Here is a 57,671-nt window from a genome sequence, read left to right on the forward strand (position 1 = left end):
CCTGGCCCGTGCGCGGCATAAAGGCCACCTTGCGCGGATGCGAGCCCTGCAAGTCTTCGGCGGCGATGCGGATCTTTTCGAGCGCAAGATAGCGGCGCACGAACTCGGAATTGCGGTCGCCGATGTTCATCGTCGTCATGCCGGCGAGCACGGCGCCACCGCCGAACACCTTGGCTTCGAAGCGATCGCGCCGGCCGCCCGCCTTGATCAGTTCGTTGATCAGCACTTCCATCGCGTACGCGCCGTAGCGCATCGAGTCCGATGCGGCTTGTGTGGCGTCCGCGCCGTCGTCGGGCAGCATGAAGTGATTCATCCCGCCGATGCCGGCCGTGCGGTCCTGGATGCAGGCCGCGACGCACGAACCCAGCACGGTGACGAGCACCATGTCTTCGCTGGTGGTGTAGAACTCGTTGGGCAACAGCTTCACGCCGGGACGCTGGAAGTGGTTGTCGTAGTACAGGTTGGAGGCAATCGGCAGGGCGCTGCTCATGCTGCCACCCCGCTCGTGGTCGAATGCGCCGCTGCGCTTGCGGAACGCGGTGCGGTGCGCGCACCGGCCGGGTCGCGCGTCAACTCGTAGACGGTCTGGCCGCGCAGCCTGAATGCCTGGGTCACGTACGTGAAGTTTTCCGAATGACCGGCGAATAGCAGGCCGCCCGCTTTCATCAGCGGCTCGAAGCGGGCGAGCACTTGCGCCTGGGTCGGCTTGTCGAAGTAGATCATCACGTTGCGACAGAAAATCGCGTCGAACTGCGAGCGCAACTGGTAATCGCGGTCAGTCAGGTTCAGCTGTTCGAAGCGCACCAACGCGCGCACTTCGGGGCGCACCTTCACCATGCCCGCATGTGCGCCGGTGCCCTTCAGAAAGAAGCGCTTGAGCCGCTCGGGCGACAGGTGCTTCACCTGGTCGAACTGGTACACGCCGGCTTCGGCCTTCGCTAGCACCTGGGTGTCGATATCGGTGGCGAGCACCGAAGCCTGGCGCGCACCGCTGTCGCCGAGTGCTTCGATCAGCGTCATCGCGATCGAATACGGCTCTTCGCCGGTCGATGCTGCCGAGCACCACACGGAAATCGGCTGGGCGCGACGCGACACGAAGTCGGCGAGGATCGGAAAGTGGTGCGCTTCGCGGAAAAACGCGGTCAGGTTGGTAGTCAGCGCATTGGTGAACGCCTCCCACTCGGCCGGATCGTTTTCCGCTTCGAGCAGATCGAGGTACTGCCGGAACGTGTCGAGGCCGCGCGCGCGCAAACGGCGCGCGAGGCGGCTGTAAGCCATATCGCGCTTGTGGTCCGACAGCGCGATGCCCGCGCCGCGATGAATCAGTTCGCGGATGCGGGCGAAATCCGCCGCCGTGAATTCGAAATCCCGTGCCTGGTCAGAGACCCTGCCTGACTCCGTTGGGTCGGCGCTGGCCCGGTCGGGACGTGCCCGCTCGGGAGGCCGCTGTGCGCGCGTTGTCATCATGTGCATTCCTGCCTGCGATACGAGCCATTCCGTTTGCCGCCCGAAGCGAGCCGTTGGGCAGAAAGGCATGGGTTCGCGGGGCCGCGCCCGCCCGCGAGGTCTGCCAACACGCAGCCAGCCCGCGACACGCTGTAGCAGCGCGCTTCGATGATTCGCCCATCAACGGGCGAGATGCAGGACGACGGCATGTCTTGGTGTCGCTTTCTAGAACGTTTCCCAGTCCGCGTCCGCGCTGGCTGCCGCCGGGCGGGCGAGAGCCGGGCGCGCAGCGGGCTCGGTTGCCGCGTGCGGGGTCTTTGGCTTGCGCGCCGGTTCGGCGCGCGCACCTGCATCGTGACTAGTGGAAGCCGGTGCGGCGTCCGCGGCCGCAATCTCGCCCGGATTGGCTGCAGGACTTCCGCTCCGGTTCGTGCCCGCTTTCGCGTCGACTTTTGCGCCCGCCTTTGCGTCACTTCGCGGTGCATGCGCCGCGCCGCTCATCGTCGGAGCATGCGCCACGGCCTTAGCCGACTGCCGACCCGCGCCAGCGTTTGCACGCGCCGCCGCGAGCGGTCGCACCGCCGCCGAGCCACTGCGCGGCTGAGCGCCCGCCACCTTCCAGCCTTCCACCACCGCCTGCAACTGACGCGTCTGATCTTCGAGCGATGCCGCTGCGGCCGCCGCCTGTTCGACCAGCGCGGCATTCTGCTGCGTGACTTCGTCCATCTGCACGACCGCGCGATTGACCTGTTCGATGCCGCCCGACTGCTCCTCGGACGCCGCGCTGATTTCGCCCATGATGTCGGTCACGCGGCGCACGGCCTGCACGATCTCGTCCATCGTCGTGCCGGCGCGGCCGACCAGCGCCGAGCCGCTTTGCACCTTGTCGACCGAGTCGCCGATCAGTTCCTTGATTTCCTTGGCGGCGCTCGCGCTGCGCTGCGCGAGGCTGCGCACTTCGGCGGCGACGACCGCGAAACCGCGTCCCTGTTCGCCGGCCCGCGCGGCTTCGACCGCCGCATTCAGCGCAAGAATGTTGGTCTGAAACGCAATGCCTTCGATCACGCCGATGATGTCGACGACCTTGTTCGAGCTGGCCGCGATGTCCTGCATCGTCGTGACGACCTCGCTCACCACGTCGCCGCCGCGCGTGGCGATATCCGACGCGTTGACGGCGAGCTGGCTCGCCTGGCGCGCGTTCTCGGCGTTCTGCCGCACGGTGCCGGTCAACTGCTCCATGCTCGATGCGGTTTCCTGCAGCGACGCGGCCTGTTGTTCGGTGCGTTGTGACAGGTCGGTATTGCCCATCGCGATTTCGCGCGCGCCCGTGTCGATCGATTCCGCGCTGCTATGAACCGACTTCACCATCGTCGCGAGGCTTTCCTGCATCCGCTTGATGCCGTCGAACAGACGGCCGATTTCGTTGCCGCTGAATACTTCGATCCGCTCCGACAAATCGCCCGACGCGATCCGCTCGAAGCAGGCGGTCGCGTCTTTCAGCGGCTGCACGATCAGGCCACGCAGCGCGAAGCGGATGCCCACCACCAGCAGCAACGCGAGAACCGTCAGCGCGATGATCAGCGTCATCATCAGCGACGCGTTCGCCTGCGCGCTCGCCTGCTGATCGGTCACGCTCTTCTCCAATGCCTTGACGAGCGCGGCCGCCGCTGCGTCGTACGCGATGAACATCGGGCTGATCTTCGTATCGGCAATTGCGTGATAGGCGGCCACATCGCTGGCGTTCAGCGCGGCGAACTCCGGTTCGACGCCGTCACGCATCATCGCGGTGCGCCGCGCGAGCACATCGTCGAGCAACGCCTGATCGATGCCGGCTTTGGGCGCGTCGAGATACGTCTGCCAGCTACGGTTGCCCAGCGCCAGCAGTTCCTGCGCGCGGCCAAGCGCTTTCTTCGCCTCATCGGCATTGCCTGCCGCCGACAAGGTGTTGACGCGATCGGCCGCCAGCCGCGAACGCAACAGATACGAGCCCGCGTCGTCGAGTGCATGAATTGCCACCAGGTCGCCGCGCGCGATTCGCTCGAGCGACCCGCTCGCGCGGTTCAGCGCGCTCAGCCCAAGCGCGCCGACCACCACGGTCAGCGCAACGAGAAAAATCGCCACCATCGTCAGCGACGTGCGGATCGACCACCTGCTCAGCATCTTGACGCTCCCTATACTGTCTCTCGTTCGCGATTGGCCATGACGTTCGCGCTCAAACGCCGAGCGCTTCGATCAACGCCATTTCACGGCTGGTCATCAGCTTTTCGATGTCCATGAGTATCAGCATGCGGCCGTCGAGGGTGCCCAAGCCCGTCAGGTACTCGGTCGTCAGCGTCGCGCCGAATTCCGGCGCCGGCATGATCTGGTCGGCGGCGAGGGTCAGCACGTCCGACACGCCGTCGACCACCATCCCGACCACGCGGTGCGCGACGTTCAGGATGATCACGACCGTCTGATGGTCATACTCGACGCGGCCGAGCTGGAATTTGATGCGCATGTCGACGATCGGCACGATGATGCCGCGCAGATTGATCACGCCCTTGATGAACTCCGGCGCATTGGCGATGCGCGTCACGTTGTCGTAGCCGCGAATTTCCTGCACCTTGAGAATGTCGATGCCGTACTCTTCCGCGCCGAGCGTGAAGACCAGGAATTCCTGACCGCCGGCGTCCGCCTGCTGCGCATCGCGGCGGCTATTCGCACCTTTCGCGTTCCCGACGCTCGAATTGATGGATTGGACTTCTGCCACGTTAGCCCCCAAACGGTTGGGATGAAATGAGTTGAATGAGTGCTGCGAATGCTGTGAGCGTTGCCTGCCGTGCGAGCGTGACCGTCATCATGCGAGGCTCATCGCGCCGTGCGCGTTGCGCGTTTCGCGGTTCAGCGCCGCCACGTCCACGATCAGCGCGACGCTGCCGTCGCCGAGGATGGTCGCGGCGGAAATGCCGTGCACCTTGCGGTAGTTCGTTTCGAGGTTCTTCACGACCACCTGTTGCTGGCCCACCAGCTCGTCGATCAGCATCGCAAAGCGGCGCCCTTCGGTCTGCATGATGGTGACGATGCCTTGCGTGGGCTCCTGCTTCGCGCCCTCGACGTTGAACACTTCGTGCAACGCGACGAGCGGCAAGTATTCGCCGCGCACGCGCACCACGCGCTCGCCATTGGTCACCGTGTAGATGTCGTCCGCTTGCGGCTGCAGCGACTCCATCACGAAGTTCAGCGGCAGAATGAAGATCTCGTTGCCCACCTTGACAGACATGCCGTCGAGAATCGCCAGCGTGAGCGGCAAAACGATGCGCGTCGTGCTGCCCTTGCCGGCATGCGAGGTGATTTCGACGTGACCGCCCATCGACTGGATGTTGCGCTTCACCACGTCCATGCCGACGCCGCGGCCCGATACGTCGGTGACCTGTTCCGCCGTCGAGAAGCCCGGCAGGAAGATCAGGTTCCAGACTTCTTCGTCGGTCATCGTTTCGCTGACCTGCATGCCTTGCTTGGCCGCCTTCGCGAGAATCTTGTCGCGGCGCAGGCCCGCCCCGTCGTCGCTTACCTCGATCACGATGTTGCCGCCGTGATGTGCCGCCGACAGCACCAGCTGGCCCGTCGAATCCTTGCCCACCGCGCGCCGTGCTTCCACCGTTTCGATGCCGTGGTCGAGGCTGTTGCGCACGAGGTGAGTCAACGGATCGATGATGCGCTCGATGAGGCTCTTGTCGAGTTCGGTCGCCTGACCGAAGGTGACGAGTTCCACTTCCTTGCCGAGCTTGGCCGCCAGATCGCGCACCAGACGCGGGAAGCGGCTGAACACGTAGTCCATCGGCATCATGCGGATCGACATCACCGCTTCCTGCAGATCGCGCGCATTGCGCTCGAGCTGGGCCATGCCGTTGAAGAGCCGGTCATGCAGCGCCGGGTCGAACGTGCTGGTGGTTTCGGCGAGCATCGCTTGCGTGATCACCAGTTCGCCCACCAGGTTGATCAGCTGATCGACCTTTTCGACGCCCACACGAATCGAGCTGCCTTCCGCGCCCGCCGCGGCAGTAGCGGGTCGGGCCGCCTTGCGGTCCGGTTCGGCGGTGGTCGCCGTGCCGGATGCGGCAGGCGCCCCATTCGACGCATTCGCCGCCTGCCCGTGCGCGGCCGCCGGCGTGGCCACGACGGGCACCGACGCTGCCGGCGCGCCGGCCGGTGCGTCGGATGACCCGTGCGTGCCCGCGCCGGCGGGCGCGGCGATGCCGGCCGCCGGTGCCGGAGATGCCGCGTGCTCCACGTGAGCCGCAAGTGTTGCTTGCGCCGGGGTCGAGGCGGCAGCGTCGGGCGTTCCAGGTTCGCCTTGCTGCGCATCGTCCGCCGGCGCGGTGCCGCGGCCGATCGAGATCTGACTTTCGTCGATCACGAAACAGCACACGGCGATGATGTCGTCGGAGGTCACATCGGTCGCGAGCCACAGCGTCAGATCGCCGCCGCTCTTGACCTGTCCGACGATGTTGCCCAGGTTGCCGAGCTCTTCGGCCAGCAGTTCCTGGTCCTTCTCACCAACGCCCCGTAGCGTGATTTTCAGATGGGGACCGGCGTTGTCGGCGTTCCCGCCAGCCTCGCCTGCCCCCACGGCTGGCCCGGTCTGTGCCGGTTCGCCGTCAGTCCATTCGCCCGCCGCCTGCACCGCCTGTTCGACGACGTGCTCGGGCGGGGTACCGCGTTGTGCTGCCCCTGCTTGTGCTTGCACCGCTGCCGCTTCGCTCGGGACCGGTGCGGCTTGCGCTGCAACTTGCGCGGCGTGTGCCGCGGCCGGCGCGCCGCCGTCGCGACTCTCCGCGTGCAACTGTTCGAGCTTCGCGCAGATCGCGTGGGCCACCGCCGTGTCCGGCTCGGCGCTCGCGCGATAGTCGGCGAGCTGTCCGGACAACACGTCCTTGGTTTCGAGGAACGTGTCGATCATGTCCTTGCGCAGCACGAGTTCGTTGTTGCGCGCGCGATCGAGCAGCGATTCGAGAATGTGAGTCGTCTCGGTGAGCGCGGTGAAACCGAAGGTCGCCGCGCCGCCCTTGATCGAATGCGCCGCACGGAAAATCGCCGCGAGGTCTTCCGGGTCCGGGTGCGCTATGTCGAGATTGAGCAGCAACTGCTCCATCTGCGCGAGCAGTTCGTCCGCTTCGTCGAAAAACGTCTGATAGAACTGAGTGATATCGAGTGTCATGCCTGGGTCACCGCGAGAGTTCCTGTCTAGCGTGGGCTACCGTGCCGCCGCGTCGAGAGCTTGCTAAAACGTGTCTATGAGTGGCGCTTACGCGGGACCGGCTTCGGCCAGCGCCGCCACCACTTCGGTCAGCATGTCGGGGTCGAGCGGCTTTTCGATCCAGCCAGTTGCGCCCGCCGCCCGCGCCGCCGCCTTGAACGGCTCGCCCGATTCCGTCGTGAGGACGAGGATGGGCGTCGCCTGGTAAGCCGGGTTGCCGCGCAACGCGGCAATCAGATCGAGGCCGTTTTTGCCCGGCATGTGCTGGTCGGTCAGCACGAGATCGAACGACATCGCGAGCGCGTTTTCGAGCCCTTCGTTGCCGTCCGCGGCGAGCGTCACCTCATATCCGGCCGTCGACAGCGTCACGGCAAGCATCTGCCGCATCGCTGCCGAATCGTCGATTGCCAGGATGTGTCTGATCATGAAAACCTCGCTGCGCTTAACGCCATGGATTGCCGGCCGTCCGCGCCGTTGGGGCGCATGATCGACCCGGCGATCGCTCTCTGTTACTGGGCCGCCGGCGCTGCCGCCGGTACCTTCGGTGCAACCGTCACCGGTTGCGCAAGTCTTTGCAGCAGCGGCTTGGAGCCGGCCGCGTCGTCCGACAAGGTGGTCGTGGTGGAGTCGTCATGGTTCAGCGCCTCCTCCGATTTCCTGTTCAGCACGATGATGCTGATGCGGCGGTTCTCCGGGTCCATCGGGTCCGCCTTGTTCAGGTTCTGCGTCGATGCGAGGCCCAGCACACGCATCACCTTGGCCTCGTCCATGCCGCCGGCGACCAGCTCGCGGCGCGACGCATTGGCGCGGTCCGCCGACAGTTCCCAGTTGCTGTAGCCCTTCTCGCCGCCGGCGTATTGCGCAGCGTCGGTGTGCCCCTGCACGATGATGCGGTTCGGCACGTCGTTCAGCGTGTGGCCGATTTCGCGCAGGATGTCGCGCATATACGGCTCCACCTGATCTTTCGCGGTCGCGAACATCGGCCGCTTCTGCGAGTCGACGATCTCGATGCGCAAGCCGGTCAGCGTCGAGTCGATGCGGATCTGCTGCTTGAACTGGCGCAGCACCGGGTTCGCTTCGATCGCGGCCATCAGCTTGACCTGCAGGTCGTGCAGGCGGACCTGCTCGCGACGCTCCATTTCGCCCTGCATCTGCTTGATCGACTCTTCGTTGTCGTGCGAGACGGTGCGCTCCGAGCGGCTGTTCGAGCCGTCGGTGAAGCGCGTCACGCCTTGCGACTGGGTCGACAGATCGCGGCCGCCGCCCTTCAGGATGCTCGAGTCCTCGGCGCTGCGGTCGCCGCCCCATAGCGTGATCTTCAGCGGCTCGTTGAAGTAATCGGCGATGCCCTTCAACTGCACGGTGGATGCCGAACTCAGCAGCCACATCAGCAGGAAGAAGGCCATCATCGCGGTCATGAAGTCCGCGTAAGCGAGCTTCCACGCGCCGCCGTGGTGGCCGCCTTTCCTCGGCGCGGCGCGCTTGACGACGATCGCGCGGTCTTTGTCCTTGCTCATCTGTTCGGTCCCGGGCGCGCTGTGATTACTTGGCCTTGACGCGGCGCACGTGCTCTTCGAGCTCGGCGAACGACGGGCGTTCGGTCGAGAAGAGCACCTTGCGGCCGAACTCGACGGCAATCGCGGGCGCGTAGCCGTTCAGGCTCGCGAGTATCGTCACCTTGATGCACTGGAACATTTTGGTGGACTCGGTCACGCGCTGTTCGGCGACGCCTGCGAGCGGGCTGATCAGCCCGTACGAAAGCAGAATGCCGAGGAAGGTGCCGACCAGTGCCTGCGCGATCATCTCGCCGAGCACCGCGGGCGGCTTGTCGGCCGAGGCCATGGTGTGCACCACGCCCATCACCGCGGCCACGATGCCGAACGCCGGCATCGCGTCGCCGACCTTGGTCAGTGCATGCGCGGGCGCTTCGCCTTCGTGGTGATGCGTTTCGATCTCCTCGTCCATCAGGCTTTCGATCTCGAACGCGTTCATGTTGCCGCCGACCATCAGACGCAGGTAGTCGGTCAGGAACTCGATGATGTGATGGTCGGCGAGAATTTTCGGGTACTGGGTGAAGATCGGACTCTTCGACGGATCGTCGATATCCGCTTCCAGCGTCAGCGTGCCTTCCTTGCGTGCCTTGGCCAGCAGGACGTAGAGGAGCGCCATCAGCTCCATGTAGACGTCCTTGTTGTACTTCGCGCCCTTGAACAGGGTCGGGATGACGCGCAGCGTCGCCTTGATGGTCTTCATTCCGTTACCGAGAATGAACGCGCCGACACCGGCGCCGACGATCATCAGCACTTCAACGGGCTGCAGCAGCGCGCCGAGATGACCGCCTTCCAGCACGTAACCGCCGAAAACGGACAAAAGCGTCACGAGTGTTCCCACGAAAATCAGCACTGCCGAGCCCTCACAAAGAACCGACGGTAACCGTCGTTAATCTGGTTTACGGCAACCGGGCAGAAAACTTTGGTGGAAAAGCGGGACGTGGGTGCGGTGTAAACCAGAGGCGCGCAGCGGCGCAACGAGGAGTGCCGGTGGCTAATCGGCGAGCGTGGTCGGGACGCTTGCTGGGGAGTGGGTCCGGGATCGCTGGAAGGCCTGCCCGGCGCTCTCAGGCACGGGCGCAACCCAAGGTGGGCTGTGTGTGCTGTGAGTTGCATCCGTCATCGAGCTGGACGAGCCGGTCGCGGGACAGACTGGCGTTGCGCTTTCGGCAATTGCAAAAGCGCGCCAAGCGGGATCGGTCGATAGCAGGGTGAGTTCTGCGACTTCGAGTACGAGGCTGTTACAGGCCGGCTGCTTGCCAACGCGTCCTGTCGAAACTTTCTGCTCGGCAGGACGGCCGCGATCAGCCGACTTGCTCCACGCGCTGCGTCGCCATCAGGATCGCCGAATGCGCGAGGGCCACGGCGCTCGATTTGCCTTTGTCAGCAAGGGCCGACAACACGGCATGGTCGTCGAAACGGAAACGGCATAACACCTGATTGGACGCCGCCAGCTTGACGGTCTGCGCCAACGACAGACTGGCCAGCACATCGGCTAGCTGGGCGGAAATCCCCATGCGAAACATGCCCATGGGCTTGTCTTCGCGCAGCAGGCGCTGAGCGAGCAGGAGATACGACAGATTGACTTCTCTGATCTCATTGAGCATTTCGCTGGTCGCGCTCATTGATTCCCCCGGGGTATGTCTGGCTGGTCAGGCCGTTGCGGAAACGTTTGCTCGAACACGCGCGCGACAACCGCGCGGACCGGCTCGTCTCTGGTCTTGCAAGCATTGTGGCGAAAGGGGGCGCGGTCGGAAATCGGAGAGACACCCAGCCTGATTGACGGATTAATCCGTCATTGTTGTAGGAATTTTTCCTACAAGACTGACTGCGTGGAAAAGGATTTTGACCGTGATGGCGCCCGGAAGGTGACGTGTAACGCGGGCCAAATGACTTTTGAAATCGCGACAGCTCAGTTGGCCGGTGACTTCCCTGATGGCTTTCTGCCCGGCCGCTGCTGAGCGTTCAAAAAAGCTTATAAGAGTTTTCACACCCACGCAATGCGGCTGGTGTTAAGGCTCGCACAGCACCTACCGGGTCTGGCATTGTCCTTGCTTAAGTCGAAAGGGCCGGCGCGGGCCTCGCCTCAGCCCGAGCGGCCGCGCGAAAGAGCTGTAACGCGCGCCGCTTCCCTGTAACAACCTTAAGCGTTTGAAAAATGACTCGAATTGGCGCGGCCGATCCCGATAATGGAGGCTAAGGGATTACCCGATGTCGATTCCGAGCACCCGCGGGCGGCGGCTTACCGCGCCCAACCGTCCGTCAGGCATTCGCCTTCGCTCGAATCGAGCGCCGCTGTGCGAAGCCGTTGTGAACAGGAGAAAACCGCATGCGAATCGCACAAATTGCGCCGCTATATGAAGCCGTCCCGCCAAAACTTTATGGCGGCACCGAACGAGTCGTGTCGTACCTGACCGAAGCACTGGTCGATCTCGGCCACGATGTCACGCTGTTTGCGAGCGGCGACTCGGTCACCTCGGCAAACCTCGAAGCGTGCTGGCCGCGCGCGTTGCGCCTCGATCCGACGATCCGCGACGCTCTCGCGCCGCACGTGCTGATGATGGAAAGGGTGCGCCGGGTCGCGCACGAGTTCGACGTGCTGCACTTTCACCTGGACTACATGCCGTTCCCGCTGTTCACCACGATGGATACGCCGTTCGTGACCACGCTGCATGGCCGGCTCGATCTGCCGGAATTGCAGCCGGTGTTCGACGCTTTTTCCACCGCGCCGGTCGTATCGATTTCCGATTCGCAGCGCATGCCGCTGCCGCAGGCGAACTGGCTCGACACCATTTATCACGGCCTGCCGGAACAGTTGCTCACGCCGCAGGTGCATAAGAAGCCGGAATATCTCGCGTTCCTCGGTCGTATCTGCCCCGAAAAACGCGTCGATACGGCCATCAAGATCGCTGCACAAAGCGGTTTGCCGCTGAAGATCGCCGCCAAGGTCGACAAGGCCGACCAGGAGTATTTCAAGCGCGAGATCGAACCGCTGCTGTCGATGGCGCATGTGGAGTTCGTCGGCGAGATCAATGAAGCACAGAAGCCAGAGTTTTTATCCGGCGCGAAGGCCTTGCTGTTCCCGATCGACTGGTCCGAACCGTTCGGCCTCGTCATGATCGAGTCGATGGCCTGCGGCACGCCAGTGATCGCGTTCAACCGCGGTTCGGTGCCGGAAGTGATCGACCACGGCGTGACCGGCTACATCGTCGAGGACGTCCAAGGCGCGGTGGCTGCGCTGCAAAATCTCGACGAGCTGTCGCGTACTGAAATCCGCGCGCAATTCGAGCGCCGCTTCGGCGCGAGGACGATGGCGCAGAATTATGTCAACGGATACTCCGCGCTCATCGAAGCGACCCGCCGCCCGGTGTTGCGTCAAGTCGCGCTCGGCTAAGCGCACAGGCAAAAAGCGGCCGTTTCTTGCACGGCTGCTTTAGCCGCTGACGGCTCTTGCGTTGAGTCGCCGCCATTGCGGTTGAGGGTAAATCGCCGGCAACTTCGACGGTGAATCGTTTGCGCGGCAGAAAAATGGACTTATTGCGCTTCTTGTACAGAAAAGCCGCCCGATGGGCGGCTTTTTTAATAGGGGGGATGGATAGGGCTTGCAGCAGAAGTGCCATTTAGCCAATAGAAGTTGGCAGTGACAACCTTCAGATGGCTTTCGCCGTGACCGGCAACCGGCTAAGACGCGCCAATCAAAAAGCGTTCACGATTCTTGCCGACGATCCACTTGGGCGGCTTGCCCCGACCACTCCAGGTATTGCCCGATTTCGGGTCCTGATATTTCGCGGGCAGCGGCGCCTTCTTGGGCGGCCGGCCACGCTTGGCGGCAACGGCGAAGCCCAGGTCTTGCGCAGTAAGACCGTATTCAGCGATCTTCTGGCGGATGTCGGCGATGACATTGTCTATTTCGGTGCGCCGCGCTTCTTCGGCTTGCGCCTGCAGTTTGGCGATCTGCGCCTTGAGGTCTGCGTATTGAGACATTCGATCTCCCCTTTTTTGGAACGCTTTCGACGGCAGACTAACTGCAATTATAAAAATTCGCAATGGCCAGTAATACCGATTCAGGATCTATCTTCTGATAATTCTTAAACGTTAGCCAATTGCGCGACAACTCCTTTATACGCCAATATTAGTAAAACCGACTCCATATTGACAATTCTTGACAGTCAATTTGGCTGTCTTTGCCTAGAATTGCGCGCTCAAGGCATACACCACGCTTAGCCGTGCGTTTTCTCAGAGCGTCACACTTTTTAGGAATACCAATCATGCAGTTGTCAAAGCGCCTTGCTGCCGAGCTGTTCGGCACATTCTGGCTTGTGCTCGGAGGCTGCGGCAGCGCGGTCCTCGCCGCGAACTTCGCCGGTCCGGTTCACGGTTTGGGCATCGGCTTTGTGGGCGTGTCGCTGGCATTCGGCTTGACCGTTCTGACAATGGCTTATGCAATCGGCCATATTTCCGGCTGTCATCTGAATCCGGCCGTGAGCGTCGGGCTCACCGTCGCCGGGCGTTTTCCGGCCCGCGACCTCGTGCCGTACATTGCCGCACAAGTTGTCGGCGCTGTGCTGGCTGCGTTCGTGCTGTCGGTGATTGCGTCGGGAAAGCCGGAGTTCGATCTGGTCGCCAGCGGTTTCGCCAGCAACGGCTACGGTGATCGCTCGCCCGGCCATTACTCGCTTGCTGCGGCATTCGTTTGCGAAGTGGTGATGACCGGCTTCTTCCTGTTCGTCATTCTCGGCGCCACTGACAAGCGCGCGCCGGCCGGCTTCGCGCCGATCGCGATCGGCTTGTGCCTGACGCTGATCCACCTGATTTCGATTCCGGTCACCAACACGTCGGTGAATCCGGCGCGCTCCACCGGGCCCGCGCTGTTCGTCGGGGGTGCGGCCGTCGACCAGTTGTGGATGTTCTGGGTCGCGCCGATCATCGGGGCGGTGATCGCGGGCGTGCTGTATCCGCTCATCGCGGAAAGCGGCAAGGCCGGCTCCCAGGAACTGGCGCTCGACTGAGCCAGGTGGTTTTCTGCGCAATCAAAGCGGACGCTGCGGCGTCCGTTTTGTTTTTTGGCGCGAACGACGCTGCCTGCCGGGATTCCCGCAACCGCGCCGGACCGACAGGGCAAGACATCGCCCGCTGCTAGAATCGGGCGACTTTCCGAGCTTGCACAGGTGCTACCGATGAACCGTTTCCGCCGATTCCTGCATGGCGTCGCATTCTCCTTCGGCGGGCTTTGCGTTGGCCTCGCGGCGCTGCCCACCGCGTATGCGGACGACGGCAACACCGAAACCCTGGTCTTCGTGCGGCACGGCGAAAAACCCGCGCAAGGCTACGGGCAACTGAACTGTCAGGGGCTCAACCGCGCGCTGGCGTTGCCGGCGGTGATCGCCGCGAAGTTCGGCAAGCCCGATGCGATTTACGCGCCCGATCCAGGCCAGCAAAAAGACGACAGCGGGCATACCTATTACTACATTCGTCCGTTGGCGACGATCGAGCCGACCGCCATCCAGTTCGGAATGCCGGTGCAAACGCCGTATGGCTTCGCGCAGATCGATCAGCTCGGCACGGCACTCCTCAACCCGGCCAATCGCAACAAGCTGATCGTCGTCGCGTGGGAGCACAAACTGATCGTGAAGCTCTTGCGCCAGATGCTGAGCGCCCATGGCGGCAATGCAGCCGACGTACCGAACTGGCAAAGCGACGACTTCGACAGTATTTATATTTTGCGGCTCGAATGGCACAACGGCACGGCGCGCGCCGACTTCAAACGAGACCGCCAGGGGCTGGACGCACGCGCGACCGATTGCCCTTGCGCTGCGCTGCCGGGTGCGCCGTCGGCGGCTGCTTCCGGCGCTTCGGCCAGCTCGGCAGATTAATCGGGTAATACAGATGTAAGCCGCGATTACGCGCGCGCCAGCTCTGTTCCGAGCGCGTGGTGCGCCAAGCTCGCCTCGATGTCGCGGATTGACATGCACTTCCTTATGGGCTGTGCTTCGCGCTGATCGCTGTCGATCCGCGCGCCGATCAAACGATGCGCTCCCCTCCTTTCGCAGGCTGCGGCGACGCTTGCAGTCCGTAACATCTGGTCGCAGTACTGGCAGGGTTGAATGCGTACATTGGACCTGTGCGACAAACCTACGTCGCCTCACAGGAGAACAACATGAAACGCATCGTCACTCACTTGCTGGTTGCTGCTGGACTTGCGGCGGGCGCATGCGGTGTCGCGCAAGCGCATACGGATCTGAACATCGGCCTGTCGCTCGGCGCACCTGTTTATGCGCAGCCCGCCCCGGTCTACGCGGCGCCGCAGCCGGTGTACTACGGCGGCTGGGACCATCGTTACGAGCATCGCGACTATCGCGGCGACCATCGCAATGAGCGCGGTTGGAATCACGGCGGCAACGACCGTCGCTGGGGTCACGACGATCGCGGCGATTATCGCGGCGGATGGCATGGTTGATCGTTCGATCGCGGCGTGACCACATGAGCCGCGGCGGGTGATCGTCAGCCGGGCTGGCATGGGTCGATCGCGCCGTGCTGGCTTTTGTCAAATTAGACGGTCGCGCTGCGTCAGCAAGTTGGCGAGTCGGATCGGCCCGCATTTCATGAACATGGATGCGGGCCGATTCCGTTGCTCAGGACGCGAGTTCGTCGTCGAGCGAGAACAGCTTGCGCAATTGATGCGCGACACCCGCTTCGAAGTTATTGCCGATGCGCGGCACGTCCGGCAGACGGGCGATGAGATCGGGATTGGCATTGTTCATCATGAACGGATGACCGGCCGTCTCGAGCAGATCGATATCGTTCATGTTGTCGCCGAACGCGACGCACTGCGATGGATCGGCGCCCAGACGATCGAGCACGATCTGCAACGCGCGGCCTTTCGATACGTTCGACGTCATCACTTCCAGGCAATCCGGCAACGAGTACGTCACGTATAGACGATCGCCGAATTCACGCGCGAGGTTCACGGCGATCTGCGCGAGATCGGCCGGCTCGCCGATGTAAAGCGCTTTCGCGATGTCGACGCCATCGTGATTCGGCAGATCGGTCACTTCGTAAGTGAAGCCCGAGTCCTGGTGGTATTTCAGCAAGTCCGGTGCGTCGCGATCGATCAGCCACGCCTCGTCGGCGAACAGATTCACGATCACGCGGCCATGCGCGCCGGTGATCTCCGGCTGCACGAGGCGCTGAACGATGGCCGGCGGCAGGTCGTCGGCGTGGATGACCGTGTTGTCGGGCGCATGGATGCGCGCGCCGTTCGACGTGATCAGATACGCGCTGATACCGAGCAGATCGCGAATGCCCGCGACGTCGCAGTAGTGCCGCCCGGTTGCGATCACGAACCGCAGACCGTCGCTTTCCAGTTTGCGCACGGTGGCGACCGTAAAGGGATCGACCTGATGATCGGCGTTGAGCAGCGTGCCGTCGAGATCGGTGGCGATGACTTTGTACATGGTGTGTGCGGTTACGCAGCGTCGAAGCGCGTATTTTACCGTTGTCCGACACACACCCCGATCGCAGCCCGTCCAGAAGACTCCCGGCCCGCGACTCAGCGGGTAAGCCGCGCCGCTTCGCGCTGCGCGAGGTGCAGTCCGCCATGCGCCGAGTCCGCCAGCGGCTCGCACAAACGGGCCTGGTAGCGTTCGGGCACATACTCGCGCAACGGTGGGCCCAGTCCGCCGCACAATGCGACTGGCAAGCTTTCCGACGAGTCGAGCGCACTGATCATCTTGCCCACCTCGACGCCGGCCTCGCCGAGCAGTCGCGCGGCAAATGGATGGGTGCGATGCGCGAGCGCGACCGGCGCGAGGCTCGCGTACGCTGTCTGGTTGGCCGCGCAAAGCCAGACGACGAGACTCTCGCGGTCCTGTGCGCCGGTGCGGGCGAGGAGCGCGCGCGCGAGATCGTCCATTGGCGCGCGACCGTCGAGCGCTTGCTGCGCATGCACGATCAGCCGCAGCCCGAGCCACGCGCCGCTCGCTTCGTCGCCCGACGGAAAACCATAGCCGCTGGCAACCCGGCATTCGCCGTCGTCAGAGAGTGAAGCCGCCACGCTGCCCGTGCCCAGCGCGACGATGACGCCGGGGGCGCCGCCGTGGGCTCCGAGCAAGGTCGTATAAGCGTCGCTTTCCACGGCAAGCCCGGCGACCCTTGGCGCCTGCGCATGAAAGTCGGCGAGCCAGTCGCGATTGTTTACCCCTGCCAACCCGCAACCCAGTACGCAGCGGGACCAGTCGAGGCGTACGCCGACACGTTCGAACGCTTCGCCACAGGCTGCCCCGATCGACTGCCAGGCCCGCTCGATGCCGAGCCCCAAACCCGACGGCCCACTCGCTGCTTGTGCCAGTTCGCGGCCATGTGCATCGCCGAGCACGACGCGCGTGCCGCTCCCGCCGCCGTCAATGCCGATCAGAAAAAAGTCTTTGTTCATCGAGTCAAATGATTTGCGTGAGTGAATAACGCTTAGCGTGGCAGGTCAGATTCAATCCGGCAATCGGCCAAATGGCCAGCTTGCGGCCCGCCGCGCTTCAGCTATGCTGGCGGGCGACACGACGACGGACACGGGGAGCGCGACAGTGACACAGCGATGCAACTGGGTATCGAGCGAAGCGCTCGCACAGTACCACGACACCGAATGGGGCGTGCCCTCGCGCGACGATCGGCATCTGTTCGAAATGCTCGTGCTGGAAGGCGCGCAGGCGGGCTTTTCGTGGTCGACGATTCTCAACAAGCGCGCGGGCTACCGCCGCGCGTTCGCCAACTTCGACATCGACGAGGTGGCGCGGTTTACGCCGCAGCATGTCGACAAGCTGGTGACTGACGAAGGCATCGTGCGCCACCGCGGCAAAATCGAAGCAGCGATAAACAACGCCCGAGCGGTGCAGCGGATACAGGCAGAGCACGGTTCGCTCGCCGACTTCGTCTGGTCGTTCGTCGATCAAACGCCGATCCAGAACGATTGGGCGTCGTACAAGCAGGCGCCGGCCTCGACGGATGTTTCCGATGCGCTGAGCAAAGGGCTGAAACGCTACGGCTGCAAGTTCGTCGGCTCGACGATCTGTTACGCGTTCATGCAAGCGGTCGGGATGGTGAACGATCACGAGACGAACTGCATGTGTCGTCAGCGATGCGCGGCGCTCGGCAAAAAGGCGCGCACTCGCAAGGCGGGTTGAGCTCGGCGTGACCTGCTCTGCATGCGCACCGCTGGCTTGCGGCTAGCGACGCTTAGTGCCGCGGTTCTAACAAACGACCGACGCTTGGGGAAACTCCCAAGCACCGCGTCGCGCCGACCGGCTTCTGCTGTCGGCGCAAGGCCAGCCGGACGAGGAATCGGCGCCCGACGTGTCGCGAGGGCCGATCAACGATGCAATCCGGGAAGGCCCCGCTGCACTTCTCACGCGCGCGGTCGTTATAGGGTTATGGGCACTGAGCGAGGAAACCGCTGGCTCTGGTCGCTGGGGACGCCACGCGCAAAACCGGGAATTGAAGGCTCTTCGTCGCCCTAGTCCGGGTTTCGTTCCGTGGCGCGCGTCGGATACTAGTGCTCAAGTGCTCAAACAACGAATAACCGCTGCGTTAGCAGGGGAGACCAACCATGAAAACACTTAGCTTCCAGACGCATCAGGACATTTTCGATCGGGCCGTGGACCATCTGTTCGAGCAAAAGCGCGCGGCGCTGCTGCCGCGGGGTGGGGGCGCTTATCGAGGCTATCGCGGCGGATGCCCGGTCGGCAGTTTCATCAGGCCTCGCGACTATATGACGGCAATGGAAGGCATCCCGGTGCGTTATATCGCCAAACCGCCTGGCGAAGTGCCCCGTTACATGGATGTCGGCGTGGCCGCGCTTAAAAAAGCGCTGTTGCGGGCGCGCATCAACGTCTACGACGCCGCCACGGTTGAGCTGCTCAGCTGCCTGCAGAACGTCCATGACGTGTTCGGCACGTGGGAGTGGCGCGAGCGCCTCTACTCGATTGCCCGGCAGTTCGGGCTGTCTGCCGAGCGGCTGAAAAGCGCTGCTTAAGGGCTCGAACGCGACTAGCGGCTGCAACGGCCCGGCGGAATCCGGCCGCTCCTTCGCGTGCTGTACTCCGGGCCGCTACGCGCTTCACACCGCAGCCGGCGTTTCGTCTACTGCAGCAGTTGCGACTCGGAACTGGCGCCCGCCACGTATCAGCTTAAGGAAGCACCCAAAAGCAAAACGGCGATGTGGCTTCTTTCGAAGCTCACACCGCCGTTTGGCGTGCAAAAAAGCGTGCTTAATGCAGCTTTTTCGGCAGCATCTGACTGCGCAGGCGCTTGTGCAGGCGCTTCACAGCAGCAGCCTTCTTGCGCTTGCGCGCGGTAGTCGGCTTTTCATACGATTGGCGCTCACGCAGTTCAGCGATCAGGCCATTTTTTTCGATGGCGCGACGAAAGCGGCGAATCGCCACTTCGAACGGCTCATTTTCCTTCAGAAGAATCGTCGTCATGTAATTCCTAACTCAATCACTTGATAGGGTTGATTTGCGTGGCGGCAAACCGCTCACGCGCCGGCCCTCCGGTCGTTTCGATTCATGGCCAGTAACAGGCAAACGCGGGAAAACCCCGGCCAAACCACGAATGAAACGAGAGGCAAAGCGGCCACGGAGGCCGGAAAAGAGAGGTGTAGAGTTCACCGCGGAACGCGGACAGACGTGCTGCACTTGCCGCGCCTGTTGCCGTTTCGCCAACCTTTCATCAATGAAACCATTAACGAAACAGGCAAAGATCTCAATTCACTCCCGATGATATCAGGAAACTGCCCATCCTACCAGGGGTGTAGTGTTTGCACCAGGTCTTCGGCGGCGCTCAGGCGCTCGCCTCGTCCAGTTCGCGGATGTCGTCGCCGGACAGCGTGAGATGGACGGCAGCGGCGAGACTTTCGAGCTGTTCGACCGAGGTCGCACTGGCGATCGGGGCTGTCACGCTCGGGCGGGCAATCAGCCACGCCAGCGCGATCGTAGCCGGCGTACTGCCGTGCCGTTCGGCGACCCGATCAAGCGCGCTCAGGATTCGCAGGCCGCGCCCGTTCAGGTACTTTTCCACCCGGCTGCCGCGCGCCTTGCCAGCCAGATCCGCCTGCGAACGGTACTTGCCCGACAGAAAGCCGCTCGCGAGACTGTAGTACACCACTACGCCGAGCTGATTGGCGAGCGCGACCGGCTCGATATCGCGCTCGTAGTCCGCGCGGTCGTACAGGTTGTACTCCGGCTGCAGGAGCTGATACTCGGGCAGCCCGCGCTGGCGGGACACGGCAAGCGCTGCTTCGATGCGCGCGCCGCTGTAGTTGGAAGCGCCGATCACTCGCACCTTGCCCGCCTCGATCAGCTTCTGATAAGCGCCGAGCGTTTCCGCCAGCGGCGTTTGGCTGTCGTCGTCGTGGGAAAAATAGACGTCGATGTAGTCGGTTTGCAAGCGCCGCAGCGAATCTTCGACCGCTGCCTGGATGTTGGCCGCCGACAAGCCCTTGCGCTGCGGATGCTTCGAAACCTTGGTGGCGAGCACGATCTTGTCGCGTTTGCCGCTTTGCCGGAACCACTTGCCGATGATGCTTTCGGACTCGCCGCCGTGATTGCCGGGGACCCATGCCGAGTAGACGTCGGCGGTGTCGATGAAATCGAGGCCGGCGTCGACGAAGGCATCCAGGATCGAGAATGACGTGGCTTCATCCGCAGTCCAGCCGAAAACATTGCCGCCGAACATGAGCGGCGCAATGCGTAATTCAGACTGACCAATTGTGCGCTTTTGCATGATTTCTCCGCGATCGATAAGCAGCGAGCGAACGTGAATGCGCCGACTCTGGATTGGCTGGATTCGCGGACCGGCCGTGCAACTGACAGCCGCCCGCGACCGTATTCGGCCCATGCGTTGGAATTTTAGCTCGATGTCGCCTGGAGCTCCGGTCATGACCGATTCAGGCACTCGAGCCGGCACGGGCCTCCGCCGTAATGCGCAGTCACACGATTCCGAAGTGCTCAGCGCGTCAACGTGATCACCAGATAAGCGGCGTACAACACGCCGCACAGCAGCAGCGCCCGCACCGATACGCCGCGCTCGCGCACATTGATACGCATCCACGCCGCAGCGGCAAGCGTGATCACGATTCCGGTCATCACCTCGACGCGCGGCGTCCACGGCGTCAGCAGAATACCAATGGCAGGCAGCAGCGTCCCCTGAAACACCATCGCGCCGGTGATGTTGCCGAAGGCCAGCGTGTCCTTGCCACGGCGCACCCACAGAATGCTGTTGACCTTCTCAGGCAACTCTGTCGCGATCGGAATGATCAGCAACGACAGCAGCAGCGGCGACACGCCGAGCGCCTGCGACACGCCGCGCACGCCGTGAATGAACCCTTCCGCGCCCCACACCAGCAATGCGACGGCAAGCGCCAGTTGCAGCATGATGGTTGCGAGATGGGTCGGCACGCCGACGCGCGAGAGCAGCAGCTTGCCGGGCGCTTCGGTGCCATGCCCCGCGTCGACGAGCTGGCCCGACGCGCGGAACGTCGTCACCACATAGGTGACGTAGACACCCACCAGCGCGACGCTAAACATCGCGCGAACGATGAGCTGCTCGTGCGGCACATACATCGCCGCGGCCGCCAGCAGAAACGCGCACAGGAAGTAGTTCAGATCGCGGGTGAAACCCGTACGCTCGGGCGCGATCCAGCCTTTGAGGCCGCGTGCGCGAACAGTGGCGAGGGTCATTAGAAACGTCGAGAGCGTGGAGAGCATCAGCGGCGCACCGAGAATCGCACCGACACCGATTTCCTGATTCACCCCGCTATCGGTCGTCCCGCTCGCTATTGCGAGCAGCGGCACGAGGGTCTCGGGAAGCGCCGTGCCGACCGCCGCGAACAACGAACCTGTCACGCCTTCGGAGATCTTCAGGCGTTCGCCCAGGTGTTCGAGGGCATTGGTAAAGAGTTCGGCCGCCACGAGGATGGCGAACAGCATCATGGCGAGTTCGAACAGCAGACCCGTCATACACGGCCCCCGGCATACGGAGAGAACGGTCGGGGCGGCGACGGGTCGCTCGGGAAGACGGGCAGGGCACAAAGGTAGTTCACAGCGCAACTCCGTGGCCGGACGCAAGTACGAACCTATGACGCACCGTCACCCGTCCGGCCAGAACGAAGCAGTACGCCAATGGTCTCGCCAAACCGCTCCGGTGGAACGCGCCACGGCCTGCAGGCCAGGTATGTTGACGCGCTCATCCTTCAATGGATGAAGGAAGGCTACTCCCCAATGACGAGGGGATTCTAATGGCACGTGTGGCTTTCAACAAGCTTTTGCGGGCTTGGTGGGAGATTACGGCAATCGAACAATGAGCGAGCAGTCAACGAGCGAAGATGCAATTCCAGAGGCTCTCGTACTTCTGGACCTGATGCTTGGCAATCATCTCAAAGCCGACTCGGCGCAACATGCTGCCCAACTCATCCAGTCGCGAGTCTTCAATCTCGATGAACACCTCTTTGCATCCGCGCAGCGATTCGATCGCACCATTGATGGCGGGTACTTCGTGACCGTCGACGTCGATCTTGACGTACTCGGGCTTGGGCAGCCCAAGCTGGGTAACCCACTTGTCGAAGTGCACGAGCTGGATAGCATGCACGTGTTGGGGGACAAAAGCCTCACCAAACACTGCCAGCGGGGCATCAACGATCTTCTCGTGCGTGCCCAGTTCCATTCTGTGAATGTACAGTTTGCCCGCTGCAAACCGGTCCGACACCGCCACATTGAACGCCGAAATGTCGATGTCGTCGCTGCGATTGAGAAAGGCGTTCCAGGACAGCAGGAAATAGTTCGAGGGATCTGGCTCGATGGCAATGACGCTGAGGTTTCGTTTGGCCGCATAGAGCGCGAATATCCCGTTGCTGGCGCCAAAATCGTAATACACGGAAGACTTCGGGATGCGGTCGATCCAGTCGAGCAGTTCCGGCTCGATCTGTTCCATGCCGGCGGCCATCCATAGAAGCCTTTTGTTGAGTGCAAGCCACCGAAGGCTCAGGCCGCGAACCACAGTTTCGTAGCTGTGTTTGCCCAGATCGAATGCCTCTGCCTGCGCCAAAACTTCCCGGCTCACCAGGCTTTCAACGGGAACATGCTTCCAGGGTTTCATTGATTCAATGCCTTAGGGGAAATGCATTTCGATTTTGCACGACGACTAATGTCCCCGGCGCGCGTCAAAGCCGTCATTGATCGTTCGTGCGCGATTCAACGGAGATATCAGCAATTTTACAGAGCGGTGACCGTTCTTAAACTGCGAGAAGGTGGTGTAACAGCTGACAATTCGGTGCTACTTTCCCATCGCAACGGTTGGTCATCGATCGACAGCCTCGTATAACGTTGCTCGCAAACGCCGGCAGCAATCCGCCCAAGACCACCGTACATCGACGCCGCACCGGCTTTTTCACGCGATAACCTTGCCGCCTCGATAGGCGGCTACAGTGGTCTTCGATTGATCATGTCCGGTCGTTGTCGGGCCACTCCCGTCGTCTCGCGGAGGAAGCCAGCGCTCAGTGGAATGTCTGTGCGATATCGGCTGCATCAGGCCGTGTGCTGGATTGGCTGCGCGACGAATGACTTACTGTGGACCGGCGAGGTAGACCTGCCGATCGACGGTAGTTCGGTACGCACTGACGAAATTGCGGCGCTCCCACTCCCTGCAGTCGAAATCATCGAAGCGGCAGGACAGCGACAGCTTCCAGTCGCTGCCGGGCGATGTTCTGGTTCGGTGAACGAGGAACGGCGACATAAAGAGGATCTGCCCGGCTTCGATCTCCACATCCCGGAAGCCGTCAATCTCCTGCTGGTCCAGCACATATCCGGAATCCGTCTGCCTGCCCGGCCAAAGGCCGCGCAGATGACTGCCCGGAATAATGCGCAAGCCGGGACCGCTCTGCCCGATGTCGGTAATCGAGGTCCACGCGATCACGCCTCTCGTCGACGTGCCCATGCTAGGCCAGTCCTGATGATATGGGAGTCCGTAGCTGTTGCCCGTCGCATCGCTTGCCGTGTAGTGCGTGACGATGGGACCGGTTTGCACCGGGTGATCCATTTTCAGGGCATTGTTCAGCATCCCCACGATATCCGCAGAGCAAAAGAAACGCTTCACCGCCATGTCTTCGGCGAGCAGTTTGATGATGTTGCGATTGTGCGGCGGATCATCGCGGAACCGGACCAGGAACCGGGTTTCGAACTTGGCCCGAATCGATCGCATCGACGCCTGCAGGTCGGCTGAGGATGCAACCACGAAGCCGTGCTTCTCGAAGTTTCCGGCGATAATCTGCATTTCGCTCCCCATCTATTCTTCGCGAATGGCCTCGGCATATCCGAAGCCGCTGGCCCCGAAGCCGTTGCCGTTGTAGAAGAGGTACAAATGGCCACCCACGCCGACGACTTCCGGATAGGCGACCATGAACGAATCCCAGCCGGTCGCGCTAATGTCGATCCCCGCGCGCTGGTCCAATCGGCGCCATTCAATGCCGTCGGAAGACTCCGCGTAGCCGATTCGATAACTGCGATCCCGGTTTTCGCGGTAGCCCGCATGGCCGCGGTAGCAGTACCACATCCGGTATGTCGCGCCGTCCTTGTAGACTGATGCGCGCACGATGCCACCTTCTTCAGGATCGATGTAGTCGATAGCAATAGTGCCGCGGCGTTTCCAATGTATGCCGTCGTGCGACTCCGCGTATTTGAGGTGATAGCGCGGCTCAACCTTGCCGTCGATCTGCTGCCAGCCCGTGCACGACAGGTACCAGTTCCGCCAGATGCCGTTTTCTATGCGCACGCAGGTGGTCGCGCAAAAGTACGGTTCTTCGGCGGTGCGATCCATGATCGGGCCTTCGAACAGCCGCCGGTAGCTTTCGCCGCCATCCTCGCTAATCGCGAGTCCGACGGAGTTGTGATAGGGAACCGTATTGCGCACGTTCCAGCCAATGTAATACAGGTACTGCGCGCCGCCATGCTCGACGACAGAGGACGGCATCATCCCGCAATCGTCGAAGGTTCCCGGCATGCCGAGCGACAGCACGGGATCGGATTGGACCGAAATGACCTCGTTGGGTGCGTCGCAGCGAACCTTCAGCTTTGCGATCAGGCTGCGATTGCTCGCGTCGCGGCTGCTGAACAGGAGGTTCAGCGCACCGTCATGCACCCCGGCGTAGGTCGGAATCTGCGCGTGAGAGCTGGCCCATGGCAGCCGTTCGTCGACCGTATAGATCAGACCGCGCTTTTCCCAGCGAATGGACGACATCGACGACTCCTAGAGCTTCAGGTCCTTGCTCGACATCGAGAGCTTCTGCGCGGGATTGCCCTTGTAGACAGACCAAGGTTCCGTGTTCTTCACGACGGCCGACGCCATAGCGATGAAGCTTCCCTCGCCAACCGTGATGCCGTCGCGCAGCGTTGCGTTGACGCCGAGAAAGCTGAATGCGCCTATCTCGCAGTGTCCGGACATCACGACGTGCGACGTCATCGTCACATGGTCGTGGATGCAGCCGTGGTGGCCGATATGATTGCCGCTCCACAGCACGACGTTGTCGCCGATGCGGGTGAACGGCTGAATCGTGTTGTCTTCGAGGATGAAGCAGTTTTCGCCGATTTCATTGCCGAAGGTGGTCGCTTTCGAGCTGACGTAGCTGATCATCCGGTAACCCTTTTGCTGGATGTCGCGAAAGATGCGCTCGCGATCGGCGTTCATGTGCTTGGGCGACATCGGTGCGAAGAACTGGAAGTCCGAAGCAGGGTACGCTTCAGCCACGTCTTCATAGGCGACGACCTTCATGCCCTTGAACTCGCCGCTTTCCGGCAGGTACGCGCGGTGAACGCAAAACGCTGCGACTTCGTGCGGCGAATCGTGCTGCAGATAATAGTGAGCAAGCTCTGCATAGTCATGCAGGCCGAAGACGAGCACGTTAGCCATTAGTTTGGCTCCTTGTACACATACGTGGTGTACTCATACAGGCCATAGTCGTTTCTCACGACATAGTGACGGGATAGCTCCTTCGCGAGGAAATCAGTGAGACTGTTGACCGGAAGGTGGAACAGGTCCCCGCGTTCCCAATCGACCTGCTTGGACATCACATTGAACGCGATGCCGCGCCGAGCCTTGTGGAACGCGATCCGCAAGACCTGCTTGAAGTAGTCGAACATGTCGTCGAAAGATAGCTGGCGCTTTTCGGTGAACACCCCGTTCATCACGATGTAGTCGAACTCGTGGAGCCGCTCGGGTTCGCGCAAAACGTCCACGCACAGATATGGGTTCTCCGGATACTTTTTCGCCGACAGATCACAGAACGCGGACGATGCATCCAGCCCGGCATATCGCAACCTCTCTACCTTGTGTTCAAGCATGTATCGGTAAAGATGCGAAGCGCCGCAGCCAAAATCGAGCAGCGTTTGTTCTGTCGCCGACGGCTTGACGAGTGCCAGCATGACCTCGTAGCGCTTCGCGGCATCTGCTTCGTTGGGCCAATCGACCCCGCGATGCGAATCGCCGAATTTCGCGAGGCAGTCTTCGTAGTGGCGGATGATCGAGTGATAGGAGTCAGTCATGGCAGCGTCCGCTTTTGAGCATGTTCGTGACAGCCTGGCCGTCGTTGTGCATCAGCACGTCGATCATCGACAGGCCAGGCATGAACTCGGCTCCGGACTGGCCGTACGGCGGCAGCGCCGGCTGCAGAAACCGAAGTTTCACGCCGGCCGACTCAAAAGCAGTGTGCTCATAGAGCTCCTTGCCGCCGATCGCGTTGATATAGATGTCTGCGCGCTCGCGCAAGCAGATGTCGATGATCCGCGACTGCGCCGTCAGGTTCGAGTTCTCGTAGCGTCGCGACGTGCTGATGATTTCTGTCCCGAGACCGAGAAAATCGCGCAGATTGAGCAGGCTGTGACGCAGATAGTCGGCGAGATTGCCGGCCGGATGGCGCACGATGCTTTCGACTAACGGGAACACGCGCGCGAACTGCGGGGCCCGCGAATAGGCTTGTCCAATGGTCTTCAGAAGCTTGTCGCGCCACGAAAGATGGTCGTCCACGCTAATTTCGCAGATCAGCTTGTTCTGGCTCGCCTGCTTCAATGGGACAGTGATCAGGTACGGCGCGCCATTGATGTTTATCCGGTTGCGATTGATCCAGCCGCGGTTGATGAAGTTGACATCGTCGAATACGACGAACGCGTCGACTTCGGCCATCAGTTGAAAATAGCCCAGATAAGGAAAGAAGTAAGGCTGCATGATGGCAAGCCGACGCTCAGCTCGCATATTGCTGCAGTCCTGCGGCGGCGAGCACGATGTCGATAATCTTGTCCTGCGTGCGCATATCCAGGCCCGGAAAAATCGGCAAGCAAAGCACCTCGCGCGAGACTGCGGTGGCGACCGGCAGATTTGCTTGCGACGCCGAAGGCAGGCCGCGATACGTCGGGAACTCGCTGATCAGCGGATAAAAATAGCGCCGCGCCGCGATGCTATGACGGCGCATTTCCTCGTACAGCGCATCGCGGCTGACTGGGAACTCGCGCTCGATTCGCAGCGGCACGTAAGAGTAGTTGCGCGTGCAGCACGACGGCACGTCGAGCATGCGCAGGCCCTTGACGTTCTGGAACGCGAGCCGGTAGCGTTCGTTGATTCTCGCGCGCTCGGCAAAGATGCGGTCCACATGTTTGAGTTGCAGCAGACCGAACGCAGCCTGAACCTCATTCATCTTGCCGTTGATGCCCGGTCCGACCACGGTCACTTCGTCGACGAAGCCGAAGTTTTTGAGGTGATCGATGCGGCGCTTGGTTTTCGCGTCGCGGCAAATGATGGCGCCGCCCTCAAAGGTATTGAACACCTTGGTGCCGTGAAAGCTCAGCACCGACATATCGCCGAATTCCAGCACCGAGCGGCCGTGTCGCCTGACGCCGAACGCATGCGCAGCGTCGTAGAGCACGCGCAGACCGTAGTTGTCGGCAATGCGTTCGATCTCCTCGACTGCGCACGGATTGCCGTAGACGTGGACCGGCAGGATCGCGGTGGTCTTGGGCGTAATGGCCGCTTCGATCTTCATTGGATCGATGTTCATCGTATCCGGATCGATATCCGCAAACACGGGGACGATGCCGTTCCAGTGCAGCGCGTGTGTCGTCGCGACGAAGCTGAAAGGCGTGGTGATCACTTCCCCCGTGATCTTCATCGCCTGCAGCGCGCTAATGAGCGCCAGCGTGCCGTTTGAGAACAGCGACAAATGCTCGACCCCGAGGTATTCGCACAGCTGCGCTTCGAGCATCTCGTGGAACGGCCCGTTATTCGTCACCCATTTGCGCTCCCATATCTGTTCCAGATAAGGAAGGAATTCGTCCAGTGGCGGCAGGTAGGGCTGCGTGACGGGAACCAGCTTGTTGTCCATGGGAGCCCTCCTTCAGGCATTCGATCGCCAATGTTGCGAACGCATCGTCGTGCGCTGTGCGGACCGATTCAGGCAATCGTTCCCCTATCCACGATGCGGACTTTGAGAACTAGTGTGGTGCCGGTTAAGCGCGTTCGATCGGTCGATCAGATGGGTGAATCCAGGCCAATTCAGCTTGGCCGAGGCGAGTGAGGGCAAGGGTCGATCGCATCGGAAGAATGTTGCCGTCGGCCGCCATCAGAGCACTGCGCGGTCCAATAACGAAGACGAATCGAAAGCCACGGGTGGTTTGCCTTCCGTCCAGCGACGCCACATCACGCGCAGCGCACCGGATAGCGCCGAGGCAATCACGTCCGGGCGAAACACGGCCGAGGCCATGCAACGCTCGCGCATCTGCGCTCGCAGTGCGGCAAGCTCGGAGACGTTGGTTGCCCAATAGACGCCTTTGTTGATGAAATCGGCCTTGTCCGAAGCGATAAACGATTGCAGGTCAAGCTGGGCCATGAGCGACGCGCCGCCACGGCTCGGGGCTGTTCGGCCGGGCAGTGTCAGCGTCGGCACGCCCATCCAGGCCGCGTGCAATGTCGTCGTGCCGCCCGCATAAGGGAAGGTGTCGAGGCAGATATCAACGTCATGGTGCTGCCCCAGATAGACCGACATCTTCGAATGGGCAAGGAATTTGAGGCGGTCACGGCCGATGCCTTCGTGCGCAAACCACTCGAGCAGTTGATCGTCGGTGCCGTCGCCCGGCATCGCGCCCAGCAGCATCCGGGCCGTAGGCACCTCATGCAGCAGTTGCGCCCACAGCCTGATGACGTCCGGGCGCAGCTTGCTTAGCCGGTTGAAGCTGCCGAATGTGATATAGCCGTTGTCGAGGGCCGGCAACAGGTTGATCGACGGTGCTACGCTGGACGGTACGAACGGCGCGTTCGCGGGGAGGTAGGCGATCTTTTCGACGAATTGCTTGTCGAGTTCGCCCGGCGGCACCAAAAAGCGGTCCGCGAAGTAGTAGTCGATGGCGGTGAGGCCCGTGGTCCCCGGGTAGCCGATCCAGCTCGCCTGTACCGGGGCCGGCTTTCGCGCGAAGGTCAGCAGACGATTGCGTCCTGTATGGCCCGACAAGTCGATCAAAATGTCTATGCCGTCGGCCCGAATCTTGTCGTCGAGTTCGGCGTCGCTCATGCCGCATACCAGAGTCCACGTGGCAAAGTGCGCGCGAAGCTGCTGGCTCACGTTGTCCTCGACACCGTGATTGTAGTAGGCGTGCAGCGTCAGGCTGGGGTCGCGTGTGAGAGGCGGCAACAGCGGTTCCAGAAAGGAGGCGACTGCGTGGCTGCACAAATCGCCCGACACAAAACCGACTTGCAGTCGGCGTTCGGGGTCCCGGCTGTTACCGTGAGGTTTCCGATGCACACGCAGCTTGCGTTCGAAGTGTTCGCCGAAATGGCGATGCTGGGCGGCATATGCCTTCGCCCTCACGCTTTCGTTGTGCGCCATGCAGAACAGGAGATTGCTGTGGGTCGTGAGGCAATCGGGATCGATCAAAAGCACGCGACGAAGCGTCTTTTCGGCTTCTGTGAGTCGGCCTTGCTGGATCTGCACGAAGCTCAGGGAAGTGAGCGCCGGCAGATTGCCCGGTGCCTGTTCGAGCACGCGCAGTAAAGCCGCTTCGGCTTCAGCGTAACGGCCCTGCGAGGACAAGGCCAAGCCGAGAATACAATGACCCTCGACGAGGTCCGGCTTTATCTCGATCAGTCTCCGCGATTCCACCTCGGCTTCGGCGGCTCGCCCTTGTTGACGGAGTATGTCAGCGAGCGTCTGAAGGGTTTCGTGGTCTTCCGGATCCAGTTGCCTAGCGCGCCGCAAATGGCCGAGCGACTCCTCGAATTGACCCTGCAGGCACAGCGCGCGGCCCAGGACTTTCCAACCGAGCGCGTGCGACGGATAGCGCTCGGCCAGGCCTCGGCCAGCTTCGGCTGCTTCGGCCGCGCGACCGCCGTTGAGCAGCGTGACCGCGTGCTCCGCTTCCGCAGGACCAGGCACGGAAGCTAGTTGCGACGCATCCTCGTCGGCCCGCTCGCGCGGCGTCGACTCCAGCAGTGTGACGGCCGCCTTCAGCTGGTTTGCGACGGCGGTGTCGTCGGGCAACAATTCGAACGCTTTCTTGAGCGGAACAAGCGCCTGCTCCGTGTGGCCTTGCAGAAGCAGTGCGCTTCCTAACGCTTTCCAGCCAAACCCGTGCGCCGGCAGCAGCGCCGTCATTTGACGTGCGAGCGCCTCGACTTCCTGGTGCTGCTCCAGATTGGACAACGTAGTCAACGTCGCGATGAACTCGTCTGCGAGCGCTTCGGACTGGGCATCGGTCAAGCCGCGCGCCGGTGATGCTTCAACCGTAGGCGTGCCGCCGTCGAGCCAATGCTCGCGCTGCTGGACTTGTCGACTAGCATGCAGGACGTCCACAGCAACGTCTGGACAACTCTTTACGTCGCGAATTGCACTGTCTTTCGCTCGCTGGAGTTCTGTAAGCACCTCGAGTGCACGCCCTTCATCTGCAGTAAGGTCGACGAGAAAGGCGGGGTTGTGTTTCTTTACCCAATCGAGGGGCATGTCCCACCAGGCCAACTGCAGCAATTTTTCACGCACCTTGTCGGAGAAGCGAAAGCGCACAAGGCGCGCAGGCGATCCGACGTATATTCCGTAAGGCTCGCTTCGAAAGTTGGGCGGAACGACTGACCCGGCACCGATGACACAACCGCTTTCGATAACACTGCCGCCGAGGAACAATGCCTCGTCCCCGATCCAGACGTCGTTGTGAATGACCGTGTCGTCATATTGCGGCATCGGAGCACTTACAATTCCGGTGCCATATATCGAGAACATCGAGGACGAGATAGTCCGAATTTCGTGCTGACCATTCAGCAGGAATCGCAGCCGTAGTCCGCCCGCCACGTTCTTGCCAACGACCAGTTTCTGAAAGTCCCCGTCGTATTTGACGATAGAGCCGACTCCGAGCCCAGAACAACGGCCAATATGAAACGACCCGCCCTGCGCGTCCTCGTCGAGCCAATTCCGAAAGAAATTTTTGGGGATTGCAGAAAACGCCCCGTCCTTGTACCCGATCAAGGTGAATTGCTGCGACCATGGATGGTCGGCAAGAATGCCAATGCTGTCGGCGGAAGTAGTAACTTTCATTCGGGTCCGCTATGAGGCTGGTAGGCCTGCCTCGTATTAGTTGAGGAACGCCTTCGATGCAGAGCGCGACCGTGAACAACATGATTCCCAGCCAACGCAGGTAGACCCGAGTATAAAATTCCGCAACCGGTGCTGGCCTGGCAAAGTGAACACCATTTGACCGTCTGTTCGACGGATTGCTTCTACCGACGGTCGAGCGACCGCCTGGGGGATCTGCGCCGTGCATTCAGCGTGATGGCCGCAATGGGCCGCCTGTCTCGCGCAGCGCGTAATGTCAGATCCACGCAGACGCATTAAGCGGATCTGACTGAAAAAGGCTTCAACCAAGTTTCGCCGGCGCGGCTCGACAAGGAGGATGGCGAAGACCAAAGCCTGTATAGATGCCACCCCGAACTGACCCAATGAGGCCAGCCCGGGCAGCACCGCGCTTGCCTACCCGCGCGACGACACGCCGTACATCTTCTGCATAGTCTGCGATTGCCGGCCGCTCGCGAGTAACGCCGAGAGTCGCGCGAGGCGTGGTGCCGCGAGGTCGCGGACTGCGGTCTCGTCGGAAAGAATCCGGCGAGTCATATCCTCTATGCGTGCGCGCTGCTGCGCGTCGAAGGTGAACTTCCAGAACACCGGTCGCAATGTATCGACCAGTGTTGAATAGCGCTTCTGTAACTCGATTGACGTGTCCCAGTCGTCTTTGCGCGCCGCGTCCAGCATCCGCGCGGTAACCTGGAGGATGTTGTCGTAACACGCGAACAACTGGTCGACGGTGGTGATCGGTTCCATGTTCAACTCAAGCAACGGTCGCGACTTGTGACGGTGCGGCCGAACCGGTGACCTGCATCTTGATACCGTTCCAGCCATCCTCGATGGTCGCGAGCAAACCGTCGACTTCATCGAGCAGCGCCGGGTCGTTGCGCAGATTGGCCTCGAGCACGCGGCGCTTCATATACTCGTAGAGCGAGTCGAGGCGCTGCGCGAGGTCCCCGCCCTTTTCAAGGTTGAGCCCTTGCTGAAGGCCCCCGCCGATGATCATGATTGCATGGGACAGCAGCTTGCCTTTCTCCGCGATATTGCCGTTTTGCATGTGCACGCGGCTCATGCGGATCGCTTGCCGCGCGCCCCTGAACAGCAGTGCGATCAACTCATGCGGATTTGCGCTCATTACGCTGGTTTCGAGGCCGACGCGCGCATAGCTGTCGGCGCCGAAATTACGCGGCGGGTACATGGATACTCTCCTGTTCGGGCTGGCCCGCAGGCGCGCCAGTTCCTGTCACGGACTCGTTACGAGGACGTGGTAGTGGGGTTGAAGATCTGTTGCAGGAAGCTCGCCGTCGAATTCAGCTGGGCAACCATCGCATCCAGTGCCGAAAACTGCGTTTGATACTGCTGCTGCACCTGCGAAATGTACGTCTGCAATTTGGTTTGCTGAGTCTGCAGTGAGGTGATCTGCGTGTTCAACGCGTTGGTCGCGCCTACGATCGAACCGCTGGTCGGATCCGTCGCGGAGGTGACGATTGCGTTCAGTTGCGCCGCATAGCCTTGCGAGTAATTGATAGCGCCCAGCGGACCGGTGCTGGACCCCGTCACCTGAATCGTCAGGCCCGCTGCCGGGCCGCTGTTGCCCACTGTCAGCACTTGACCATTGCCGGTCGCCGCATAGCCGCCAATCGTGCCTTGCACATCCACGCCGGCGGTGATCGCAGCCGAACTCCCGAAAAGCTGCGTCACCCCCGTACCGATGAGAGAGACAGACGACTTCGAGCCGAAGCTCGTCGACGCGATGCTCAGCACGCCGTTGTTCTGCGTCACGTTGACCGATACGCCGGATTGCTGCAGCGTGCTGCTGGTGTTGATAGCGGTCTGCAGCGCGGTTGCAAGCTGCGCGGGCGTGTAAATGCCTGCCCCAAGCGTGACGCTGGCCTGCGAGCCGTCGACGGTGAGGGTCAGCGGCAGACCGCCTGACGGGATCGTCGTCGAGTTGTTCGTGACGCTGCTTGCGCCGAAAAGCTTCGTTGCACCGGTGCTGGTCCCGTCGGAAACCGAAATGCTTTGACCGCCTCCGCCAGCCGGCGTCAAGCTCAGTACGCCGTTGCTTTGGCTCACGGTCGCGCTCGCTCCGCTCGCGGTGATTGCGCTTTGAAGCATGGCGGCAACATCGGCGGGTGTGCTGTACGTGCCTGCGGTCAGGTTCACGGCGGTGGTCGTTCCACCTATCGTCAACGAAAGCGTTGTGCCCGCCGCGATGGTGGTCGGGCCGCTGAGCGCGATACTTCCTGTTGCGCTGTCGAGCGTCGGCGTGGACGAGCCGACGAACGTGCCCTGGGTCGCGGCCTGCGTGATGTCGACCGCATACGATCCGGGCTGCGTATTCGCGCCTCCAATCAGATAAGTGACGTTGCTGTTCGTTGCCGAGCCGGCGGTACCGAACAGCGCGGCGAACTGGTTCGGATTGCTTTGCAATGCATTGGACAGCGCGGAATCGTCAACTGACAGCGTGCCGTCGTTGCTGAGCCCGATACCGACGGCAGATAGCGACGAATAGCCGCTGCCGGTTCCGGACAACGCGCTTGCGACTACCCGTTGCAACTGGTTCTGGATCTCCGTCGTCGTGGAGTCGCCGATCAGCGCGCCATTGGTGCCGCCGGGATTGTAGGCGGTCAGCGACTTGAGCGAACTCTGCAGCGTGTTGTAGGCTGAGACGAAATTGTCGATGTTGGTCTGGACCGCGCTCGCGTTGTTTGCCACCGTGACGGTCGAGGTACCGGTCTGCAGAAGGTTCAGCGTTGTACCCGGCAAGGCCGTCGCGACCGTATTGCTCGCGCTCGTGAGCGTCAGGCCGTTGACGGTTAGTTGGGCGTTCTGCGCCGGCACGGTCTGGGTCAACGTATCGCCGGCACCCGGCGGGTAGGTCAACAGCGAACTGATGCCGGCGTCGCCCTGAACCGAAATCTGCATGCTCTCGTTCGCGCCCGTCTGGTTGGACGTCAGCACGAGCTGGTACGGCGTGCCGCTGCCGTTGTTGACGATCGAAGCCGTGACGCCCAGGTTGGCAGTATTGATCGCGTCGCGAAGACCCGAGAGCGTGTCATTGCCGCTGTTCAGCGTGATGCTGCCGCCGCTTTGTGCCAGGTTCGGCGTGAAGGTCGAACCGTTCGTCGTACCGAACGAAAAGGTCACCGTCGAGCTTCCGCCGCCGCTCGATAGGTGTGTGTTCAGGCTCGCCTGGCCGGCGGTGGCGAGCGACTGCGCCTGCGCCAGTTGCGTCGTGTTGACGGTGTATGTGCCGGGCTGTGCACCGACCACTGCGCTCGCGGTGAGCGTCGACGTATTGCTGGAGGTCGCGCTGAACTGCTGGAACTGGGTCGGCAGCGAGAGCTGCATCAGCGATTGCTGAAACGTCGAGAGTGCCGATGTGAGCTGTCCAAAAGCGGAAATCTCCGTCTGGACGCCGCCTACCTGATTCTGGAGCTGCGTGAGCGGGATGCTCTCGATCTGCATCAGCCCCGTCAGGATCTGATTGATGGGCAATGTCGTGCCGAGGCCAAGCGCCGCCGACGCGATGACTGACGCGCCAGAGGGCGCCGACGAGCTGCCGGAGCCGGTACTGGTCGTGGTGCCGGTGGTGGTGGACGTCGTCGTGCTGCTAGTCGGTGAGATTGAAGTAGTCATGCTGACCTTTGCGTTCTGGGGTGGCGCGGCACGGTCGCCTTGCATTGAACCTGGGCGTTGCCGGGTGCGGGGCTGCCAGCATCCGCCGGTCAATGCGTCGGTTTTGGAGGCGGCACCGTCGCACTGACTATAGGCCCCCACCAAACCCGGCCGGCGCTTTCGCGCCGGCCGTCAACTTCTGCTTACTACGTTACTGCGTTATTGCCTTACTGGAGCAGCTTCAGGACCTGTTGCGGCAGCTGGTTCGCCTGGGCGACCATCGCCTGGGCGGCTTGCGACAGCACCTGAGCACGCGACAGCGACGAGGTCTCGCTAGCGTAGTTGGTGTCCTGAATCGACGATTGCGTCGACTGGGCGTTTTGCACCGACGAGCTCAAGTTCGAGATGATCGACGAGAAGCGGTTTTGCACCGCGCCCAGTTGGCCTTGCAGCGTGCTGATCTGGCTCAGCGCAGCGTCAACGGACTGGATGGTCTTCTGTGCGTCGGCGACGGTCAGCACGTCGACGTTTGCCAGCGAACCCTTCGAAGTAGCCGTGTAGTTCGTCGAGTTTGCAGCGCTTTCCCACGCACCTTGGGTTGTCGGAGTCTGTGCCGCTTGCAGGCCCGACACGAAGCCGGTACCGGTGCCGACGTTCGCGTCGGTTGCCGTCAGCGTTTGGCCCGACGTGTTCAGGATGACCAGCTTGCCGGCGTTGACCGCGGCGCTGATGCCTGCAGCCTTCAGCGTGGCGTTGGCGTTGATGCTGGCCGCCGTAGTGGCCGGGGTACCCGCCGCGGCCACCGACACCTGGTAAGTGGTCGAGCCCACTGCGAGGCTCAACGTGCCACCGTTAGTACCGGCGTTGAAGGCCGCCGTGCTCGAAACCACTTCGGCGTTGTCGATGCCGGAATTGAAGCCAGTGCCGGTACCGGCGTTGGCGTCGGCGATCGCAAGGTTCGATCCCGAATTGTTCGTGACGACCAGCTTACCTTGCGCGTTCAGGCTTGCGCTGACACCGGCCAGTTGCAGTTGGGCGTTGTTGTTGATGTCTTGCGCGATCTGCGTAGCGGTAGTGGTAGTGCCTTCCGGAATCGAAATCGGGGCTGCGGTGTTGCCCACGTAGAAGTTGATCGTTCCGCCGTTCGTGCCGCCGTTGACCGCCGTCGTGGAAGTAATCGTCTGCGTCGCTTGCAGCGAATCGGCCGAGTTGGTCGAGTTGACGGACTGGCTCGCGATGTCGATTGCCGCAGCACCCGACAACTGGACCGAGCTGGCCGACGCGAGGGTGACATTGCCGTACAGTTGACCCGAAGTCGACGAGCTTACGCCAGCGACGTTCGTCAGACCCGCGCTGGCGCCGCTGCCGGCGAGGCCGCCGGTCATACCGGCAATCGTCGCGCTCTGCGTCACGAGGATGTTGGCGCCGTCTGCGGCGTTCAGCGTCAACGTCTGGCCGTCAGATCCGAGCGAGGCGGTAACGCCCGTATTGCTTGCCTGGCTGTTGATCGCGGCGACCACGCTCGACGCGCTGATGGTCTGGCCAGCGTTGACTGCCAGGCCGCCCGCACCATAGATGTTCGTGCCGTTGATCGACAGATTGTAAGTACCCGCCTGCGTTGCGTTGATGGCGGTGTAGGTCAGGTTCTGCGAGTTGTTCGCTGTTGCGGTCAGGCCGGTGATGTTAGCGCCATTGATCGCAGCTGCTGCGGCGAACGCGCTGCTGGACGTCTGGCCCGCTCCCGTGCCGGCGACCGCATTGCCCACCGTCACAGCCGCAGCCCCGCCGACCGAGATGTTGAGCGATTCCGTCGACAGCCCGCCGTTCGTGCCTTGCAGCGAGAACGTCGTGCTCGACGTCTGGCCGATTTGCGATGTCTGCGTGCCTTGGGTCAGGTTGACGCCGATCGTCTGGCCGGCGTTCGCGCCGATCTGAAAGTTCTGCGTACCGAACGAGCCGTCCAGCAGGTTCTGGCCGTTGAAGCTGGTGGTCGTCGCGATCGTATTGATCTGCGCGAGCGACTGCTGAACTTCCTGGTTCAGTGCCGCGCGGTTCGCAGCCGAGTTCGATGCGTTCGATGCCTGCACGGCGAGCTGACGGATCGTCTGCAGGTTGTTGGTGATTTGCGACAATGCGCTTTGGCCGGTTTGCGCCAGCGAAATGCCGTTGCTCGCATTCTGCTGTGCAACCGTCTGGCCATTGATCTGCGCTTGCAGCGTGGTCGAGATGGCGAGGCCAGCAGGGTTGTCGGCTGCGCTATTGATTGCCAGGCCCGACGACAGTTGCGTGATCGCGCTTGTCACGGCAGCCTGATTGTTCTGCAAATTGTTTTGCGCAATAATCGACGCAATATTGGTATTAATAATCGTGGTCATTCAATCACTCCTTCCTCGATGGTTGGCACAATCCGGCAAGTCAGCCGTAACGCCCGGCCCTGCATCGCGATGTCAATCTGCCGTCGTTAGTTGGGTTATCGGAAGGCCTGTGGAAATCTTTAGTCGGTGCTCCAAAATTCCTGCGGGGGGGGGTGAGCCCATTGGCGCGTCGGTTTGGCTGATGCGGTGCTCCGCCACCACCCTGCGACGCAAGCCTGGCGTCAAACCGCCGTGGGCGGGTGGCGCGAGCGCGTGCCGCGTTCGCGTGGCACCGTGGTCAGCACTACCGCTGTGATCGGACGCAATCGCGCCGCAAAACCCGAGTCAGGTCGCAACTTACGACAGGAGCGGTTCCTTTCGCGCCTTGGTCGTTGCCCCGCTCACTCGATGCCGCCGCTTCCCGGCAGTGGCATCTTCTAGAAAGGAATCGAAATAGATTTGATTCCGGATTGGCTCGCTTTTGCGCCTCTATTTCAGCCTTTGCTGGCTGATGATTTCATTCAGAATGACTGAGTCGCTTTATAAATACCTCAATTGCGTTTGACCACTGTAACGATGAACTCGCTTTGCAAGGCCTGCGGCAGCGTTCTCACCGGCCCGGATGACGATGCTTGCGCCGAGGCAAGTGCGAGCGCGCCGGCACTGATACGGTTCGCCGCGGTATTGGACGGCCAATGCCGCCACGCGGACGCCGCCGCGGTTCTCAAGGCCGCACTCCTCGCTGCACCCGCATTGCCGGGCTGGCGGGCGCGACTTGCGCTCTCGCTGTCGGCCGCCGGCGAACATGCCGCGGCGCGCGAGCAGTTCGAAGCCGTTGCGGGTGCCGTCGCATCCGCAGATGCCGTGGACCTGGACAATTCGCCGGGGTCGCGATTGAACGTCGCGTTTTCACGCACGCTTCTCGCGCTGGACGCGCCGAGCGAAGCGCTGGCGCAGGCGGACCGTGCAGTCGCGAGCGATCCCGACGACGCATGCGCCCACGCCGCGCGTGGCGACGCATTGGCTGCGCTGCTCAGACCAGCCGACGCGCTCACCGCCTATCAGCGCGCGGCCATGCTCGAATCGTCGCTGGCATGGGCGCACTATGGCATCGGCATGATGCTGATGGAGCTCGGACGGCCTATGGCCGCCTTGCAAGGCCTGTCCCGTTCGCTCGATCTGTCTGAACGCACGCAGCAGAACGGTGACGCACTGGCGCGGGTTCCCAGTCCTTCGACGCCGCTCAGCTATGCGTGTCTGCCGCGCCACGCCTTACCCGCATCTGCTATCCACGAGTCGATTGGAGTGGCATTGGCCAAAGGCGGGCAACCCGCGGACGCGCTGCCCTGGTTCGAACGTGCGCTCGACCTTGAGCCGGACAGGGCGACATGTCTGCGTCATATGGGCAACACTCTGGCGATGATGCGTGCCGACGACGCTGCGCTGACGTGCCTGCAGGCGGCCCGCCGCGTGCGTCCTGAGTGGGATGATGCGTGGCTCGACGAGGCGGGTTTGCTACTGCGTCGGGGCGACTATGCGGCAGGCTGGCGTGCGTATGGCAAGCGCGCAGGACAGCGGATGCTCGAAAGTCTGCCGTCCTGCTGGTCCGGCGAAGAGGCGCTCAGTGGCAAGACGATTCTGCTGATTGCCGAGCAGGGTCTCGGCGACACGATCCAGTTTGCGCGTTATGCGCCGCAAGTGGCGGCTCTCGCGCAGCGGGTAGTTCTTGAGGTTCAGGCGCCGCTGCGGCCGCTATTCGAGGAAGTGGGCCGGGACTGGGGTGTCGAGATCGTGGCACGCGGCGAAGCGCGACCCGAGGGCGACCATCAATGCCTGCTGCTCAGCCTGCCGCGCATCTTCCGAACGACGGCCGACACCGTTCCCGAACCAGCTGGTTATCTTCGCTCCCCGGTCGCGCGGCGAGCGCTGTGGCGCGACCGGCTGGCGGCCCACAGTGCGCCTGGGCGCTTACGGGTGGGGCTCGCCTGTGCTGGCAATCCGCAGTTCAGGAGCGACGCGCTGCGCTCTATTCCGCTTGCGGCCTTCGAAACCTGCTTTGACTTGCCGGGCATCGACTGGGTCATCCCGCAGCCTGAGATCCGCGACGCGGATCGGGCGGTGTTGGAACGGCATACCGGCGTGATCTCGTTCGGTGCCGAATTGCAGGACTTTGCCGATACTGCAGCACTGCTGGAACAACTCGACCTCGTGATTTCGGTCGATACATCGATCGCCCATCTGGCCGGGGCGCTTGCGCTCCCGGTATGGACCCTGTTGCCGCACATGCCGGATTGGCGCTGGATGCACGATAGGACCGACACCCCGTGGTACTCGAGCGCGCGCCTGTTTCGACAGACTGTGCCACACGACTGGAACGGCGTGATCGAGCGGGTGCGCGACGAGCTGTCAGTGCGCGTCGCGCGTCGCGCGTTGACGTGACTGAGCGGCAATTTCGTCGTGTTTCTTTACGGTTGGACTGATGAAGTTCCGCAGGCGGCCGGAAACCATGTTCCCGCGCGGGTCCAAGCAATGATTCGCGGAAGGGGCATGCGGCAAATGCAATAGGGGCGCGCTAGCAATTCTAGAAAGCGGTTCTGGGCGTGTGGTATCGCGTTCACCACATCAACTCATCGCCCGACGCAGCAGTCGCCGGCAGGCGAACCCAGTTGCCCAATCAACCCGCCATCGGGTCGGGTAAAATTGCTCTCTCGAACACCTCACGCTGAAGGAAATGGCAACCACAAAGCGATACGACTCGCTGCAAGTGCTTCGCGCGCTCGCGGCGCTCGGTGTCGTGGCATTTCACACGGAAGGGGATGTTGGCAAATACGGGTGGGTGCCCCACCTCTTCCAGCATGCGTCCCGGTACGGTGAAATCGGCGTCGACGTTTTCTTCGTCATATCCGGGTTCGTGATTGCCCTCGTAAGCTATGGAGAGCCGCGAGGGTTCGCGTCAGCCCGAAAATTCATGTTGGCGCGAATCGCACGCATAGTGCCGTTATATTGGGCGCTAACTGCGTTCTTTGTGGCGCTTATTGCCATCGCACCTTCAGCCTTTGGTCATGCACGGCTGGACCTTTGGCACGTGATCACGTCATTCCTGTTTTTGCCGTCGATCAATTGGGCCGGAATCATTGCGCCTGTTATCAATGTCGGTTGGACGCTCATTTACGAAGCCTGGTTCTACGTGGTGTTTGCCGCTGCGATGTGCATGACCAGTCGTCCCTTGATTGTCGTCGCGGCATTCCTTGGTCTGACTTCGTTGCTGCGGCTGGCTCACGGGTCAAGTGTGCCGTTCCTCGTCTACACGAACCCGATAGTGCTGGAGTTCGTCGCTGGCTGCTGTCTGGGCGCCTACTGCTCGAGAGGGAAGCGAATTTCGCTGTTAGCTGCGCTGGTTGCGCTTTTGGGCGTCCTCGCGCTCAGAAAGATGTATGCACCTACGCTGACTGATGACAATCGGTTCATCGTATTCGGACTGCCCGCATTTACGATTGTGTTTGTTGCTATCGGGCTCGAAGCTCGGATTGGGTGGAGTCGGTTTCTCAGCAAGTTGGGTGATGCTTCTTACTCGCTCTATCTGACGCATGTGCTCTCGATACCACTCACACTGAAGGTGATCCAGATGGCCGACGGGCAACATAGACTGCCTGGCGATCTGGTATGTATGGCAGTGGTGGTTGGCTCGGTTATCGTGGCCTTCGCGTGCCACCGTTTGCTGGAACGACCGATGACGCGGTCAGTCGGACGTTGGCTGAAACGGCGGGCAGGCAAGCCCGGGGTCGACCGGCGCGTTCAAGCGTAGCTTCGTGCTCGAAGGGCGGGAAGCAGCGGTACGCTCCGATTCAGGACACCAGAGCGCGCCGCAAGCGTGGCCGTTTTAGTGTTCCGCAACTTGGTTGAAGAGCCACAAGTACGTGATTGGCCAAGATGCTGTCCAGCATGACTGCACCAAGCAGCAACGGCATGAATCCAAGGACATCGTTCTGTATGCCAACTGAAACGCTCGCGAGCACACCCAATAAGGGATGCACGCGGAAGTAGCTGGGCGCATCCAAACGAATATGTTGAAGACGAGCCCGCAGGCGGCGGGGTATGCGTTTTGGCGCATGCGGCCATCGCAACGTCCATCTTCGAGTCGCGTGCACGCGAAAAGCAACGGAGGAGGGGGAGGAAGAAGAAGCAGAAACCGCTAAAACCATGCGGCTATTGGCGCGCCCGGCTGGGATCGAACCAGCAACCCCTGCCTTCGGAGGGCAGTACTCTATCCATTGAGCTACGGGCGCTTCGCCACGACAGCGCGGCAACCTGAGCGGATGCGACGCCAAAGCGAGACCGAGAGAATAACCCGTTTCAGCGCAACCGTCCACCGGACGGCCGATATGGCAAGGTCCGCAGCCCTCCGGCCGTCCCGCGCGCTCCGGGTAAACGCCTGCTGAACACCGCGCCGAGGGCCTCGCCGCCGTCGAAACCTTGCGTCTATAATCGTCCGTGCCTGATAGAACAAGAAGTTGCCGTCACGCTGTACCGCTCAAATATCCACGGAGACGAGACAAGCATGAGCGAAGCACCACACGGAGCCCCGATCAAAACCCTAGGACAGCTCATCGCGGCAGTCATCGCCGGGTTTGCTGTGCCGATCGTCATCATCGTTCTGCTGGCCCTCTACGTGGACAATTCCACCCGCACCGGCGCCGGCACCGACTCGCTGTCCGAAGCCGAAGTCACCGCCCGCATCAAGCCGCTAGCCCAGGTCGAAATTCGCGACGCCAACGCACCGCGCGTCTACAAGACCGGCGAAGAAGTCTACAAGGCCGTATGCTCCGCGTGTCACGCGTCGGGCGCGGCAGGCGCGCCGAAATTCACCAATACCGCCGACTGGGCGCCGCGCATCGCGCAGGGCTTCGACACGCTCTGGCACACGGCGCTCACCGGCAAGGGCGCCATGCCGCCGCGCGGCGGAACGAGCCCGGACGACTACAGCGACTTCGAAATCGCTCGCGCAGTCGTGTATATGGCCAACAACTCCGGCGCAAGCTTCCCGGAACCGGCGCAGCCTGCAGCAGGAGCAGGCGCAGCAGGCGCTTCGGGTGCAGCAGCGGCTTCCGGTGCAGCAGCGGCTGCGCCGTCGGCAGGCGCCTCGGATACAGCAGCCGCTCAGGCCGCCGCGGCAATGGCGGCCATGGCGAGCGTCCCGAAAGCCGCTGCTCCTGCGGCGAGCGGGGCGCAAAGCGCGGACGCATCGCAAGCCGGCAAAGCGCTGTATCAGCAGGTCTGCCAGGCCTGCCATGCGGCCGGCGTGCTGAACGCGCCCAAATTCGGCGACAAGGAAGCGTGGGCGCCGCGCCTGAAAGACCCGATGGACACGATCTATAACTACGCGCTGCACGGCAAGGGCGCAATGCCGCCGAAGGGTGGATCGACTGCATCGGATGCCGACGTCAAGGCAGCCGTCGACTACATGGTCAGCGCGGTGAAGTAAAGCAATCGACCCACCCGCCCGCGGCGTGTGTCACGATACGACAATCCCTGCACGGCAGCCGCGCGTGCAGGGATTTTTCATGGCTGGGCTTTTATGCGTCGGGCTCGATCGACCTACCCGGCGGCGGCGCCGGACGGCTGAACGGTTCGGCAAAGGCCAATGCCGGTGCGCTTCGAGCGAGCGCACTGAAACGGGCGTTCAACGTGGCGGGCGCGAGCCACGGATAGTCGAGGCCCTGCTGCAGCGCGCCGAGCAATGCGCCGTCCGCATCGGGCACCACGTCCATGCGGGCGATATGAATGTCGAACGCGCTGAGCGCGGCCGTGTTGTCGAAGGTCCATCGGTACACGCCATGGCCGACGCGCAATGCGCCGCTCGCCGTCTCACGCATCACCACCAGCCAGGGCAGAGCGTCGATCAACCCGTCACGCAGGTCGAGCGAATCGCATACGTAGTAGGTGCGGCATCGGGTGTATTGCGCGCCGAAATCCGTGACGAGCGTTTTCGCGATCGCGTCAGCGCCCACGACGCGGGCGGGAAATGTAATCGCGGATGTCGCAAGTGAAAAGGTGAGCACCGCGTCCGCCCTGAACGCTTCGTGGATGCGTTCGGGGCGGTTGTTGTCCTTCGCGTCGATGTAGGTTTCGAGCGCGCGGCGATACGGTGCGAGCGGCGGCAGGGTCATTCAGGCGTTCTCCGATTCAGGCCCGCCGGCATGGACCGACGAGCCACGCCACTCTAGCGCAAGCCCGCGAAAAAACACCCAAGCACATCCGGCGCGCAGGGTCTTGCGAGACCCCTCAAGGCTTCTGCAACAACGCCTTTAAACTCGCGAGCCGGTCTTTCGGCGACATGGGCGCTTCTTCGGGCGTCGGCGGCGGCGCATCGTCGAGCAGCATTTCGGGGATGAAGCGCGACGGCTCGCACACCACCGTCTCTCGCGCGCGCTTGCGCTTCTTGCACCAGTTCAGATGCAAACTGCGCTGCGCACGCGTGATCGCCACGTACATGAGACGGCGTTCTTCCTCGATGCGCGCATCGTCGATGGGTTCGTCGTCGGCGCCGCCGCGATGCGGCATGATGCCCTCCTCCACGCCGACCAGAAACACGTGCGGATACTCGAGCCCCTTCGACGCATGCACGGTGGAAAGCCGCACCGCATCCGGGTCTTCCTCGCGGCCTTCGAGCATCGACATCAGCGCGACTGTCTGGATCAGGCCGAGCAGGTTCTTGCCGGTGTCGCCGAAACCGTCGGCGGTGTCGTAGCCGGTCGCTTCGCTGTTGGCGGCGCCCTCGGGCTCGGCCTTGGTGCCTTTGCGCTTGAGCCACTCGATGAACTCCAGCACGTTCTGCCATTTGGCCTGCGCCTGGCGTTCGTCAAAAGCGTCGTACAGATACGCTTCGTAATGGATCGCGTCCATCAGTTCGTCGAGCAGCGTGCCGGCCGCGTCCTTCTCCGCGCGGTCGGTGAGGCGCTGCATGAAGTCGCAGAACACGCGCATCGGTTCGATCTGGCGCGGCGACAGACGGGCTTCGATGCCGCCCATGTACACCGCCTCGAACAGCGACACCTTCGCCTGACCCGCGAACGAGCCGAGCGCTTCGAGCGTCGTATTGCCGACGCCGCGGCGCGGTGTAGTGATCGCGCGGATGAACGCGGGATCGTCGTTGGCGTTGGCGACGAGGCGCAGGTACGCGCAGATGTCCTTGATCTCGGCCTTGTCGAAGAACGACTGGCCGCCGGACAGCACGTAGGGAATCCGCTCGCGACGCAGCACCTGCTCGAAGATGCGCGCCTGGAAGTTGCCACGGTACAGGATCGCGTAGTCGCGGAAATTCGTGCGCCGCTCGAATTTATGCGCCGACAGGCGGAACACGACCGACTCGGCCTCGTGTTCCTCGTCGTTGCAAGGCGTGACGGTGATCGTGTCGCCCATCCCGTGTTCGGACCACAGCTTCTTTTCGAACAGCTTCGGGTTGTTGGCGATCACGTTGTTCGCGGCGGTCAGAATCCGCACCGTGGAGCGGTAGTTCTGTTCCAGCTTGATCAGGTGCAGCTTCGGAAAATCCTTGCTGAGCTGCCCCAGGTTTTCCAGTGTCGCGCCGCGCCACCCGTAGATTGCCTGGTCATCGTCGCCGACTGCGGTAAACGCCGCGCGCTTTCCCGCCAGCAGCTTCACCAGTTCGTACTGGCATGCGTTGGTGTCCTGGTACTCGTCGATCAACAGATAGCGCAATTTGTTCTGCCAGCGCTCGCGCACCGGCTCGTTCTTCGCGAACAGCTCAGCAGGTAGACGGATCAGATCGTCGAAGTCGACCGCCTGGTACGCGTGCAGCGTCGCCACGTAATTGCGGTAGACGATGGCGGCCTGCTGCTCGTCCTCGTTCGCGGCGATCGCGATCGCCTCCTCGGGCATGATCAGGCCGTTCTTCCACAGCGAGATGATCGACTGAATCCTGCGGATGAAGCCCTTGTCCGTCGAGCCAACCTGCTCCTGGATCATGCCGAAGCAGTCGTCCGAATCCATGATCGAGAACTGCGGCTTCAGACCGACGTGTTGCGCCTCCTGCCGCAGAATCTGCACGCCGAGCGAGTGGAACGTGCAGACCGTCAACTGATTGACCGGCACTTTGCGGCCTTCCTTGCCAGGCGTGGTGAGCGTCTTGCCCTCGAGCAGCTTGCCCACGCGCTCGCGCATTTCCGCTGCGGCCTTGTTCGTGAACGTGACGGCGGCGATGTGGCGCGGCTCGAAACCTTTGGCTTCGATCAAGTGCGCGATTTTCTGCGTAATCACGCGCGTCTTGCCACTGCCTGCGCCGGCGAGCACGAGACACGGACCGTCGAGATAACGGACCGCTTCATTTTGAGCGGGGTTCAGGCCTGCGAACATCGTTTTTGGGGTGGGCAATTCGGTTGAAAACGGCGGTTGAAACGGCGGTTGACCGCGGCGCTGCAAGCGACGGTTGAAAGCGCATCGGCGATTCATGGCTGGCCGAAGGCTCGGGAGTTTGCTGCGCGGTGGGCGTCGGCTGGACCGGGCGCCCCCGGTGGTGCAAAGGCGTCGCGGTTCCCTGCGCTTCGCGCGAGACGAGCGATGTTAACATGGACGACCCGATGGACAACCCGATGCCCGACCCGATGGACATCGACTGAGATCCTCAACGCATCGCCGCGAAGACGCTGATGGTGCGCCTGCGCGACATGCCACAATTGCGGTGTTGCGCGCCTCGCCGCGGTGGCAAAGCGGCGCGCCGTTTTTTGCAGGAAGACACGCATGTCCGCATCGCTAAATATTGGACTGATGGGCTACGGTTTTGCCGGCGCGACCTTTCATGCGCCGGTGATCGCCCATTGCGGACGCGCCAGCGTCGGCGCCATCGCCACGAGTCAGCCCGAGCACGCGCTGGCCGACTATCCGCACGCGAAGATCGTGGCCGACTTCGACGCGCTTCTGTCGCTTGACGACATCGAGTGCGTCGTGATTGCAACGCCCAACGACACGCACTTCGACCTTGCGCGCCGCACGCTCGAAGCCGGCAAGCACGTGGTGGTCGACAAGCCGGTCACGCTAAGCGCCGCCGACGCGCACACGCTCGTCAACATTGCGCTCGCGCGCGGCAAGCTGTTCGTGCCGTTTCACAACCGCCGCTGGGACGGCGATTTCCTGACCGTGCGCGACCTGCTCGCCCGCGCCGAGCTGGGGCGGGTCGCGCATTTTGAATCGCATTTCGACCGCTTTCGCCCGCAAGTACGCCAGCGTTGGCGCGAAGAAGTCTCCCGCGGCGGCGGCTTGCTGTTCGACCTCGGGCCCCATCTGATCGATCAGGCGTTGACGCTGTTCGGCGCGCCGCAAACCGTATCGGCAACGGTGCGCACGCATCGCGACGCGGCCAGCGCGCCCGACTACGTCCACATTCAGCTCGGCTACGGCGAGTTCGAGGTGGTGTTGCACGCGAGCGCGTTGACGGCGCTGGTCGCGCCGCGCTTCGCGATCCACGGCACGCGCGGCAGCTATGTGAAGCATGGCCTCGACACCCAGGAGGACCAGTTGCGGGCCGGTCTGCGCCCCGGCGACGAAGGCTTCGGCGCCGGCAATCCGGCCGGCCTGTTGCGCGTGCTGGAAGGCGAGCGGGAAGTCGAGCGCGAAGTGCCCACGCGCAACGGCGACTACGCCGGGTTCTATATCGCACTGGCCGACGCGATTCAGAACGGCGTCGCATTCCCCGTAAAGCCACAGGATGCGGTCGACGTGATGACCATCATCGAGCTTGCCGCGCGCAGTTCGGACGAAGGCGTGCGGCTGCCGTTCCAGCGGATTCGCTGAGTGGCTGCGCGGCCCGTCATAGACGCTTGTGTACCTAAAAACGCACCGCCGGGCGCGCCGCGCGGGTATGGGCCTGACCTCCTCGAGAGGAATATAGCGTTACAACTTTGCACGCCTCCCGGTCAGCGCGCCGCCGCGGTCATCCGTTGCTATCCCGGTAACATCACCCAAGAAAATCACCTCCGGAGAGTCCATGCCCCGTACCCTTCGCGCAATTGCCGCAAGCGCCCTGCTGATTTCTCTCGTCGCCTGCGTGATGACCCCGCAGCCGGCGCCCGTGGCGCGCCCAGGCCCACAACAGATCGCCGACCAGCGTCTGCATCAGGTCGACGGCCGCATCGATAACCTGGGCCGCCGCATCGACAAGCGCGTGAATCAGGGCGACTACCCGCCGCCGCAAGGCGCGGCGCTGCATCATCGGCTCGAGGTGATCCATCAGGAAGCGCACGACATGGCCGCGCAACACGGCGGCGGCCTTACCGCCGACGAGCAGCGCGTGCTGAATCAGGAACTGGACAACGCCGCCCATGTTATTGGCGCATAGCGGTCGGCGGTTCCGGCACTGAACGGACACGATCGCGGACCGCACGTCCCGCGCCTTTTTGATGCCGGCGCCGCGCGGTGCCAACCACCATGCAGGTCGTCGGCGTTTATTTGACAAGCCCCCAGCCGTCGCGTACATTCGCCGCACGCGTCGGGAGAGCGCGCTGGCCGCCGAACATCGCAGGCCGCGCCGCCGAAGGGGCACACCCGCAAACTCTCAGGCAAAAGGACCGACCGCGTCGAAAGACCCACGCCAAGGCACGTCCAGGCACCGGTTTTTCGCACTCTGGAGAGCGGCAGTAGCCGCCTGCGTCGTGTCGACACCACGCAGGCTCAGGCAAGCTGCCCACCGAAGGGGCGCGCGTTTTACCGTGACAGATCAACGTCCGCGGCAGCGCAATCTCTCAGGTATCGAGGACAGAGGGGTCATGCAGAACCACGCTCGCAGGCATCCGCCCGCGAGGCGCGGCACCGCATGACCTTTTTTGTTCCGCGAGATGCCCGAGGCCCCATGACCGAACTCAAACACACCCCGCTCCACGCCGCTCACCGTGCGCTGAACGCCCGCATGGTCGATTTCGGCGGCTGGGACATGCCTGTCAATTACGGCTCGCAGATCGAGGAACACCGCGCCGTGCGCACCGACGCCGGCATGTTCGACGTCTCGCACATGTGCGTGGTCGACTTCACCGGCGACCGCGTGCGCGCCTTCTTCGAATACGCGCTGGCCAACAACGTCGGCAAGCTGCAAACACCCGGCCGCGCGCTCTATTCCTGTCTGCTGAATCCGAACGGCGGCGTGATCGACGATCTGATCGTCTATTACTTCGGCGAAGATCACTTCCGCGTGGTCGTCAACGCCGGCACCGCCGACAAAGATATTGCGTGGTTCGGCCAACTGAACGCCGAAGGCGGCTTTGGCCTCACCATCGCGCCGCGCCGCGACTTCGCGATCGTCGCCGTGCAAGGGCCGAACGCCCGCGCAAAAGTCTGGCAAACGGTGCCCGCCGTGCGCGGCGCCACCGAAGCGCTCAAGCCGTTCACCGCCGCACGCATCGAAGAGACGCCGTTCGGCGAACTGACTGTCGCGCGTACCGGCTACACCGGCGAAGACGGCTTCGAAATCATCGTGCCGGCGGACCACGTTCAGGCACTCTGGGGCGCGCTGTACGCGCAAGGGGTGCGCCCGGCCGGCCTCGGCGCGCGCGACACGCTGCGCCTCGAAGCCGGCATGAACCTGTACGGCCAGGACATGGACGACAATGTCTCGCCGCTCGACGCCGGTCTCGCATGGACGGTCGACCTAACGTCGCCGCGCGAGTTCGTCGGCAAGAGCCGGCTCGAAGCCGACGGCTCGAAGGCCGCGTTCGTCGGCCTGATCCTGCTCAAGGAAAACGGCAAGGCGGCGGGTGTGCTGCGCGCGCATCAGAAAGTCCTCACGCCGCACGGCGAAGGCGAAATCACCAGCGGCACTTTTTCCCCGACGATGCAGGAATCCATCGCGTTTGCGCGCGTGCCTAAAGGCGTGCAGCCGGGCGACACCGTTCACGTTCAGATTCGCGACAAAGCCGTGCCCGCAAGCGTGGTAAAACTGCCGTTCGTGCGCAATGGCACGGTGCTGGCGGTTTGAGCAGCCGCGCGCGCGTCCCCTTCAAGTCAACAACGAACACACCGCATAGGAGCATCCCATGAGCATCCCGGCCGATCTGAAATACACCGAATCGCACGAGTGGGTCCGCACCGAAGCGGACGGCACGCTGACGGTCGGCATCACCGACCACGCGCAGGAAGCGCTCGGCGACATCGTCTTCTTCGAAGTCCAGCAACTGGGCAAGAGCGTGACCGCGGGCGACACCGTCGCCGTGATCGAATCGGTGAAGGCCGCTTCCGATATCTATGCGCCCGTCTCGGGCGAGATCGTCGAAGCGAACAGCGCCGTGGCCGACTCGCCCGATTCGGTCAACAGCGCACCGTATGAAAGCTGGCTCTTCAAGATCAAGCCCGCCGCCGATGCAGCGCTGGACCGCCTGATCGACGCCGACGCGTACACCAAATCGATCGGCGCCTGATTCACATTTCGTTAAACGTCAGGTGCGGCTTCGCGAGGCATCGTGCGCCGCACCGCCAGGAACACCCATGAAGCTCGACCACCCGGATCGTCTGATGAACCGCACTCCTCTCTCGCTCGCCGCGCTCGAAGTGCATGACGCCTTCGCCGAACGGCACATCGGCCCGGATTCGGCCGACCAGCAAGCGATGCTCGACGCCCTCGGCTTCGCGTCGCGCGCGGCGCTGATCGACGCCGTGATTCCGAAGACGATCCGCCGCACGGAAACGCTGCCGCTCGGCCCCTTCGCGCAACCGAAGAGCGAAGCCGAAGCGCTCGCCGCGCTGCGCGAGCTGGCGGACAAGAACCAGGTGTTCCGCTCGTACATCGGCCAGGGCTACTACAACACGCACACGCCGACGGTGATCCTGCGCAACGTGCTCGAAAACCCGGCGTGGTACACCGCGTACACGCCGTATCAGCCTGAAATCTCGCAAGGGCGTCTGGAAGCGTTGCTGAACTTCCAGCAGATGATCGTCGACCTGACGGGTCTGGCCATCTCGAACGCGTCGCTGCTCGACGAGGCCACCGCCGCCGCGGAAGCGATGACGCTGCTGCAACGGGTGGGCAAGCCGAAGTCGAATGTGTTCTTCGTCGCCGACGACGTGCTGCCGCAAACTATCGAAGTGGTGAAGACGCGCGCCACGCCGGTCGGCATCGAAGTGAAAGTGGGCCCCGCCGCCGAAGCCGCGCATGCCAATGCATTCGGCGTGCTGCTGCAATACCCGGGCGTGAACGGCGACGTGCGCGACTACCGCAAGCTGACCGAGGCGATTCACGCAGCGGGCGGCCACGTGGTGGTCGCCGCCGATCTGCTCGCGCTCACCCTGCTCACGCCGCCGGGCGAATGGGGCGCGGACGTGGCCGTCGGCAATACGCAGCGCTTTGGTGTGCCGGTCGGCTTTGGCGGCCCACACGCCGCTTACCTTGCCGTGCGCGACGAATTCAAGCGTCAGATGCCGGGCCGTCTCGTCGGCGTGACCGTCGACGCGCAAGGCAATTCCGCGCTGCGTCTGGCGCTGCAAACACGCGAACAACATATCCGCCGCGAGAAAGCCACCTCGAACGTGTGCACCGCGCAAGCGCTGCTCGCGATCATGGCCAGCATGTACGCGGTCTATCATGGCCCGCACGGTCTCAAGACCATAGCGCTGCGCGTGAACCGGATCGCCGCGCTGCTCGCCGAAGGCGCGAAGCAACTCGGCTATACGCTCGTCAACGAAACCTTCTTCGACACGCTGACCTTTGATACCGGCGCGCGCACGCAAGCGCTGCTCGACGCGGCAACGGCGAAGCGCATCAATCTGCGCCGCGTGAGCGCGACGCAAGTCGGCCTGTCGATCGACGAAACCACCACGCGCCACGATCTGGCCGATCTGCTCGCCGTCTTCGCGCAAGCGGCTTTCGTCAGCGACGCGCCGCAAGTCGACGCGCTCGACGCCACGCTCGCGGCGTCGAACACGGCGTCCGTGCCGGCCGCGCTGGAGCGCACCAGCGCGTACCTCACGCACCACGTGTTCAACCGTCATCATTCGGAAACGGAAATGCTGCGCTATTTGCGCAGCCTGTCGGACAAGGATCTCGCGCTCGACCGTTCGATGATTCCGCTCGGCTCGTGCACGATGAAGCTGAACGCGACGTCGGAAATGCTGCCGGTCACATGGCCCGAATTCGGCCAGATCCATCCGTTTGCGCCGGCCGATCAAACCGTCGGCTATCGCGAGATGATCGATCAGCTCGAAGAGATGCTGGTCGCCGCAACCGGCTACGCTGCCGTGTCGCTGCAACCGAATGCCGGCTCCCAGGGCGAGTACGCGGGCCTGTTGATCATCCACGCGTATCATGCGTCGCGCGGCGAAGCGCATCGCAACGTCTGCCTGATTCCCGCTTCGGCGCACGGCACCAACCCGGCGTCCGCGCAGATGGCCGGCATGCAGGTCGTGGTGGTCGCGTGCGACGCGCAGGGCAACGTCGATATCGAAGACCTGAAGAAGAAGGCCGCCCAGCACGCCGATAAGCTGGCGGCGATCATGATCACGTATCCGTCCACGCACGGCGTGTTCGAGGCGAATGTCCGCGAAATATGCGAGACCGTGCACGCGCACGGCGGTCAGGTGTATGTGGACGGGGCGAACATGAACGCGATGGTCGGCCTGTGCGCGCCGGGCCAGTTCGGCGGCGACGTCTCGCACCTGAATCTGCACAAGACCTTCTGTATTCCGCACGGCGGCGGCGGACCGGGCGTCGGTCCGGTCGCGGTCGGCGCGCACCTCGCGCAGTTCCTGCCGAACCAGATATCGTCGGGCTATGCGCGCGCGGCCAACGGTATCGGCGCGGTGTCGGGCGCACCATACGGTTCCGCGTCGATCCTGCCGATCTCGTGGATGTACATCGCGATGATGGGCGCGAAGAACCTGACCGCCGCAACGGAAACCGCGATCCTCAACGCGAACTACGTCGCCAACAAACTCGCGCCGCACTATCCGGTGCTGTATTCGGGCCCGGGCGGACTGGTTGCGCACGAGTGCATTCTCGATCTGCGCCCGCTGAAGGAAACCAGCGGCATCACCGTCGACGACGTCGCCAAGCGCCTTGCCGACTACGGCTTCCACGCGCCGACGATGAGCTTCCCGGTGCCCGGCACGTTGATGGTCGAGCCGACCGAATCGGAATCGAAGGAAGAACTCGATCGCTTCATCGAAGCAATGATTGCAATCCGGGACGAAATCCGCGCGGTCGAGGAAGGCCGCTCGGACCGCGAGGACAATCCGCTAAAGCATGCGCCGCACACCGCGGCGGTCGTGATCGCCAACGACTGGAAGCATGCTTATGCGCGCGAAACCGCCGCGTATCCGCTGCCCACGTTGATCGCGAAGAAGTATTGGCCGCCGGTCGGCCGTGCGGACAACGTGTATGGCGACCGCAATCTGTTCTGCTACTGCGTGCCGATCGCCGACTACGAGTAAGCGCCAGTCAGCGTGAGCGCGCGCGCAGCGTGCTGCCCGCAACACGCGGCAGCACGCTGCGCGGTTCGACCCGGGCTTCTGTCGCTCGTGGCCGCAAACGGCTAACATCACACACCGAATCAGCCTAACGAGGAGTTTCGCATGGCGCGAAAGGTGCGATCGATGCAAAGCCGAGCCGCGGCAACGCCAGCCCGCACATGGCGACAAATTTGCGCCGGCTTGCTGGCTGGCGCGACGGCGCTGCTGCCGCTGCGGCAAGCGCAGGCCGCGATGAATTTTTGCGCGGCGCCCGCGTTGCAAACCAGCGAGCGCACCAACGCCGACCCCGGCGTGAAAGCGCTCGTCGGCAATGTGCAGGCGCATCTGAACGAGCAGCCGCATGCGCTCGCGAAGTTGCATACCGAGGGCACCTTGCCGCACGAGGGCATCTACGATCAGAGCGTCGAAGCCGAGAAAGATCTCGATCTGCTGCGCGACGCCGCGCTCGCATGGCGCGCGACCAGCGACGACCGCTATCTGAAGCTCGCGGACCGCCTGCTGTACGGGTGGGTCACGACTTATCAGCCGAGCTTCAATCCGATCGACGAAACGCGTTTCGAAGGACTGATCCTCGCATACGACATGACGGCGAGCGCGTTGCCCGTGAAAACGCGCAACGCGGCGATGGCGTTCCTGACAAAGCTCGCCAACGGGTACATCGCGCAGATCGACGCGCAGCCGCGACCGCTGAAAGGCACCTTCCGCAACAATTGGCAGAGTCACCGCACCAAGCTGATCGCGATGGCCGCGTTCACGCTCGATAACCGCAAAATGATCGACGCGGCGCAGCGTCTGTTCGTCGAGCATATCGGTGACAACATCGCGCCGGACGGCTCGACCATCGACTTTCGCGAGCGCGACGCGCTGCACTACGTGACCTACGATCTGCAGCCGCTCGTCATGGCCGCGCTGGCCGCGCGCCGCCACAACCGCAACTGGCTGCAGGAGAAGGGCGCGAACGGCGCCACGCTGCTCGCCGCGCTCGACTGGCTGGTGCCGTTCGCCTCCGGCGCTCAGGCGCATGAGGAATTCGTGCATTCGAACGTGCAGTTCGATGCAAAGCGTCGCGAGGCCGGCTTGCCCGGCTACTCGGGCCAATGGGACCCGCAGAACGCGACGGAACTGTTTCACCTCGCGGCGCGTCTGGACGGACGCTTTACGCCGATCGCGCGGCAGCTCGCACCGACGCCGCCCGCGTGGCTCGCGGTGTGCTTACCGCTGCCCGCGCGCTAACATCTACTTATCAGCAGGAGCAGTCAATGGCAGTCAGCGTGTTCGACCTCTTCAAAATCGGCATCGGTCCGTCCAGTTCGCATACGGTCGGGCCGATGCGCGCCGCGCTGATGTTCGCTCAAGGGCTTGAACGCGACGGACTGCTGCAAGCAACCGCAGCGGTGAAAGCGGACCTGTACGGATCGCTCGGCGCGACCGGCAAGGGACACGGCACGGATCGCGGCGTGATGCTCGGCCTGATGGGCGATGCGCCGGACACGGTCGACCCTGACACCATCGCGCAACGCCTGGAAGCGGTGCGCGTGTCGCGCAAGCTCCCGCTGCTCGGCAAGCACGAGGTGCCGTTCGTACAGAAGGATCAGATTTCGTTTTACCGCCAGGCGCTCGCCGAGCATCCGAACGGCCTGAAGCTGCGCGCTTTCGATGCGCAGGGCGAAACGTTGCGCGAGTCGACTTATCTGTCGGTCGGCGGCGGCTTCGTCGTGACGGCCGGCGCACCCAACACGAAGGTGCTCGCCGCCGTCGATCAACTGCCGCACGCGTTTCGCACCGGCAACGAGCTGCTCGCGCTGTGCGCGTCCACCGGCAAGAGCATCGCGCAGTTGATGTGGGACAACGAGCGGGTCTGGCGCACGGAAGAAGAGATCCGCGCCGGCTTGCTGAAGATCTGGGATGTGATGCAATCCTGCGTGGCGCGCGGCTGCGGCATCAACAACCCCGATGCCGACGGTCATTTGCCTGGTCCCTTCCAGGTGAAGCGCCGTGCGCCGCAGTTGTATCGCGGGCTCTCGGGCAACCCCGAACTCGCGCTGCGCGATCCGTTGTCGATGATCGACTGGATCAATCTTTATGCGATCGCGGTCAACGAAGAGAATGCCGCGGGCGGCCGCGTCGTCACCGCGCCGACCAACGGCGCGGCCGGCATCATTCCGGCCGTGCTGCATTACTACACGCGCTTCATGCCCGGCTCGAACCAGCAGGGCGTGACCGACTTTCTGATGACGGCGGCGGCGATCGGCATTCTGTACAAGCTGAACGCGTCGATTTCCGGCGCGGAAGTGGGCTGCCAGGGCGAAGTCGGCGTGGCCTGCTCGATGGCGGCGGGCGCGCTCGCGGCCGTGATGGGTGGCACGCCGAAGCAGGTGGAGAACGCCGCCGAGATCGGCATGGAGCACAACCTTGGGCTGACCTGCGATCCAGTCGGCGGAATGGTGCAGATTCCGTGCATCGAACGCAATGCGATGGCATCGGTGAAGGCGGTCAACGCGGCGCGCATGGCGTTGCGCGGCGACGGCAGCCACTATGTGTCGCTTGATTCGGTCATCAAGACCATGCGCGAGACCGGCGCGGACATGAAGACCAAGTACAAGGAAACGTCCCGTGGCGGGCTGGCAGTGAACATCGTGGAATGTTGAACGGGATGCGAGATTGCGCATGATGACGCGGGCCACAGCCCGCGTTTTGATTGGTGCGTTCCCTATTCATGTTCTCAGTCCACTGCCGACACATTTGCGTTGCGCCATGACAGCGAACGCGTGCCCGGCGTAAGCTGTCGAGGCGCCCATCGCCCGGCGTTACCCGTTCCACCGATGCGGCAATCCGACCGCAATCACGCACTGCCTGGAGGTTTCCTCGTAATGTCGCTGCCGACTGCTCCCGTTTCGGATTCCAACGCCGTTCGCACGACCGGCGCACGCCTCATCGTCGATGCTTTGCTCACGCACGGTGTCGAACGCGTTTTCTGTGTTCCCGGCGAGAGCTTTCTCGCCGTGCTGGATTCGCTGCACGACGAGACCGAGCAGATTCAGACCATTGTCTGCCGTCACGAAGCCGCAGCGGCAAACATGGCGGAAGCGGTCGGCAAACTGACGGGCCGACCGGGCGTTGCGATCGTCACGCGCGGACCGGGCGCCACGCATGCGTCGATTGGTGTGCACACCGCTTTCCAGGACTCTACGCCGATGATCCTGCTGATCGGCCAGTGCGCTCGGGAACATCTCGATCGCGAGGCGTTCCAGGAAATCGACTATCGGCGCATGTTCGGCCAGATGGCGAAGTGGGTCGCGCAGATCGACGATCCCAAGCGCATTCCGGAATATCTGAGCCATGCGTTTCATACGGCGACGTCCGGGCGGCCAGGACCGGTCGTGCTGTCCCTGCCGGAAGATGTGTTGAGTGAGGCATGCGATGCGGTAGCCGGCGCTCCGGCTTATCAACGCGTGGCGGCATCGCCTTCAGCAGCGCAGATCGAGAAGCTGCGTCAGTTGCTCGAAGGCGCGCAACGGCCGATGGTGATAGCGGGCGGCAGCGGCTGGACGCCGGCCGCGTGCGCGGACCTGCGGCGCTTCGTCGAGAACTGGCGATTGCCGATCGGCCTCGCGTTCCGCTTTCAGGACACGCTCGATAACGACCATCCGAACTATGCGGGCGACGTCGGCCTCGGCATCAATCCGGCCTTGGCGCAGCGCATCCGCGATGCCGACTTGCTGCTCGTACTGGGCCCGCGCCTGGGTGAAGCGACGACGAACGGCTACACGCTGCTGGACATTCCGAAAACGAAGCAGACGCTCGTCCACGTACACCAAGGCGCGGAAGAATTGGGACGCGTGTATGCCGCGGATTTGCCGATCGTCTCGGGCATGCCGGAGGTGGCCGGGTTGCTGGCGGCGTTGCGGCCGTCTTCCGGCACGCTGGCCTGGGCCGGCACCGCCGACGACGCGCATCGCTCGTATCTGGACTGGCGCAAGCCGCGCCCGATCCCCGGCGATGTGCAAATGGGCGAGGTGATTCAGCAATTGCGCGCACATCTGCCCGACGACGCGATCGTGACCAACGGCGCGGGCAATTACGCGACGTGGCTGCATCGGCATTTCTCGTATCGGCACTATCGCTCGCAGCTCGCGCCGACGAGTGGCGCAATGGGCTATGGCGTACCGGCGGCCATCGCGGCAAAGTCGATGTACCCGCATCGCCCCGTTGTCGCGCTAGCCGGCGACGGCTGCTTCATGATGGCCGCACAGGAACTCGCCACCGCGATGCAGTACGACCTTCATGTGCTTTTCATCGTCGTGAACAACAGCCAGTTCGGCACGATCCGGATGCACCAGGAGCGGCACTATCCGAACCGCGTGCATGGCACCGGGCTGACGAATCCTGACTTCGCGGCGTTCGCGCGGTCGTTCGGCGCACATGGCGAGACTGTCGAGCGCACGGAGGATTTTCTGCCGGCATTGCAACGTGCGATGAGCGCGGAGCGCGCGGCGGTGATCGAGATTCGCATGACGCAGGAAGCCAGTACGCCGGGCGCAACGCTGGAACAGATTCGCGAGCAGGGACGGAAGACGCGCGCAGGGTAGTCATGCAGCGGTGATGGAGCCGCAGCAGTGCAGCGTGAGCGCCCCCAAAAAAAACCCCGCCGAAGCGGGGTTTCTTCCATCATCAACAGCACGGCATGCAGCAAAACCTGCTTACTTCCCGCCCACGCTTTGCAGGGTCGTCCACTTGCCGTCGACCACCTTGTACAGCGTGATGCCGCCGTTCTTCAGGTCACCGTGGCCGTCGTACGCGAGGTTCGACGACGTCACCGCCGGCATCGAGGTCTTCGCGAGCACCGGCAGGTACTTGGCCGGATCAGTCGAATTGGCGGTCTTCATCGCAGCGAACATCGCCATTGCGCCGTCGAAAGCGTACGGCGAGTACGTTTGCACGTCTTCGTTGAAACGCTTCTTGTACTTCGCGACGTAGTCCTTGCCGCCCGGCATTTCTTCCAGCGGCAAGCCGGCAAGCGATGCCACCGTGCCGTTGGCCGCGTCGCCCGCGAGCTTGATGAAGGTCGGCGTGTGGACCATTTCGCCGCCCATCAGCGGCGCCTTCACGCCGAGCTGCTTCATCTGCTTGACCATCGGCGCGGCTTGCGAGTCTGCGCCGCCGTAATAGATCAGGTCCGGGTTCGCCGACTTCAGCTTGGTCAGGATCGACTTGAAGTCCACGGCCTTGTCGTTCGTGTATTCACGATCGACGATGGTCGCGCCCGCCGCCTTCGCCGCCTTCTCGAACTGATCGGCCAGACCCTGGCCGTAAGCCGTGCGGTCGTCGACGATCGCGATCTTCTTCATACCGAGGCTCTTGACCGCGAATGCGCCAGCGAC

Annotated in this window: 47 protein-coding genes, 1 tRNA gene, 1 pseudogene and 3 riboswitches (2 of these 52 running past the window's edge); of the genes and pseudogenes, 17 read left to right on the forward strand and 32 right to left on the reverse strand. The window is 62.8% G+C overall.

The features are described 5' to 3' along the window. From cheD to flhD, 9 genes are all read right to left on the reverse strand, one after another. A protein-coding gene (cheD, locus tag ABQJ48_RS06020; protein WP_367836686.1) for a chemoreceptor glutamine deamidase CheD crosses the window boundary here: on the reverse strand, positions 1–490 show its 5' portion. It extends 224 nt beyond the left edge of the window; the window shows 490 of its 714 coding nt (coding positions 1–490); the start codon lies at positions 488–490; the stop codon falls past the left edge of the window. Then, on the reverse strand, positions 487–1,467 hold the full coding sequence (locus ABQJ48_RS06025; RefSeq protein ID WP_367836688.1) for a CheR family methyltransferase: 981 nt from the start codon (positions 1,465–1,467) through the stop codon (positions 487–489). Before ABQJ48_RS06025 ends, cheD begins: the two co-directional genes overlap by 4 nt. A 204-nt stretch (positions 1,468–1,671) precedes the next feature. Further along, on the reverse strand, positions 1,672–3,606 hold the full coding sequence (locus ABQJ48_RS06030) for a methyl-accepting chemotaxis protein (RefSeq protein WP_367836689.1): 1,935 nt from the start codon (positions 3,604–3,606) through the stop codon (positions 1,672–1,674). 52 nt (positions 3,607–3,658) lie between these two features. Continuing rightward, positions 3,659–4,195: a chemotaxis protein CheW gene (cheW, locus tag ABQJ48_RS06035; RefSeq protein ID WP_367836690.1), complete on the reverse strand. Its 537-nt coding sequence runs from the start codon at positions 4,193–4,195 to the stop codon at positions 3,659–3,661. Between the two features lie 87 nt (positions 4,196–4,282). Then, positions 4,283–6,643 carry a chemotaxis protein CheA gene (cheA, locus tag ABQJ48_RS06040; RefSeq protein WP_367836691.1) on the reverse strand — a complete coding sequence of 787 codons (2,361 nt, stop codon included), beginning with the start codon at positions 6,641–6,643 and terminating at the stop codon, positions 4,283–4,285. 87 nt (positions 6,644–6,730) lie between these two features. Then, complete coding sequence (locus ABQJ48_RS06045) at positions 6,731–7,108, reverse strand: response regulator (protein ID WP_367836693.1); 378 nt, start codon at positions 7,106–7,108, stop codon at positions 6,731–6,733. A gap of 83 nt (positions 7,109–7,191) precedes the next feature. Then, positions 7,192–8,199, reverse strand: coding sequence for a flagellar motor protein MotB (motB, locus tag ABQJ48_RS06050; protein ID WP_367836694.1), 1,008 nt, complete (start codon positions 8,197–8,199; stop codon positions 7,192–7,194). A gap of 25 nt (positions 8,200–8,224) precedes the next feature. Then, positions 8,225–9,085, reverse strand: a complete 861-nt coding sequence (gene motA, locus ABQJ48_RS06055) for a flagellar motor stator protein MotA (RefSeq protein WP_367836695.1) — start codon at positions 9,083–9,085, stop codon at positions 8,225–8,227. A 451-nt stretch (positions 9,086–9,536) separates the two neighbouring features. Continuing rightward, entirely contained in the window at positions 9,537–9,857 is a 321-nt protein-coding gene (gene flhD / locus ABQJ48_RS06060) for a flagellar transcriptional regulator FlhD (protein ID WP_367836696.1), read from the reverse strand. A gap of 704 nt (positions 9,858–10,561) precedes the next feature. Between flhD and ABQJ48_RS06065 the strand changes: the two genes are divergently transcribed. Beyond that, positions 10,562–11,626, forward strand: a complete 1,065-nt coding sequence (locus ABQJ48_RS06065) for a glycosyltransferase family 4 protein (RefSeq protein WP_367836697.1) — start codon at positions 10,562–10,564, stop codon at positions 11,624–11,626. A gap of 287 nt (positions 11,627–11,913) precedes the next feature. Here the strand turns inward: ABQJ48_RS06065 and ABQJ48_RS06070 are convergent, their stop codons facing one another. After that, positions 11,914–12,216: an H-NS histone family protein gene (locus ABQJ48_RS06070; protein WP_367836699.1), complete on the reverse strand. Its 303-nt coding sequence runs from the start codon at positions 12,214–12,216 to the stop codon at positions 11,914–11,916. A 284-nt stretch (positions 12,217–12,500) separates the two neighbouring features. Here ABQJ48_RS06070 and aqpZ point away from each other — a divergent pair, with 284 nt between their 5' ends. The 3 genes from aqpZ (at position 12,501) to ABQJ48_RS06085 (ending at position 14,689) form a co-directional block, all read left to right on the forward strand. Then, the gene (aqpZ, locus tag ABQJ48_RS06075) at positions 12,501–13,241 is read left to right on the forward strand and encodes an aquaporin Z (RefSeq protein ID WP_367836701.1); all 741 of its coding nucleotides are present in this window, start codon (positions 12,501–12,503) and stop codon (positions 13,239–13,241) included. A 168-nt stretch (positions 13,242–13,409) separates the two neighbouring features. Continuing rightward, positions 13,410–14,105, forward strand: coding sequence for a histidine phosphatase family protein (locus ABQJ48_RS06080; protein WP_367836702.1), 696 nt, complete (start codon positions 13,410–13,412; stop codon positions 14,103–14,105). A 284-nt stretch (positions 14,106–14,389) separates the two neighbouring features. Continuing rightward, entirely contained in the window at positions 14,390–14,689 is a 300-nt protein-coding gene (locus ABQJ48_RS06085) for a PXPV repeat protein (RefSeq protein WP_367836704.1), read from the forward strand. A gap of 175 nt (positions 14,690–14,864) precedes the next feature. Here the strand turns inward: ABQJ48_RS06085 and ABQJ48_RS06090 are convergent, their stop codons facing one another. Together ABQJ48_RS06090 and ABQJ48_RS06095 are read right to left on the reverse strand one after the other, a co-directional pair. Next, positions 14,865–15,686: a Cof-type HAD-IIB family hydrolase gene (locus tag ABQJ48_RS06090; RefSeq protein ID WP_367836705.1), complete on the reverse strand. Its 822-nt coding sequence runs from the start codon at positions 15,684–15,686 to the stop codon at positions 14,865–14,867. 95 nt (positions 15,687–15,781) lie between these two features. Continuing rightward, entirely contained in the window at positions 15,782–16,663 is an 882-nt protein-coding gene (locus tag ABQJ48_RS06095; protein WP_367836706.1) for a glucosamine kinase nucleotide-binding domain-containing protein, read from the reverse strand. A 103-nt stretch (positions 16,664–16,766) separates the two neighbouring features. On the opposite strand from ABQJ48_RS06095, the gene ABQJ48_RS06100 reads away from it, so the two are divergent. After that, a complete protein-coding gene (locus ABQJ48_RS06100; protein WP_367837007.1) occupies positions 16,767–17,405 on the forward strand; it encodes a DNA-3-methyladenine glycosylase I in 639 nt (212 codons plus the stop codon). Between the two features lie 422 nt (positions 17,406–17,827). Then, on the forward strand, positions 17,828–18,253 hold the full coding sequence (locus ABQJ48_RS06105; protein WP_367836708.1) for a hypothetical protein: 426 nt from the start codon (positions 17,828–17,830) through the stop codon (positions 18,251–18,253). A 235-nt stretch (positions 18,254–18,488) separates the two neighbouring features. Here ABQJ48_RS06105 and rpsU read toward each other — a convergent pair whose 3' ends face one another. From rpsU to ABQJ48_RS06185, 16 genes and pseudogenes are all read right to left on the reverse strand, one after another. Beyond that, positions 18,489–18,701 (reverse strand): 30S ribosomal protein S21, encoded by a 213-nt coding sequence (rpsU, locus tag ABQJ48_RS06110; protein ID WP_006050883.1) that lies wholly within the window; start codon positions 18,699–18,701, stop codon positions 18,489–18,491. Positions 18,702–19,059: 358 nt separating this feature from the next. Next, positions 19,060–20,001, reverse strand: coding sequence for an aldo/keto reductase (locus tag ABQJ48_RS06115; protein ID WP_367836709.1), 942 nt, complete (start codon positions 19,999–20,001; stop codon positions 19,060–19,062). A gap of 224 nt (positions 20,002–20,225) precedes the next feature. Further along, complete coding sequence (locus ABQJ48_RS06120; RefSeq protein ID WP_367836710.1) at positions 20,226–21,236, reverse strand: sodium:calcium antiporter; 1,011 nt, start codon at positions 21,234–21,236, stop codon at positions 20,226–20,228. A gap of 97 nt (positions 21,237–21,333) precedes the next feature. Further along, a riboswitch (yybP-ykoY riboswitch) is annotated at positions 21,334–21,508 on the reverse strand. An 80-nt stretch (positions 21,509–21,588) separates the two neighbouring features. Next, positions 21,589–22,371, reverse strand: coding sequence for an FkbM family methyltransferase (locus ABQJ48_RS06125; protein ID WP_367836711.1), 783 nt, complete (start codon positions 22,369–22,371; stop codon positions 21,589–21,591). Positions 22,372–22,836: 465 nt separating this feature from the next. Further along, positions 22,837–23,544, reverse strand: coding sequence for a phytanoyl-CoA dioxygenase family protein (locus tag ABQJ48_RS06130; RefSeq protein ID WP_367836712.1), 708 nt, complete (start codon positions 23,542–23,544; stop codon positions 22,837–22,839). A gap of 12 nt (positions 23,545–23,556) precedes the next feature. Further along, on the reverse strand, positions 23,557–24,507 hold the full coding sequence (locus tag ABQJ48_RS06135; RefSeq protein WP_367836714.1) for a glycoside hydrolase family protein: 951 nt from the start codon (positions 24,505–24,507) through the stop codon (positions 23,557–23,559). Between the two features lie 9 nt (positions 24,508–24,516). After that, complete coding sequence (locus ABQJ48_RS06140) at positions 24,517–25,176, reverse strand: acetyltransferase (RefSeq protein ID WP_367836715.1); 660 nt, start codon at positions 25,174–25,176, stop codon at positions 24,517–24,519. Next, a complete protein-coding gene (locus ABQJ48_RS06145; protein WP_367836716.1) occupies positions 25,176–25,808 on the reverse strand; it encodes a class I SAM-dependent methyltransferase in 633 nt (210 codons plus the stop codon). The genes ABQJ48_RS06140 and ABQJ48_RS06145 overlap by 1 nt, the downstream gene beginning before the upstream one ends. Next, positions 25,801–26,514, reverse strand: a complete 714-nt coding sequence (locus ABQJ48_RS06150) for a WbqC family protein (protein ID WP_367836717.1) — start codon at positions 26,512–26,514, stop codon at positions 25,801–25,803. The genes ABQJ48_RS06145 and ABQJ48_RS06150 overlap by 8 nt, the downstream gene beginning before the upstream one ends. Next, positions 26,504–27,637 carry a DegT/DnrJ/EryC1/StrS family aminotransferase gene (locus tag ABQJ48_RS06155; RefSeq protein ID WP_367836718.1) on the reverse strand — a complete coding sequence of 378 codons (1,134 nt, stop codon included), beginning with the start codon at positions 27,635–27,637 and terminating at the stop codon, positions 26,504–26,506. The genes ABQJ48_RS06150 and ABQJ48_RS06155 overlap by 11 nt, the downstream gene beginning before the upstream one ends. 237 nt (positions 27,638–27,874) lie before the next feature. After that, on the reverse strand, positions 27,875–29,899 hold the full coding sequence (locus tag ABQJ48_RS06160; protein WP_367837008.1) for an O-linked N-acetylglucosamine transferase, SPINDLY family protein: 2,025 nt from the start codon (positions 29,897–29,899) through the stop codon (positions 27,875–27,877). Positions 29,900–30,127: 228 nt separating this feature from the next. Further along, positions 30,128–30,829, reverse strand: a pseudogene (locus ABQJ48_RS06165) (LbetaH domain-containing protein); the annotation flags it as partial. Between the two features lie 432 nt (positions 30,830–31,261). Beyond that, positions 31,262–31,609 carry a flagellar protein FliT gene (locus tag ABQJ48_RS06170; protein ID WP_367836719.1) on the reverse strand — a complete coding sequence of 116 codons (348 nt, stop codon included), beginning with the start codon at positions 31,607–31,609 and terminating at the stop codon, positions 31,262–31,264. A gap of 7 nt (positions 31,610–31,616) precedes the next feature. Further along, the gene (gene fliS / locus ABQJ48_RS06175; protein ID WP_367836720.1) at positions 31,617–32,051 is read right to left on the reverse strand and encodes a flagellar export chaperone FliS; all 435 of its coding nucleotides are present in this window, start codon (positions 32,049–32,051) and stop codon (positions 31,617–31,619) included. A 56-nt stretch (positions 32,052–32,107) separates the two neighbouring features. After that, the gene (gene fliD, locus ABQJ48_RS06180) at positions 32,108–34,495 is read right to left on the reverse strand and encodes a flagellar filament capping protein FliD (protein ID WP_367836721.1); all 2,388 of its coding nucleotides are present in this window, start codon (positions 34,493–34,495) and stop codon (positions 32,108–32,110) included. A 206-nt stretch (positions 34,496–34,701) separates the two neighbouring features. Next, on the reverse strand, positions 34,702–36,849 hold the full coding sequence (locus tag ABQJ48_RS06185) for a flagellin N-terminal helical domain-containing protein (protein WP_367836722.1): 2,148 nt from the start codon (positions 36,847–36,849) through the stop codon (positions 34,702–34,704). A gap of 555 nt (positions 36,850–37,404) precedes the next feature. On the opposite strand from ABQJ48_RS06185, the gene ABQJ48_RS06190 reads away from it, so the two are divergent. Together ABQJ48_RS06190 and ABQJ48_RS06195 are read left to right on the forward strand one after the other, a co-directional pair. Continuing rightward, positions 37,405–39,267 (forward strand): tetratricopeptide repeat protein, encoded by a 1,863-nt coding sequence (locus tag ABQJ48_RS06190; protein ID WP_367836723.1) that lies wholly within the window; start codon positions 37,405–37,407, stop codon positions 39,265–39,267. Between the two features lie 292 nt (positions 39,268–39,559). After that, the gene (locus tag ABQJ48_RS06195; RefSeq protein WP_367836724.1) at positions 39,560–40,633 is read left to right on the forward strand and encodes an acyltransferase family protein; all 1,074 of its coding nucleotides are present in this window, start codon (positions 39,560–39,562) and stop codon (positions 40,631–40,633) included. A 405-nt stretch (positions 40,634–41,038) separates the two neighbouring features. Here ABQJ48_RS06195 and ABQJ48_RS06200 read toward each other — a convergent pair. Then, positions 41,039–41,114 (reverse strand) — tRNA-Arg (locus tag ABQJ48_RS06200). Between the two features lie 272 nt (positions 41,115–41,386). Between ABQJ48_RS06200 and ABQJ48_RS06205 the strand changes: the two genes are divergently transcribed. Further along, positions 41,387–42,310: a c-type cytochrome gene (locus tag ABQJ48_RS06205; protein ID WP_367836725.1), complete on the forward strand. Its 924-nt coding sequence runs from the start codon at positions 41,387–41,389 to the stop codon at positions 42,308–42,310. Between the two features lie 91 nt (positions 42,311–42,401). Here the strand turns inward: ABQJ48_RS06205 and ABQJ48_RS06210 are convergent, their stop codons facing one another. Beyond that, a complete protein-coding gene (locus ABQJ48_RS06210; RefSeq protein ID WP_367836726.1) occupies positions 42,402–42,995 on the reverse strand; it encodes a hypothetical protein in 594 nt (197 codons plus the stop codon). 115 nt (positions 42,996–43,110) lie between these two features. Further along, the gene (locus tag ABQJ48_RS06215; protein ID WP_367836727.1) at positions 43,111–45,201 is read right to left on the reverse strand and encodes a UvrD-helicase domain-containing protein; all 2,091 of its coding nucleotides are present in this window, start codon (positions 45,199–45,201) and stop codon (positions 43,111–43,113) included. A 384-nt stretch (positions 45,202–45,585) separates the two neighbouring features. On the opposite strand from ABQJ48_RS06215, the gene ABQJ48_RS06220 reads away from it, so the two are divergent. The 8 genes from ABQJ48_RS06220 to ABQJ48_RS06255 all read left to right on the forward strand — a co-directional run bounded on the left by ABQJ48_RS06220 (position 45,586) and on the right by ABQJ48_RS06255 (position 56,879). Continuing rightward, complete coding sequence (locus tag ABQJ48_RS06220) at positions 45,586–46,635, forward strand: oxidoreductase (RefSeq protein ID WP_367836728.1); 1,050 nt, start codon at positions 45,586–45,588, stop codon at positions 46,633–46,635. Positions 46,636–46,828: 193 nt separating this feature from the next. Beyond that, on the forward strand, positions 46,829–47,179 hold the full coding sequence (locus tag ABQJ48_RS06225) for a hypothetical protein (RefSeq protein ID WP_367836730.1): 351 nt from the start codon (positions 46,829–46,831) through the stop codon (positions 47,177–47,179). Positions 47,180–47,320: 141 nt separating this feature from the next. Further along, positions 47,321–47,422: riboswitch (glycine riboswitch) on the forward strand. Positions 47,423–47,454: 32 nt separating this feature from the next. After that, positions 47,455–47,609: riboswitch (glycine riboswitch) on the forward strand. Positions 47,610–47,689: 80 nt separating this feature from the next. Beyond that, entirely contained in the window at positions 47,690–48,808 is a 1,119-nt protein-coding gene (gcvT, locus tag ABQJ48_RS06230; protein ID WP_367836731.1) for a glycine cleavage system aminomethyltransferase GcvT, read from the forward strand. A gap of 58 nt (positions 48,809–48,866) precedes the next feature. After that, the gene (gene gcvH / locus ABQJ48_RS06235) at positions 48,867–49,247 is read left to right on the forward strand and encodes a glycine cleavage system protein GcvH (protein ID WP_367836732.1); all 381 of its coding nucleotides are present in this window, start codon (positions 48,867–48,869) and stop codon (positions 49,245–49,247) included. A gap of 67 nt (positions 49,248–49,314) precedes the next feature. After that, on the forward strand, positions 49,315–52,251 hold the full coding sequence (gcvP, locus tag ABQJ48_RS06240; RefSeq protein WP_367836733.1) for an aminomethyl-transferring glycine dehydrogenase: 2,937 nt from the start codon (positions 49,315–49,317) through the stop codon (positions 52,249–52,251). Between the two features lie 141 nt (positions 52,252–52,392). Beyond that, a complete protein-coding gene (locus ABQJ48_RS06245) occupies positions 52,393–53,523 on the forward strand; it encodes an alginate lyase family protein (protein WP_367836734.1) in 1,131 nt (376 codons plus the stop codon). 26 nt (positions 53,524–53,549) lie between these two features. Beyond that, complete coding sequence (locus tag ABQJ48_RS06250) at positions 53,550–54,938, forward strand: L-serine ammonia-lyase (RefSeq protein ID WP_367836735.1); 1,389 nt, start codon at positions 53,550–53,552, stop codon at positions 54,936–54,938. A 222-nt stretch (positions 54,939–55,160) separates the two neighbouring features. Continuing rightward, entirely contained in the window at positions 55,161–56,879 is a 1,719-nt protein-coding gene (locus tag ABQJ48_RS06255) for a thiamine pyrophosphate-binding protein (RefSeq protein WP_367836736.1), read from the forward strand. A 111-nt stretch (positions 56,880–56,990) separates the two neighbouring features. Here ABQJ48_RS06255 and ABQJ48_RS06260 read toward each other — a convergent pair whose 3' ends face one another. After that, positions 56,991–57,671, reverse strand: partial view of a branched-chain amino acid ABC transporter substrate-binding protein gene (locus ABQJ48_RS06260; protein ID WP_367836737.1) — the 3' portion only. Its footprint extends 468 nt past the window's final position; the window shows 681 of its 1,149 coding nt (coding positions 469–1,149); the start codon falls outside the window, past its right edge; it ends in the stop codon at positions 56,991–56,993.

Origin of the sequence: Paraburkholderia suaedae, from assembly GCF_040812055.1 — a bacterium.
GTDB lineage: Bacteria > Pseudomonadota > Gammaproteobacteria > Burkholderiales > Burkholderiaceae > Paraburkholderia.

Bases quoted from the DNA above. Each gene is read 5' to 3' on its own strand.
- ABQJ48_RS06025 (WP_367836688.1), bottom strand. From the start codon at position 1,467: ATGATGACAACGCGCGCACAGCGGCCTCCCGAGCGGGCACGTCCCGAC.
- ABQJ48_RS06030 (WP_367836689.1), bottom strand. From the start codon at position 3,606: ATGCTGAGCAGGTGGTCGATCCGCACGTCGCTGACGATGGTGGCGATT.
- cheA (WP_367836691.1), bottom strand. From the start codon at position 6,643: ATGACACTCGATATCACTCAGTTCTATCAGACGTTTTTCGACGAAGCG.
- ABQJ48_RS06045 (WP_367836693.1), bottom strand. From the start codon at position 7,108: ATGATCAGACACATCCTGGCAATCGACGATTCGGCAGCGATGCGGCAG.
- motB (WP_367836694.1), bottom strand. From the start codon at position 8,199: ATGAGCAAGGACAAAGACCGCGCGATCGTCGTCAAGCGCGCCGCGCCG.
- flhD (WP_367836696.1), bottom strand. From the start codon at position 9,857: ATGAGCGCGACCAGCGAAATGCTCAATGAGATCAGAGAAGTCAATCTG.
- ABQJ48_RS06065 (WP_367836697.1), top strand. From the start codon at position 10,562: ATGCGAATCGCACAAATTGCGCCGCTATATGAAGCCGTCCCGCCAAAA.
- ABQJ48_RS06070 (WP_367836699.1), bottom strand. From the start codon at position 12,216: ATGTCTCAATACGCAGACCTCAAGGCGCAGATCGCCAAACTGCAGGCG.
- aqpZ (WP_367836701.1), top strand. From the start codon at position 12,501: ATGCAGTTGTCAAAGCGCCTTGCTGCCGAGCTGTTCGGCACATTCTGG.
- ABQJ48_RS06080 (WP_367836702.1), top strand. From the start codon at position 13,410: ATGAACCGTTTCCGCCGATTCCTGCATGGCGTCGCATTCTCCTTCGGC.
- ABQJ48_RS06085 (WP_367836704.1), top strand. From the start codon at position 14,390: ATGAAACGCATCGTCACTCACTTGCTGGTTGCTGCTGGACTTGCGGCG.
- ABQJ48_RS06090 (WP_367836705.1), bottom strand. From the start codon at position 15,686: ATGTACAAAGTCATCGCCACCGATCTCGACGGCACGCTGCTCAACGCC.
- ABQJ48_RS06095 (WP_367836706.1), bottom strand. From the start codon at position 16,663: ATGAACAAAGACTTTTTTCTGATCGGCATTGACGGCGGCGGGAGCGGC.
- ABQJ48_RS06100 (WP_367837007.1), top strand. From the start codon at position 16,767: ATGCTGGCGGGCGACACGACGACGGACACGGGGAGCGCGACAGTGACA.
- ABQJ48_RS06105 (WP_367836708.1), top strand. From the start codon at position 17,828: ATGAAAACACTTAGCTTCCAGACGCATCAGGACATTTTCGATCGGGCC.
- rpsU (WP_006050883.1), bottom strand. From the start codon at position 18,701: ATGACGACGATTCTTCTGAAGGAAAATGAGCCGTTCGAAGTGGCGATT.
- ABQJ48_RS06115 (WP_367836709.1), bottom strand. From the start codon at position 20,001: ATGCAAAAGCGCACAATTGGTCAGTCTGAATTACGCATTGCGCCGCTC.
- ABQJ48_RS06120 (WP_367836710.1), bottom strand. From the start codon at position 21,236: ATGACGGGTCTGCTGTTCGAACTCGCCATGATGCTGTTCGCCATCCTC.
- ABQJ48_RS06125 (WP_367836711.1), bottom strand. From the start codon at position 22,371: ATGAAACCCTGGAAGCATGTTCCCGTTGAAAGCCTGGTGAGCCGGGAA.
- ABQJ48_RS06130 (WP_367836712.1), bottom strand. From the start codon at position 23,544: ATGCAGATTATCGCCGGAAACTTCGAGAAGCACGGCTTCGTGGTTGCA.
- ABQJ48_RS06135 (WP_367836714.1), bottom strand. From the start codon at position 24,507: ATGTCGTCCATTCGCTGGGAAAAGCGCGGTCTGATCTATACGGTCGAC.
- ABQJ48_RS06140 (WP_367836715.1), bottom strand. From the start codon at position 25,176: ATGGCTAACGTGCTCGTCTTCGGCCTGCATGACTATGCAGAGCTTGCT.
- ABQJ48_RS06145 (WP_367836716.1), bottom strand. From the start codon at position 25,808: ATGACTGACTCCTATCACTCGATCATCCGCCACTACGAAGACTGCCTC.
- ABQJ48_RS06150 (WP_367836717.1), bottom strand. From the start codon at position 26,514: ATGCGAGCTGAGCGTCGGCTTGCCATCATGCAGCCTTACTTCTTTCCT.
- ABQJ48_RS06155 (WP_367836718.1), bottom strand. From the start codon at position 27,637: ATGGACAACAAGCTGGTTCCCGTCACGCAGCCCTACCTGCCGCCACTG.
- ABQJ48_RS06160 (WP_367837008.1), bottom strand. From the start codon at position 29,899: ATGACGGCGCTGCTGCCGGCGCACGGGTTTGGCTGGAAAGCGTTAGGA.
- ABQJ48_RS06170 (WP_367836719.1), bottom strand. From the start codon at position 31,609: ATGGAACCGATCACCACCGTCGACCAGTTGTTCGCGTGTTACGACAAC.
- fliS (WP_367836720.1), bottom strand. From the start codon at position 32,051: ATGTACCCGCCGCGTAATTTCGGCGCCGACAGCTATGCGCGCGTCGGC.
- fliD (WP_367836721.1), bottom strand. From the start codon at position 34,495: ATGACTACTTCAATCTCACCGACTAGCAGCACGACGACGTCCACCACC.
- ABQJ48_RS06185 (WP_367836722.1), bottom strand. From the start codon at position 36,849: ATGACCACGATTATTAATACCAATATTGCGTCGATTATTGCGCAAAAC.
- ABQJ48_RS06190 (WP_367836723.1), top strand. From the start codon at position 37,405: ATGAACTCGCTTTGCAAGGCCTGCGGCAGCGTTCTCACCGGCCCGGAT.
- ABQJ48_RS06195 (WP_367836724.1), top strand. From the start codon at position 39,560: ATGGCAACCACAAAGCGATACGACTCGCTGCAAGTGCTTCGCGCGCTC.
- ABQJ48_RS06205 (WP_367836725.1), top strand. From the start codon at position 41,387: ATGAGCGAAGCACCACACGGAGCCCCGATCAAAACCCTAGGACAGCTC.
- ABQJ48_RS06210 (WP_367836726.1), bottom strand. From the start codon at position 42,995: ATGACCCTGCCGCCGCTCGCACCGTATCGCCGCGCGCTCGAAACCTAC.
- ABQJ48_RS06215 (WP_367836727.1), bottom strand. From the start codon at position 45,201: ATGTTCGCAGGCCTGAACCCCGCTCAAAATGAAGCGGTCCGTTATCTC.
- ABQJ48_RS06220 (WP_367836728.1), top strand. From the start codon at position 45,586: ATGTCCGCATCGCTAAATATTGGACTGATGGGCTACGGTTTTGCCGGC.
- ABQJ48_RS06225 (WP_367836730.1), top strand. From the start codon at position 46,829: ATGCCCCGTACCCTTCGCGCAATTGCCGCAAGCGCCCTGCTGATTTCT.
- gcvT (WP_367836731.1), top strand. From the start codon at position 47,690: ATGACCGAACTCAAACACACCCCGCTCCACGCCGCTCACCGTGCGCTG.
- gcvH (WP_367836732.1), top strand. From the start codon at position 48,867: ATGAGCATCCCGGCCGATCTGAAATACACCGAATCGCACGAGTGGGTC.
- gcvP (WP_367836733.1), top strand. From the start codon at position 49,315: ATGAAGCTCGACCACCCGGATCGTCTGATGAACCGCACTCCTCTCTCG.
- ABQJ48_RS06245 (WP_367836734.1), top strand. From the start codon at position 52,393: ATGGCGCGAAAGGTGCGATCGATGCAAAGCCGAGCCGCGGCAACGCCA.
- ABQJ48_RS06250 (WP_367836735.1), top strand. From the start codon at position 53,550: ATGGCAGTCAGCGTGTTCGACCTCTTCAAAATCGGCATCGGTCCGTCC.
- ABQJ48_RS06255 (WP_367836736.1), top strand. From the start codon at position 55,161: ATGTCGCTGCCGACTGCTCCCGTTTCGGATTCCAACGCCGTTCGCACG.